Here is a 57671-nt window from a genome sequence, read left to right as displayed (position 1 = left end):
CCGTGCCCTCGCGACGGCCGGGAGGTGGTGGCCAGCAACGCCCACGTCACTGAGTCCTGGGCGTCGATCTTCCGCCACCACTTCGGCGACCACCCGCCCCGCATCGGGCTGATGGGCCCGACCGAGGTGCACTCCTTCGGCGACACCCTCGGTGACATCGCCCGCAACGTCGGTTCGTTGAACGCGAAGATCTGGCCGTACTCGCCGGTGATCGGGTTCGCCAAGGCGTTGCAGCTGATGAAGGACCTCGAGCTGGAGGTCGTGTGCTGCACGCCGGGCGTGGCGATGATGCTGGCCAAGGCCGCCGAGCACTACGGGTACCGGCTGCGCGAGGACTTCTCCGTCAAGCTCCTCTTCGTCACCGGCGAGATGTGCACCCCGGCGTTGGCCCGCAACCTGGAGTCCGTCTGGGGCGCGGACGTCTACAACATCCTGTACGGCTCGCAGGAGGCGTTCGTCATCGCCACGGCCTGCCGCAACAAGCGGATGCACCTCTCCCAGACCAACTACCTGATCGAGGTGGTCGACCCGGAGACCGGCACGTCGTACGGCTCGCGGGGCAGCGGAGAGCTCACCGTCACCATGCTGGTGGACGGGGTGAAGCCGCTGGTCCGGTACCGCACCGGCGACGCGGTGATCGTCGAGGCGTCGGACTGCGACTGCGAGATGCCCGGCGACCTGGTGCAGATCGTCGGCCGCACCCTGGACCGCATCGAGCTGGGCGGTCGACGTCTCACCGCCGGGCAGATCGAGACGGCGGTCCTGACCGGGGTCACCGGCTCGGGCGGGTACCAGGTGGTGATCGACCACGACCCGAGCGCCGGCGGTGACCGGCTCACGGTCCGGCTGGAGCTGCTCAAGGACCTCACCGACGACCCCGCCGAGGTGGCCGACGGGGTCCGGGAGCGGGCCGCCGCCGCGCTCGGCGTACCTGTGGAGGTGGAGCTGACCGACGGACTGGACCCGATCGTCAGCACCGGCGCCTTCGTCAGTTGGAAGGCTGCCCGGATCGTCGACCGGCGGGTCGAGGTGGACCACGAGACCCGGGTGGCGCAGCGAATGGCGGGCAACCGTGGCTACACCACCTGAGGCGGCCACTGACGAGTCGGTGCCGGCGCTGCCCGGGGCGCTCGCCGACGCGTACGGGCGGCGGTGGCGCAGCGTGGTGGACCAGTGGGCGAGTCGGCCCGGCACCACGCTGGCCACCCTCGGCCCGGCCGGGACGTCCAGTCACCTGACCGCGGCGTTCCTCGCCGAGCGGCACGGGCTGCGCATCGAGTTGTCCGACACCTTCGACGCGGTGCTCGCCGCGCTGGTGGAACGGCGGGTCGACCAGGCCCTCGTGCCGAGCGCCTACCAGGGGCTCACCCGCTTCCACTGGCACCGTGACCTGCGGCTGGACGCCTACTTCGCGCAGGCGACCCCGGAGTACGGCATCGCCGCCCAGCCGCACCGCGACCCGGACCCGGCCGATGGTCGGCTCACCGTGGCCGCCCTGTGGGAGGTCCGACGGATCTTCACCGACCTCGCGCCGCCCGCGCTGCGGGACCGCCAGGTGCGGTGGGTCGACGCCGACTCCACCCAGCACGCCGCCGAGATCCTCGCCGCCGGCGGCGCCGACCTCGCGGTGACCAACGCGCCCGGGGTGCACCGCCACGCGTTGCGGTGGGTGGCCCGCCGCCCGGGCGCCGAGATCGTGTGGACCCTGTTCGGCCGCCGCTGAGACCAGACATCGAGAGAACCGGAGTGACAGTCGTGTCCCGACGAACGTTGCTGCACCGCGCCACGGTCCAGGAAGGACTGGGGGTGGCCTCCCGACCGCACCACAGTGTGCTGCTCGACGGCGAGCGCATCGTCGCGGTGCTGCCCGAGGCGCAGGCTTCGCTGCACGACCCGGACGTGGACGTCCTCGACCTCGACGGTCGGACGGTGCTGCCGGGGATGACGCTCGGCCACACCCACATCGCGTACCTGGACGTGCTCGACGGTCGGGAGATGCTGTTCAAGTACAGCATCCCGGAGGTCACCCTCGGCGCCGCCGCCAACGCCGCCGCCATGCTCCGGCTGGGCTACACCGCCTTCGTGGGCGCCGGCTCGGTGTCCGGCATCGACATGGCGCTGCGCCGGGCGATCGACGCCGGGAAGCTGCCCGGCCCGCGGATCACGCCGTGCAGCAGGGACCTGATGGTGTCCGGCCCGCCGGAGCGTCGCAACCCGGGGGTCAAGCAACGCATCCCGAGCGACCTGATGCGGCTGGCCGACACCCCGGAAGAGCTGATCGAGTACGTCGACACCGAGGTCGCCCAGGGCGCGGAGATCATCAAGGTCTTCTCCACAGGTGACGACACCTTCCCCAACGGCCGATCGCACGAGCTGCTGTTCACCGCCGAGGAGTTGGTGATCGCGGCCCGGGCCGCGCACGAGCGGGGCGTCCGGATCCGGGCGCACTCGCGTGGGCTGGGCGGCATCCGCAACGCCATCGCCGCCGGTGTCGACGTGATCGACCACGCCACGTACGCCGACGACGCCGCCCTGGAGGCGATCGCCGAGCGCGGCATCTTCGTGGTGCCGAGCCTGCACCAGCCGCACCGCCTGCTCACCACCGGCACCCGGTACGGCAAGACCCCGGAGTACCTGGAGACGCTGGAGTTCGAGGCCGAGGTCGAGAACACCCTGCGCATCCTGCCGCTGATGGTGCAGATGGGCATCCCGATCGTGGCCGGCGACGACTTCGGGTTCGCCTGGACCCCGCACGGCCGCTACGCCGAGGAGTTGGAGACGTACGTGACGATGGCCGGCATACCCGCGCCGGTGGTGCTGACCTGGGCCACCGCCAACGGAGCGCGGCTGGCCGGCCGGGGCGACGAGGCGGGCACGGTGCAGCCGGGGCGGCTGGCCGACCTGGTGATCACCGACGGGGACCCGGCCGAGGACATCACCGTCCTCGGTCGGCCGGAGGCGATCGAGATGGTGCTGCTCGGCGGTCGGGTGGTCGCCGGGGACGCCGCCCGGTACCGCTCCGGCCAGCCGGCGGGAGTGGCGTGATGCGTCGGGGCGTACCCGTCGTCGGGCTGCTCGCCGTCGGCGCCTTCGCCATCGGCACCGACACGTTCGTGGTCGCCGGTGTGCTCCCCGAGGTGGCCCGCAGCCTGCGGGTGAGCGTCGCCTCGGCCGGCTGGGTGAGCGCCGTCTTCGCCCTCGCGTACGCGGTCGCCGCACCGCTGCTCGGCGCCCTGACCGGCCGGCTGGAACGGCGTACCGTGCTGGTGGTCTCGCTGGTCGGGTTCACGGTGGGCAACGTCGCCTCCGCGCTCGCCCCCGATTTGCCGCTGTTGCTGCTGGCCCGGGTCGTCACGGCGGTCAGCGCCGCGCTCTACATTCCCGCGGCCACCGCGTCGGCGGCCGCCCTGGCCGCGCCGGAGCGGCGTGCCCGGGCCATGGCGGTGGTGCTCGGCGGTCTCTCCGCGGCCACCGTCGCCGGGGTGCCGTTCGGCACCTGGCTCGCCGCCGACCTCCAGTGGCGGGCCACCTTCTGGCTGCTCGCCGCCGTCGGCGCGGCCTGCGCGGTCGCGGTGACCGTCGGGCTGCCGGCGCTGGCGCTGCCGCCCGGCCCGTCGTTGGCCGCCCGTCTCGCACCGGCACGCGAGGGTCGCGTCGGCCTGGCGGTGCTCACCACCGCGTTGTTCATGACCGGCGGATACCTCGCGCTGACCTACGTCGGGGCGTTGCTCGCCCCGGCCACCGACGGCGACGGCACACTGCTCGCGGTGCTGCTGCTGGTCTTCGGCGTGCCGGCGGTCGCCGGGACCGTGCTCGGCGGACGGGCCACCGACCGGTGGGGTGGTGTGCCGGTGCTGCTGGTGTCGGTCGCCGGGCTCGCCCTGGTGCTGGTCACGCTGCCGCTGACCCGGCAGGCGCTGCTGCCGGCGGCGCTGGCCATGGCGGCCTGGGGCGTCACCGCGATGGCCACCCAGCCGGCTCAGCAGCACCGGCTCTTCACTGTCGCGCCGACCTCCGGTCCGTTGCTGCTCTCGCTCAACTCGTCGGCCACGTTCGTGGGCATCGCGCTCGGCGGTTTCCTCGGCAACCGGCTGCTGCGGCACGGTGGCGAGGACGCCCTGGACCTGCTCGGGCCGGTCGGCGCGGCGCTCTGCGTGCTGGCGCTGGGCACCACGCTGCTCGGCGCGCGGACCCGCGCCGGCCGCGCCGACGGTCAGCCCCCGACCGCCGGATTGGCCACACCGGATCACCCCGGATTGGCCACACCCGGTGGTCGCCCCGCTGCGTACGGTCGGACCGACAATCGGACCCGAACCCTACGAGGATCACGATGACCCAGCTCAGCGACGGTGTGGACACCCTCACCGTGCGCATCGACGACCGGGTGCTGACCGCAGTGCCGGACTACGTGCTCGGCGTGATCGCCGTACCGGCGGTCGATGTCGCTCCGGCCCCTCCCGCCGTGTCGGCGCTTCTCACCGCCGCCGAGGACGCGCTGCACGCGGCCAACCTGGACAAGGCGGGTGTGGCGGAGCTGCCGGGCATCGCCGCGTGGCGGGAGGCGTACCGGGCGGTGGGGGTGAACCCGAACCGGTTCCCCTGCGCCGCCGAGTCCATCGCCCGGCGGGTCGCCAAGGGCGACCGGCTGCCCCGGATCAACGCCCTGGTCGACCTCTGCAACGCGGTGTCGCTCGGCGCTGCCCTACCGGTTGCCTCGTGCGCCGTCGACGGCCTCGCCGACCTCGTGGTCCGGCCGGCCGACGGCACCGAGACGTACCTGCCGCTCGGCGCTCCGGACGCCCCGGAGCAGCCCGAGCCGGGCGAGGTCGTCTACGCCGACGCCGACGGGCGGGCCCACTCGCGACGCTGGAACTGGCGACAGGGCCACCTGGTCCGCACCGATCTGGGTCGGCACCGGCTGCTGCTCACCGTCGAGTCGGCCCACCCCGGCGGCCGGGCGGAGGTGGTGGACGCGCTCGGCCGGCTCGCCACCGTCCTCGACGGGTTGTCCGACGGCACCCGGCAGGAGGCGGTGCTCGACGGTGCGACGACCAGCGCCGTCCTGCGCACCGCGGGCCCGGTCGGCAGCGACAGTGGGAGCCGCTCGTGAACCGCGCGATCCTGGTGATCTACCGACCCGCGGCCGGCCGGTACGCGGCCCAGTTCCGCAGTGTCGTCACTGCTGCCGCCGAGCTGGGCGTGGCCACCGTCGCGCTGCTGCCGACCGGGCAGCCGGCCGCCGAAGCCGCCGGACTGCCCTGCTACTTCGCCGACCTCGACGACTCCGAAGCCGTTCGCGCCACGGTCACCACGATCCTCGGCACGCACCCGGTGGAGCGCATCTTCCCGCTCTTCGAGGGCGACGTGCTCACCGCCGCGCACTGCCGCCGCGACCACGGCATCCCGGGTCTCGACCCGGAGGAGGCGCTGACGTTCCGGGACAAGAACGTCATGCACCGCAGGGCCGTCGAGTTGGGCGTGCCGGTGGCCCGCTCGTGCCGACCCGAGACGGTCGGTGCGGTCGCCGAGTTCGCCGCCGAGGTGGGCTGGCCGGTGGTGATCAAGCCGTATGCCGGCTGGGCCTGCGGCGACACCCACCGGGTGGACTCCGCCGAGGACCTGGCCCGGGTGTGGCCGCTGGTCGCCGACGACCGGCACGACTACCGGGTGGAGGAGTACGTCCGGGGCGTCGAGTACCACGTCGACTCGCTGCTGCGCGACGGCGAGGTGGTCTTCGACCAGCTGTCCCGCTACACGTACTCGATCCTGGAGTTCCGCGACGAGCCCGGCGGCACGGTCTCCCGCAAGCACGACCTGACCCCGGCGGAGCGGCGCATCGTGGCCGCCAGCGCCACCGTGCTGCGCGGCTTCGGCATGCGTACCGGTGTGGCGCACGTGGAGTTCTTCCTCCGCGACGACGGCGGGCTGGTCTTCGGCGAGGCGGCCGCCCGGGCGGGTGGCGGCTCGATCGTCCCCGCCATCCAGGCCGGGCGGGGGATCAACCTGGCCGGCGAGTGGTGCCGCCTCGAACTGGCCCCGGGGCACGTCCCGGCGGCCACCCTCGGCCCGGAGATCGGCACCGAATACCTGTGCTCCGACCGGTACGGCCGGATCACCGCGATCACCACGGCGGACGAGCTGCGGGGGCTCGACTCGGTGCTCGACGCGGACGTGTGGAAGAGCGTCGGTGACGTGCTCGCCGCGCCGACCGCGTCCAACGACGTCCTCGGCTGGTACGTCTGTGAGGGGCGCGACTTCGACGACGTCCGGGCCCGGTTCAAGGTCATCCGGGACGCCTTCGAGGTGGTCACCGAACCGGTCGGTGACGCGTGAGCTGGCTGGGCCGGTTCCAGGCCCTGCCGCGCCCGCTGCGGATGCTGGTCTACGCCTCCTTCATCAACCGGGCCGGCATGTTCGTCTTCCCGCTGCTCGCCGTCTACCTGGTGCAGAGCCGGCACCTCAGCACCGGCGAGGCGGGCGTGCTGATCTCCGTCGGCAGCACCGGCCTGCTCGCCGGCAGTCTGCTCAGCGGCCCGGTGTGTGGTCGCGCCGGCCGGCGCGCCGCGCTGGTGACGAGCCTGCTGCTCAACGCGGTCGGCTACCTGGGTCTCGCCCTGCTCGACGGTCCCACCTGGACGTACGCGGCGCTGCTCTTCGTCGCGCTGGTCGGGATGGGGATGTTCGCCCCGGCGGCGAACACGCTGATCGCCGACCTGACCGCACCCGAGCAGCGCCCGTTCGCGTACACGGTCAGCTACCTCGCCAACAACCTCGGCATGGGGGTGGGCCCGCTGCTCGGCGGGATCGCGGCGGCCTACTCCTACCAGCTGATGTTCGCCGGGAACATTCTGCTCGGGCTGGTCGCGGCGGCCACCATCTGGTTGTTCGTACCGGCGGACACCCGGCGTGTGCCGGTGGCCTCGCCGGCCGCGAGCACCCGGCGGGCCGGGCTGCTGCGTGACCTCGACGTGGCGGTGTTGGTGATCGTCTCGTTCTGTTACGTCGCGCCGCTGATCGGCCTGGAATACACGCTGCCGCTCGCGGTCACCACAGTCCTGCACTCGTCGGTGGCGGTGGTCGGGGCGGTCTACACGATCAACAGCGTGGTCGTGGTCAGCGCCAGTCTGCTGATCGAGAAGCGGATGAAGGCGTACTCGACGCGAGCCCTGCTGGTCGTCGCGGGCCTGCTCTGGTCCACCGGGATGGCCGTGCTGGTGTTCGCGTTCTCGCTGCCCGCCGTGCTGCTGTCCACGGTGGTCTGGACGCTCGGGGAGATCATCGCTTCGGTCGTGGTGCCCACCTACATCGCCGACCACGTCGAGGAGCACCGGGTCAGCGGTTTCATGGCCCTGAACGGTTTCGTGCTCAGCTCCGCCCGCCTGGTCGTGCCGATGGGCCTCGGCTTCGTCTGGCAGACCGGTGGGCACCAGCCCGTCCTCCTCCTGCTCCTGCTGACCCCGGTGGTCGGCGTGGTCGCGTTCGCAGTGCTGCGGATGCGACCGGCTGCCCGGTCCGTGCCGTCACCTGCCGAGCCGGCCACCGCCAGTTCCTGACACCCACCCCTGGAAGAGGCCATGACCGCGACGAAGTTCGTGCTGCCCGAGAGCGACATCCCGACGACCTGGTACAACGTGGTCCCCGATCTGCCCAAGGGGCTACCTCCGATGCTGCACCCCGGCACCCGGGAGCCCATCACCCCGGCCGACCTCGAACCGCTCTTCGCCACCGGCATGGTCGAGCAGGAGTTCTCCACCGAGCGGGACATCGACATCCCCGGGCCGGTGCTGGACATCTACCGGCAGTGGCGGCCCAGCCCGCTGGTCCGGGCCCGTCGCCTGGAGCAGGCCCTCGGCACCCCGGCCCGGATCTACTTCAAGTACGAGGGGGTCAGCCCGGCCGGCAGCCACAAGCCGAACACCGCCGTTCCGCAGGCGTACTACAGCAAGCAGGACGGCGTGCAGCGGCTGACCACGGAGACCGGCGCCGGCCAGTGGGGCAGCTCGCTGTCGATGGCGTGCTCGTACTTCGGCCTCGACTGCGAGGTCTTCATGGTGCGGGTCAGCTACGACCAGAAGCCGTACCGGCGGGGCCTGATGGAGACGTTCGGAGCGTCGGTCACCGCGAGCCCGAGCGACCGCACCGGTGCGGGTCGGGCGGCGCTCGCCGCCGACCCGGACTCCAGCGGCAGCCTCGGCCTGGCCATCTCCGAGGCGGTGGAGGCGGCGATGAGCAGCGGCGGCGCGGCCAAGTACGCCCTCGGGTCGGTGCTCAACCTGGTGCTGATGCACCAGACGATCATCGGCCAGGAGGCGTTGCTCCAGTTGGCGATGGCCGACGACTACCCGGACGTCGTGGTCGGCGCGGCCGGCGGCGGGTCCAACTTCGCCGGGCTGGCCCTGCCGTTCCTGCGCCGCCAGTGGGGCGGCGGCCCGGCGGTGCGGTTCGTCGCGGCCGAGCCGGCCTCCTGCCCGTCGCTGACCAAGGGCAGTTACGACTACGACTTCGGCGACACCGCCGGGCTCACCCCGCTGGCCAAGATGCACACACTGGGCCACGACTTCCACCCGCCGGCGATCCACGCCGGTGGGTTGCGGTACCACGGCATGGCGCCGATCGTGAGCGCGCTGCGGGAGATCGACCTGATCGAGGCGCGGGCGGTGCCGCAGACGGCCTGCTTCGAGGCCGGTGTGCTGTTCGCGCGCAGTGAGGGCATCGTGCCGGCGCCCGAGTCCACCCACGCGGTGCGGGTGGCGGTGGACGAGGCGATCCAGTGCCGGGAGACGGGCGAGTCGAAGGCGATCGTCTTCTCCCTGTCCGGGCACGGTCACTTCGACATGCAGGCCTACATCGACTACTTCGCCGGGAAGCTGACGGACTGACCTCGCAGGGGGTGGGCGCGGTGCGGCGCCCACCCCGCGACGAGCACCGGGGGTGAAAGTGCACAGCGAAGCAGGGACCATCCTCGCCATCAACGGATCGGAACGGGTCGGCGGCAACACCGACCACGCCATCGCGTACGCGGGACGACTCATCGCCGAGCGGGGCGCCGTCCTGCGCACCATCCAGTTACGTGAGCACCGGATCTCGCCGTGCAGCCCGTGCGGCGACTGCAACAGCCGCACAGTGCCCTGCCAGGTGGACGACGACGTCCCCGCCCTGGTGGAGCAGATGACAGGTGCCGACGGGCTGATCTACGCGGCCCCGGTGCACGGCTTCGGCCTGGCCCACCTCATGCAGGTCTTCATCGAGCGCGCGGGCGTCGGCTACCTGCGTTTCACCCGTCCGCTGGCGGACAAGGTGGGCGGCATCATCGTCACCGGGCGACGGTACAGCGACTCCTCCGTGCACAACCAGATCGTCAACAACCTGCTGCTCAACCGGATGATCCTGGTGGGCAGCGGTTTCCCCGTCCTGCTGCGCAACACCACCGGCACACCGGGCCTGCACGACGCCGAGGGCGTCGACGCGCTGGAGCGGATGGTGCACCGGATGCTCGACATGGTGCAGCTGCTCAAGCAGCATCAGCGGGTCGACGGCGATCCGGTCCTTCCGCGGCGGGACCGCAACGAACGCGTGCCGCGGCCCCGCCGCAACGATTCCGCCCCGACCAGAGGAGATATCGAGAATGTCCACTGAGCAGGTCGCCGCGCCGGTCGGCATCGACTTCCCGGCCACCGAGTGGGAGAGGTGGGACAAGCCGGGCGCCGAGGGCCGCGTCAAGATCTCGTACGTCGGGGGGCAGCGGCTGCGCCTGCTGGAGTTGCCGCCCGGCTTCGACGAGCACCACTGGTGCCTGCGCGGCCACACCGGCTACGTCCTGCAGGGCGAGTTCACCATCCACTTCCGGGACCGGTCGGTGCCGTGCCGCCCCGGCATGGGGTTCGTGATCCCCGACGACGAGGAGCACCGGTCCCAGGGCAGCGACGCCGAGCCCACCGTCGTCTTCGTGGTCGACCAGGTTCCCCAGCCATGACCGACCAGCACTGGTTCGCGGCACCGGCCGGCGGGGAGCCGGCCGGTGCCGCCGACGGCCCGACCCGGATCGCCGAGCTGCGGGGCGTCATCGACCACCTCGACCAGCGGATCATCGCCCTGCTGGCCGAGCGCACCCGGGTGGTGCAGGAGCTGACCGCACACAAGACGGACGAGGCGACCGTCCGATCACCCGACCGGGTGCGGCAGGTGCTCGACCGGGTGTCCGACCTGGCCGTGGGAAACGGCATGCCTCCGGAGGTGGCGGTCGGCACCTACCGTGCCCTCATCGACGAGCTGACCCGGATGCAACTCGACATGCTGGCGGCCCGCCGCGCCGCCGCGTCGGCGGGGGAGGAGCGGTGAGCCGAACACCCGTCGACCTGCGGCACGCCCTGGCCACCCTCGACCCGCTCCCCGGCGAGCTGGTCCGCGTTCCCGCCGAACTACCGGCCCGGTACGGCGTCTCCGCGCACTACGCCCGCTGGGCAGGTGCGCCGGCCGCCCCGCCCACCGGTGCCGGCCCGGCGGTGCTCTTCGACCGGGTACGCCCCGACCACGGTCCGACCCGAGCGGTGCTGATGGGCCTGTACGGCACCCGACGGCGCGCGGCCGGGCTGCTCGGCTGCACACCGGCCGAGTTGCCGCACCGTCTGCTCGACGCGGTGGCTGCACCCCGCCCGCCGGTGCCCGCGCACGACCCGTCCCGCTGGCCCCGCGAGACGCTGCCGGTGGACCTGACCGCGCTGCCGGTGCCGGTCCTCACCGACGAGGACGCCGGGCCCTACCTGACCCTCGGCGCGGTGCTCGCCACCGACCCGGACACCGGCGTCCGCAACCTGTCCGTGCACCGGATGTGCGTCCAGGGTCCGGACTCGCTGACCATCTGGATGGTGCCCGGCCGGGACCTGGAGCTCGCGTACCAGGCCGCGTTGCGGCGGGGGAGTCCGTTGCCGGTGGCCGTCCACCTCGGCCTGTGCCCGGCGGTGCTGCTCTCCTCCTGCTGCCCGACGTCACTGGTGCCACCCGACCTCGACGAGCTGGCGGTGGCCGGCGCTCTCGCCGGACAACCGGTGGAGCTGCTGCCCTGCCGCACCGTGGACGCCGAGTTCATCGCGCACGCCGAGTACGTCATCGAGGGCGAGTTGCTGGCCGACCGGGCGCCGGAGAGCCGACACGGCACTGTCGCCACCCCGGAGTTCCTCGGCTACCAGGGCCGGGCGCATCCCGCGCTGCCGTTGATCCGGGTCACCGCGATCACCGCCCGGGAGAGCCCGATCCTGCAGGCCGTGTCCGGGCCCGGGCACGAGCAGTCGGTGCTGCTCGGTTTCGGGATGGAGGCCGCGGTGCTGGACGTGCTGCGCCGCCGGGGCACGCCGGCGCTGGCCGCGCACTGCCACACGGCGGGTGGCGGTCAGCTCATGGTGGTGTTGCAGTGGCCGGCGAAGCGCGGCCCGGAGGACGATGTCGCGGTACGCCTCGCCGCGGAGGCGGTGCTGGAGCAGTTCCGGATGGCCAAGCTGGTGCTGTGCGTGGACGACGACGTCGACATCGAATCCGACCAGGACCTGTGGTGGGCGATGGTCACCCGTTTCCAGGCCGATCAGGACCTGCGCGTGTTGCCGGACCGGGAGGGCTTCCCCCTCGACCCGAGCCAGCACACCGGCTACTCGCCGTCACTCTCGGCCGACGGGCGTACGGCGAAGGCGGTCTTCGACTGCACCGTCCCGTACGCCCAGCGGGCCCGGTTCATCCGGCCCCGTTTCACCGAGCCGTCGATTCCCGCACCGCGGCGGCCAGCAGCGCCACGCCCTCGGTGATCCGTGCGGTGGGCAGCGCCGCGTACCCGATCAGGAAGGTCGGTTCGGCCGGTGGCCGGGTGACGAAGTAGCCCGAGGCCGGGTAGATCCGGACGTTGCGTGCGGCGGCGGCGCGCACGATCGCCGCCTCGTCGGCGTCGGGCGCGCCGCCCAGGGTCACCAGCACGTGCAGCCCGGCGGCCGTGCCGGAGATGCGCACACCCGCGCCGAAGTGTTCGTAGAGCGCCTCCAGCAGCCGGGCGCGTCGCTGCCGGTAGAGGCGGTCCATCCGGCCGATGTGCCGGGCGTATGCGCCGGAGGAAATGAACTCGGCCAATGCTTCCTGGGTCAGCGTCGGGGTCAGCCGGTCGGTGATCCACTTGACGCCGAGGAACGGCCGGACGAGGTGCTGCGGCAACACCGCGTACCCGATGCGCAGCGACGGGAAGAGGGTCTTGCTGAAGCTGCCGACGTAGACCACGTCCGCGTCCTGCGGGTCGGCGGCCAACGACGGGAGCCGCTCCTCGGCGAACGTGAACTCGTTGTGGTAGTCGTCCTCCAGCACCGTGGCGGAGTGTTCACGGGCCCAGCGCAGCAACGCTCGTCGCCGCCGCTCGGACATGATGAACCCGGTCGGGAACTGGTGCGACGGGGTCACGTAGATCAGGCGTACCCGGGACGGGTCGTGGCCGTGCGCGCGGACCTGGCTTTCGATCTCGTCGACCCGCAGGCCCTCCTCGTCGACGCCGACCGGCACCACGGCGGCCCGCGAGTAGCCGAAGATCTGCCGCAGCACGGTGTGGCTCGGGTCCTCGATGACCACCACGTCGTCCGGGCCGACGAGCAGCCGGACCAGGATGTCCATGGCCTGGGTGGCGCCGCTGGTCACCACCGTGTGTTCGCGGTTGGCGTCGAGTGCGCGGCTGCGGCGCAGCAGGGCGCTGATCTGGGTGCGCAATGACGAGGCGCCCTCGGCCGGGCCGTAGCCCAGCGCCACCGCGTCGGCCCGACTGACCGCCTCGGCGAGCGACTGCCGCCACCGGGTCACCGGAAAGCTGGCCAGCGCCGGGGTGCCGTGCCGGAAGTCGTACGCGCCGTCCGGCCGGTGCATCGGCGCTGGTTCCCAGGGCTTCCAGAGCGGGCTGCCGGCGTCGGTGGGCAGCGGAGGCTCGGGCCACAGTGGCGGGCGGGCGGCGCGCTGGGCCGGTGGCGGGGTGTCGGTCAGCGCGCCGCTGACGCGGGTGCCGGATCCACGCCGTGAGGTGAGCACCCCGTTGGCCCGCAGCAGTTCGTACGCCCGGGTCACCACGGTCCGGGAGACCCGGAGCTGGTGGGCCAGCTCACGGCTCGGCGGCACCGGGTCGCCGGGGCGCAGTCGACCGGTGCGCACGGACCCGCTGATCTGGTCGCAGAGCTGCTGTTGCAACGGAACCGAACTGTCGCGGTCCAGTGCGACGAGAAGCTGGGACGAACTCACCTGCGCGCGCACCCCCCAGGATCGACGCTGGTTCCGAGTCTAGTCACGACTCGGTGCACGCCGGCCGAGCCCCGCTACGCGTAGGCGAGGAGGAAGTCGACGGTGCCGGTGCCGCCGGGCTGTCCGGGTGCGACGGGCAGGCCGGGTTCACTGTTCAGGACGTAGAACCCGCCGCTGCCGACCAGGCGGGGTGTCACGGCGAGGATCTGCGCCGCCATCGTCGCCCCGGTGGGGCGTACCACGCTGTCGAGCAGGAGCCGGAAGAGGTTCTCGTTCAGGTTCGCGACGTGCAGGACCCGGTACGAGCGGGGCGCGGGCTGGCCGGTGCTGGTCAGGCCCCAGACGGGCACGACCTGGTTGCGCCAGCGCGCCGGGTTGTTGGTGATCGTGCTGTCGTGGTTGTTCAGTTGCGTCTGGATGCCGGAGTGGATCCCGGCCAGGTGGATGTGCAGCTGGTCCTGCATCCGGATCGTCGGGTCGGCCGAATTGATGCCCAGCCCGATGTGCGGGTAGACGACGTGTGCGGGTTGACCGGACTGGGCGTTGTTCCACGCTTCCAGCCAGTAGTTGGGGGCGTTGGTGGTCGTGATGAACGGGCACTCGATGCCGCTGATCCGGCAACTGGGGACGAGGAGGAAGTCGTGGTTCGACCCCGACCCCCCGTTGAGGATCACGTAGGTGGGGGTCGTCCGTAGACACTGCGGGAACGGCGGGCCGGTCTTGGTGCCCTCGCAGACCTGCACCCGGTCCCACAGGTCGTACCGGCCTCCCGTGTCGGTGGGGTAGCCGCACAGCTGGGAGGGCGTGGGGCAGGCGGTGGCGCCGGGGCCGCCGGGTTCCGGCGGGGCCGGCGCGGGGGTCTGGCCTCCGTCGGCGTGCCCGCCGTCGGCCAGTACCCGGTCGGCGCCCATCAGGCCCAGGAGTCCGGTCGCGCCGGCGGTCCCGGAGAGCCGGACGAACTGTCGTCTGGGTATCGCACCCACCGTGGCCTCCGTGATCGCCCTCCAGGAACGAGTCGAGATTAGGACGAACCGGCTGAACGGTGCGGCGGCCGCCGCACCGCGTCCCCTGAACGTGTCCGCTGCGGACTGCTACTCGACCGCCGTCACTGGTCGCGGCAGCCGACCTGGTCGCCGATCTCGTTCGGGATGCCGAACGGGCTGCATTCGATCGCGCTGCCTTCGCCCAGCTTCTTCCACCTGCCGTTGTCGTACTCGAAGACCAGTACGCCGTCGCCCTGCATGCTCGGGTCGACGGCGCGCACTCCGGCCGTCGCCCACCGACGTGCGCAGTTGATTTGGTCCGGGTCGATCCGGTGGCTGTCGCCGAGCCCTGACACCCGCTGAAGGGTGGCCGCGCTGACCGGACAGGCGGCCCGGGTGGCGTCGGGTGTCGCGGGTGCCGTGCGGGTCGGCGAGGTGTCCGGGGAGGCGGACGTGGCCCTGGGTACGGGCGACGTGGTGCCGGCCCCGGCCTCCGGCGTGGGCGAGGGGGTCGTGCAGGCCGCGAGGCCCGCCAGTACGGCGACGGGCACGAGGGCACGTAGCGGTGTCGAGGTCATCGGGTCCTCCGGTCCAACCTGGAAGTGTTTCCCGCTAGACGCCCGTCGACCCGTCGAGGTTGCGGCCGGCCGGGAGGCCGGGGAATCCGCCCGAAGGACGGTACATCCGATGTATGGGCACCTACCTGGTCGCTCGACGGTGGCCGGTCGGGGATCCGTCCGTGTCGGGAAGCGCCGGGTCGATGCCGTCTCCCTGTCGGCGGCGCTCCGTGGAACGGGTCAGAGGGCGGATTCCCATCATCTATCGACCATTGCCGATTCCGTTGCGTCGGAGTAACCTTCGCGAAACACGTCAGATGTCTGGCTGTCTCCGGGGCTGATCTCGGCCGGTCAATGCGGTCGCGGTCGATGCCAGCAAGCGGATCCCGACGACGGCTCTCATGGTTGTCCCGCTTCGGGTGGCCGGACCGGTCACCGTTTGGAGGATCGATGTCCGACCTGACTCGACGGCAAGCCATCAAGATCGGCGCGGCCGGTGCGGGCGGCGCTCTCCTACCGCTTCCCTGGACCGCCGCGGCCCGCGCGGACGCGGTGGCACCGCCGCAGGTGCTGGCCGCCGGGGACCTCGCCCTCTGGTACGACGAGGGGGCCGGCACGGACTGGCTCCGGGCGCTGCCGATCGGCAACGGGCGCCTCGGCGCCATGGTTTTCGGCAACGTCGACACGGAACGGCTCCAACTCAACGAGGACACCGTCTGGGCCGGCGGCCCGCACGACCCGAGCAACCCCCGGGGCGCCGGTTCGCTGGGGGAGATTCGGCGCCTGGTCAACGCCAACCAGTGGACCCAGGCCCAGGACCTGATCAACCAGACCATGATGGGCAACCCCGGGGGTCAACTGGCCTACCAGACCGTCGGTAACCTGCGGCTCGCCTTCGGGTCGGCCAGCGGGGCGTCGCAGTACGACCGTACCTTGGACCTCACCACCGCCACCGTCACGACGTCGTATGTGCTCAACGGCGTCCGTCACCAGCGTGAGGTGTTCGCCAGCGCGCCGGACCAGGTCATCGCGATGCGACTCACGGCCGACCGGAGCAACTCGATCAGCTTCACCGCCACCTTCGACAGCCCGCAGCGCACGTCGGTGTCCAGCCCGGACGGTGCCACGATCGGCCTCGACGGCGTCTCCGGCAACATGGAGGGCGTCACCGGTCAGGTCCGCTTCCTCGCCCTGGCCAACGCCACCGTCACCGGTGGCAGCGTGTCCAGCTCTGGCGGCACCCTGCGGGTCACCAACGCCACGAGCGTGGTCCTGCTGATCTCCATCGGCTCCAGCTACGTCAACTACCGCAACGTCGGTGGCGACTACGGTGGCATCGCACGGCAGCGCCTGAGCGCCGCCCGGGCCGTCAGCTTCGACTCGCTGCGCAGCAGGCACGTGGCCGACTACCAGGCGCTCTTCAACCGGGTCACACTGGACCTGGGCCGCACCTCGGCCGCGAACCAGACGACCGACGTGCGGATCGCCCAGCACAACAGCGTCAACGATCCGCAGTTCTCCGCGCTGTTGTTCCAGTTCGGCCGGTACCTGCTGATTTCGTCCTCGCGGCCCGGCACGCAACCGGCCAACCTGCAGGGCATCTGGAACGACTCACTGACCCCCTCGTGGGACTCGAAGTACACGATCAACGCGAACCTGCCGATGAACTACTGGCCGGCCAACACGACGAACCTGGCCGAGTGTCACAACCCGGTGTTCGACATGGTCCGGGAGCTCTCGGTCGCCGGTGCGCGTACCGCCCAGGTGCAGTACAACGCGGGTGGCTGGGTCACCCACCACAACACCGACGCGTGGCGGGCCACGGCAGTGGTGGACGGCGCGTTCTGGGGGATGTGGCAGACCGGTGGCGCGTGGCTGTCGGTGTTGATCTGGGACCACTACCTGTTCAACGGCGACATCGAGTTCCTGCGGACGAACTATCCGGCCATGAAGGGTGCCGCGCAGTTCTTCCTGGACACCCTGGTGACCGAGCCGACCCTCGGCTACCTGGTGACCAACCCGTCGAACTCGCCGGAGCTCAGCCACCACTCGAACGCCAGCGTGTGCGCCGGCCCCACCATGGACAACCAGATCCTGCGGGACCTCTTCGACGGCGTCGCCCGTGCGAGCGAGGTCCTCAACGTGGACAGCACCTTCCGGGCGCAGGTCCGGGCCACCCGCGACCGGCTCCCTCCGATGAAGGTCGGCTCGCGCGGCAACATCATGGAGTGGCTCTACGACTGGGTGGAGACCGAGCCCAACCACCGGCACATCTCCCACCTGTACGGGTTGGCCCCCAGCAACCAGATCACCAAGCGCGGCACCCCGCAGCTGTTCGAGGCGGCCCGCCGGACCCTGGCACTGCGCGGCGACGACGGGACCGGCTGGTCGCTGGCCTGGAAAATCAACTTCTGGGCACGGATGGAGGAGGGCAAGCGGGCACACGACCTGATCCGCTACCTCGCCACCACCGCGCGGCTCGCGCCGAACATGTTCGACCTGCACCCGCCGTTCCAGATCGACGGCAACTTCGGCGCGACGGCGGGCATCGCCGAGATGCTGCTGCAGAGCCACGCCGGCGAGTTGCACATCCTGCCCGCGCTGCCGCCGGCCTGGCCGGCCGGGAAGGTGACCGGCCTGCGGGGTCGCGGCGGGCACACGGTCGGCATCACCTGGAGCAACGGTCAGGCCACCGAGGTGCTCGTCCGCCCGGACCGCGCCGGCACGGTCCGCCTGCGCGCCCGCATTCTCACCGGCACCGTCACTGTGGTCGACACCGCCGACGGTTCGGCGCCCCGGGTCACCCGGATCGAGTCCGACCTGGTCGAGGTCACCGTCCAGGCCGGGCGCACCTACCGGGTCACCAGCACGGGCGTCGCCACCCCGACGCTGGAGCAGAGCTTCACCAACGCCGGCATCACCAACGACAGCAACACCAACGTCGGAAACTTCGACGGCAACGGGGCAAGCCTGTCCGCGCAGGCCCTGGCCTCGGCCGGAGCCAGCCCGGGCGCCACGATCAGCCGCAACGGGGTGACCTTCCGCTGGCCCAACGTCAGCCCCGGCACGGCCGACAACGCCGTCGCATCGGGCCAGACCATCGGCATCAGCGGCACCGGCAGCACGCTCGGCTTCCTGCTGACCGGCACGTACGGCACCGTGTCCGGGACAGGCACCGTCGTGTACGCCGACGGCACCCGCCAGACGTTCACGCTGAGCTCGCCCGACTGGTACGGCGGGCCCCACTCCGGGGGAACCGCCGCCATCGTGTCCGCGTACCAGAACCGGCCCAACAACGGCCGCCAGGCCACGGCCGCCTGCATCTACTACGTGGGTGTGTCGTTGCAGAGCAAGGCGGTTGCCCAGGTCGTCCTGCCCAACATCAGCGCGCGGCCGGCGGCCAACGTGCCGACCATGCACGTCTTCGCCGTCGCGATCGGCGGCTGACGGACCAGGTCCGCCACGGTGCACGACGACCGGGCCCGCTCCGATCGGGGCGGGCCCGGTCTCCGTCACGGCTGGCGGATCTGCTCACCCAGGCTCCGCACCCGGAAGTGGTCGAAGGCGACGTCGAGGTCGGTGGAGGTGCCGGCCCGGTTGAAGGCCAGCACCCCGGCCTTTGTCGGCTCGGCGTTCAGCGTCTGGGAGCCGATGTAGCGGTAGACGCTTCCGTCGGTGGAGTAGTAGGCGCGGTAGCTGTTTCCGATCTTCGTCAGGCGCAGCCAGATGGCCCCGTCAGCCCCGACGATGCGCTGGGCGTCCGCACCGGTGATCTCCACCGTCGACGTCACGCCGTTCTGTTCGCGCAGGAAGACGACCCGGGCCTTGTGGACCGGCGCGCCGGCGTTGGCCATCTCCCAGGCGAGCTTGACGTAGTTGTCGTCGTCCGCGTACGCGAGGACACCGCCCTGCTCGTTGTTGGCTGCGAGTGGCCGGGAGAAGACGATCCTGGAGTCGGCCGTCCAGTCGCCGTCGACGTCCTGAAGTGCCAGGTTCTTCGCGGTGTTGACGGTGCCCTGCAGGTCACCCTGCTGGGCGGTGATGACCAGGGACCCGTCGGCCAGACGCCACCTGCTGTCGTCCGGCCGAACCCACTGCCACTGCGGGCCGAGCTGGGTCGAGGCGAACTCGTCGCTGCCGGTGAGAGTGGTGTTCAGGTCCACCACGTAGACCGACGACGCGCCGCCGTTGGTGACGGTGACCCGTGCCTGCCCGGTGGCGCTGTCAGAAGCCGTGACCACTACCGAGGCGGCGGGGTCGGCGGCACGTGCCGTGACGGTCGGCACGGTCGTGGTGCCGGCCGGCGTGAGGACGTTGTAGTGCAGCACCGTCGGGGAGAAGGACGCCAGGGGCCTGTCGTCGACGCGCAGGCTCGCGAGCGTCGTGTCGGGCACCAGGTTGAAGACGTAGTTCTTCACCAGAGGCCCGAAGAAGCCCTTCGTGGTGACCTTGACGACCGCCTGACCGGGTACGCCGGCCGCCTGCGAGACGACCTCGTAACGGGCCTTCCGATCGGCGGTCCGCACCTTCGTGATGGTCGGCGACGCCCCGGCCGGCACCGGGATGGTGTACGCGTTTTCCGACAGGTTGAAGCCGCCGAACTCCTTCCCGCCCACCACGATCGTCGCGGACAGCGGCGCGTCGTCCACCGGGATGTCCCGCCCGCTGAACTCCTTCCAGTAGTTCACCGAGGTGTCCCGCCAGTCGGCGGCGTCCGCCTCGTGGACGGCGAGCTTGGCGCGTACCTCCGCGAACCGGCGTGCGTCGATGTCGGGCTGGAGCGTCTCCCAGGTCTCCCGCATCCAGGTCACGTACTGCACGCCCATCTGGTAGCGGTAGACCAGCTCGTCCCAGAACGTTCGGCCGCTGTCCATCCGGTGACCCCAGGGCACGTGGTGGAACCACATGAGCAGGTTCTCCGGGATTGAATCGATGTTCCCGTAGCGCTGCTGCAACCGGGGAAAGTACTGGGCGGCCAGGTTGCTGCCGGTGGGGGAGCGGTCGAAGCCCAGGCCGACGCTGTCGGCCTTGTTGTAGTAGATCGGGCTCCAGTCGTCGCGGCCCGCCCAGTCGGCGGGGTCGGGGCGGTAGTGGGCGCCCTCGGCGAACTGGTGGCCGATGCCCAGCGGCGTCTGGTAGCTGACCAGCGACTCCCAGGAACCCATCATCATCGTCCGGATCGTGTCGACGACACGCCGGTCGTTGCTCCAGGTCATCCGGACCCAGTCGGTGGCGATGTCCTCCGCGTCGAGTGTCCAGTCCCATGCCTGACGGCCGAAGGCGAAGAGGTTCGCCTGGGAGAAGTGGTGCCCGGTCAGGTTGTCGGCGTTGCCGAGGTTGGCGACACCGACGATGGCCGTGTCCGAGTGGTGCTGGGCGGTCCCGTCGACGATGTCGCCGACCAGGCGCTCGCGCAGCAGCTTCCCGTTGGCGTCGGTGGCGTACGTGTCGGTCTTGAGGATCTCCTCGTACATCGGACCGAGGTAGGCCAGCATCCAGTTCTGGCCCGTGTACTCCTGCGTGATCTGGAGTTCCAGGGCCTGGTTGGTGTTCTCCATCCGGCCGAACATCGGGTGGATGGGCTCCCGGGCCTGGAAGTCCAGCGGCCCGTTCTTGGTCTGCAGGAACACGTTGTCGGCGAAGCGCCCCCTACTGCCGTCCGGCTGGACCTCGTCGTCGATCGGCCCGAACTCCAGGTAGGCCCGCTTGAGACGGTCGTTGTCGACCTCGGCGTTGTAGACGAACGTCCGCCAGTGCACTGTCATCCCGAGTGGCGCCACCGCGGCGGCGATGGCGTTGGCGCCGTCACCGTGGTCGTACCCGAAATCCTGTGGCCCTGGCTGGCCCTCCGAGTTGGCCTTCACGGTGAGGCCCATGAAGTCCGGGATGGCGGCCTGGATCTGCCGGGCCCGTCGGTTCCACCAGCCCCGGAAGTCGGCGCCGTAGGGGTCGAGCTGGCTGTTGGTGAGCGTGTCCGGCGCGAAGCGGCTGTCGGTGGGCGCGGTGTAGCGGATCGACAGGCCCAGCTTGATGCCGTACGGACGCAGCGCGTCCGCCAGGGCCGCCTCCTGCGCGATCCGGGCGCTGGTCAGGTACGCGTTGTCGGCGTTGACGTTGTTGATGGTGATGCCGTTGATGCCGAGGGACGCCAACGCCCGTGCCACCACGATGTAGCGGTCCAGGATGACGGGCAGGTTCCGTCCGGCGCTCGCCCCGGTCGCCGCGAAGTTGAAGATCGCCCCGCTCTCCCCGTTCAGTCCGCCCAGCCCGGATGCGTTGTTGCCGGCGTAGAGGCGCTCGGTCTCCCAGTTGTTCAGCAGCCGGTGTTTGATCTTCGGTGACTCCGCGACGCGGAGACGGTCGATGGGTTTCTGCGTCTGCAGGAGCCGCAGGAAGGCGTAGGTGCCGTACAGCGCGCCGAGGTCGGTGTTGCCGGCGATGACGGTGAACCGCGCCTTCCCGCTCGTCACCGAACGGACGAGATAACCCTCGTCGCCGACCTTGGCCAGGTCCCGCGCCGGGACGGTACGGCTCACCAACGGCGAACTCGTCGGCGTGCCGACGACCACCGCACCGTCCGGTACGCGGTGACCGTCGACCGTCGTCACGGGAGTCGGTTGGCCGAGCAGCCCGCCCAGCCCGCGTACCAGCTCGTCCCGGGCCGCGCCCAGCGTGGTCTCGGCCAGCTTCTCAGCGGACCCGGGTGCCATGGCGAGGTCCGGCGTGTGCCGGTGGACCTTCGTGGCGTCGGCGTTCTCGACCACGATCCCCGTGACCGTCCGGCGATAGTCGCGCAGCAGCTTCGAGTCGCTGACCGGCACGTACCGCAGCCACAGGTCGGAGCCGCTGTAGTCGTCAGGTGACGGGGCCGCGGCGACGGGTGTCGTGGCGACCGTGAGGGTGGCCGCGACCGTGGCGAGCACCGTTCCCAGCACGATGAGAGTCCGCCGTAGCCTGGGCGTCGAACCTCGGATCATCGCCATCTCCTCGTTCGTCCACTCGGGATGCCGTACGGCCCGGCGTGCGAGCACGACGACGTCGACAGATGGGTACGCATCGATGGTGAGCAACGCGACAACGCCTCGGCAACGAGTTGTCGTTTCTTGTCGCGGCCCGCGACGGATCAGTCGGCGCTCACGACGTCAGGGACGCGGCGGACCGGGCGGATCCTCAGGCGTAGCGCGTGGTCGTGTAAAAGAAGATCCGGTCGATCGAGCACCCACGCTTTCGCTGCCGACCCGACCCGGTACCGCCGTAAGTGCCTGCCCTCGACGGTCTCGACGTGCGGCGACGTCACCGCCTGCAACGCCTTCCAGGCCGCGTCGACCAGGACGACGAAGTCCCGCTGTACGCAGTCAGCCTCGTCCCCAGGGAACCACTTGAACGCCAGCCGGCCCGGCGACATCGCTTCAGGCCGTTCAGCCGTCGCACGGTACCGGCCGCCGGTAGCGGTGAGCACAGCCTCGTCCGTGGTCACCACCGAGGTGTGAAGGTACTGGATGAGAGGCCCCACGGTACCGCCGTCCCGGCCGAGCAGTCGCAGGAACGCCTGCGTGCGGTCGTGGTGCAGCGCAGCCGGCAACGAGTCGTGCAGCCTGATGGTCCGGGCTCGCTGGTCGTGGGTCTCCCATTGCCCGAGGTCGGCGATCGCGGGTGCCAGCGCATCGCCGAACGCCGCCTCGTCCGCAGGAAGCATGAAGGTGCTTACCTCCTTGGATCGCGACCCCGGTTCGAACATTCGGCCATGATGGCAGACGTCCGACCCTCCCGACCGCCACGGACCGCAGACCAGGCGGACTGTCTCCGCTCCCCGCGTTGTCGCGACACAACGAGGAGCCAGGGCCGCCACGTTCGAATCGAGTAGCGGCGCCGGCTCCCTCGTGAAACTGTCGTCGCGTGATTCAACCGACTCTACGTACCGCCCGTCTGCTGATGGTCCCCCTCGCAGATCGGCACTTCGAACTGGAGGTCGAGCTCGACTCCGACCCGGAGGTGCTCCGCTACATCACCGGGCGGGCGCGATCCAGGGACGAGGTGGCCACGTCTCACTCGCAGAGGTTGGCGCTGTCCGGCAAGGTGGGCGGCCTGGGTTACTGGATGGCGTTCGGGTCCGATGGCGGTGCGCGTGGCACGGTAGCGCCGGAGCATGAGGACCAGGGCGATTTCATCGGGCTCATGATGCTTCCGCCGGCACACGGCCCCGACCAGCCGGACGATCCAACCGTCGCGGAGTTGGGCTACCGGCTTGCCCGCCACTGCTGGCGTAGAGGTCTGGCCAGCGAGGCATCGCAGGCCCTGCTGCGGCATGCCTTCGACACGGTCGGGCAGAGCCGGGTGATCGCGCAGACCATGACGGTGAACGTCGGCTCTCAGGGCGTGATGAAGGCCGTCGGCATGAGGTATGTGCGCACCTACTTTCCTTCCTGGGACGACCCGATACCAGGGACGGAATCCGGTGAGGTGGAGTACGAGATGACCCGTGAGATGTGGGAGGCACGTCTGACCGTGTGGGGGCTGACGTTGACCACGGACATCGCGCGGCAGGTCAGGCAGTGGCGGGCCGACGACTACACGTGGCGTGCGATCGCCGCAGCTGCCGACCATCAATGGGGCACCGAATCCGGAGGCAACCAACTCTTCGGGAGTGACCTGTGCCTGGAGAGCGCGCGGATGCTCGGTGAGAATCCGGAGGCCGATCCCTGGAACTGATCCTCGGCCACCGCGGCCAATACGGACACCCGAACCGGATGCGGTGACGTCGGCGTCTACTCGCTGAACTCGGTCATGGAGAACGCCTTGTCCAGCCGCCCGGCGGCGAGGTCGTCGTGGCGGACCACGAAACTGCCGGTGTAGAACTCGTCGGTCAGGGAGAAACGGGCGAGCGACATCCACTCGCTCGTCAGCCGGTGCTTCTCCCTCTCCACGTGGGAGTACCACTTCGCCACCGGGATGACGATCTCGCCGGCCATCTCGCGCCCCACGAGGGTCTGCTCGGCGATACTCGTCATGACCTCGTCGTCGACGTACCCGCCGAGGTAGGCGCTGGCGAGCCCTTCGTCAGGCGGCCAGAGGTCGTGGGCCAGAGCACGGAGTTCGTCCAGGTGCGGCAGGTCACGCTCCAGGTCACGTGCCAACTGCTGCTGGAAGGGCGACAGGTCGTCCTCGTCTTCGTCTTCGTCCTCGTCCGTGCCGAACCAGTCGGGCAGCCGCGCGACGAGCGTGGCGCTCACGTCGTACTGCTTGCCGACGACCTCGTGGTCGGTGGGTTCCTCTACCACCTCGGTTTCGGTGCCGGCCGGCACGTACACGACTCGCGCCCACCCCGGCTCGCTGGCCAGGTGGTCCTCCTCGTGGTCGAGGAAGAAGAGCAGCGAGCCGCCCGCCGGCAGGCCGGGGCCGTCGACCTCCGGCAGCGCCGCGCAGTCGACGGAGAAAACGAACGGCAGCCGGTTGCCTCCGGCGACCGGCCAGTCCATGCCCACCGGCAGCCGGGGCGACCCACCGAACTGCCCGACCGGAACGCCGCTCGAACCGCCGCTCAACCGGATCGCCAGTCGGAGGTGCTCGGTGAACCTGCTGATCTCGTCGTCCGGGATGCCCGACTCCAGCGCCGCGGCACGGAATTGCCCCTGGTGATCCATGGCCCAGCATGATGCCACGAGGATGCGGAGTTTCGTGGCCGGTGATGCCGTGAACGGTGCTGCTGCTACCGCACCGGCGGGGGCGGCATCGCGCGGGCCCAGGTGTGCCAGTAGGCGGCACCGGCGCTGGTCTGGCGCAGGACCGCGTCGGCGCGCGGCACGTCGTCGCCTGTTGTGCCATCCGGCCACAGGCACAGCAGGTAGCGGTCCGGCCGTCGATCCATGTAGGTGTGGTCGTTCTCGTCGAGCTCGTCAGGATCGAGCCCGCCGAACGGGTCGTGCCCCTCGTCCATGCCCGTGGCGCAGTACCGAACGCGGTAGGCCGGCAGCCGGCCGGTGTCCTGCCCTTCGGAGGTCAGCGGTAGTCGGGCGAGTGCCCCCTCGCCCCACGGGACCAGGTCGACCACGGCATCGCTCGGGACGAACGACACCTCCACCACCTCCTCCCACTCCTCCGTCGGCGCCGGCGGCTCAACGTCGTGCACCTCGACAGTGAACCGGACCCGCCCGGAGTGCGTGCCGGTCATCAGGAACAGCGCGCCCGGTTGACCGCCCCCGCAGAGGCCGTTCGCTTGCCCGGCGAACGCCCTGTCCATGTCCGGCAGGTCAGAACTCGTTACGTAAATCTGCCCGTAGTGGACCGGCGCCTTGCCGTCGAAGAGGACACGCATCGATCGATCCTGTCATCGACCGGCGGGCGACCGCTGCCCCGCTGACCGGACCACCCTCTCAGGACAGTTGGGTCGCCGGGTTGGCCGACTGTCGCTGACGTACCCACGGTCGGGCGCGACCCGCGTTCCGGCGGACGGCCGTCGAGTGGCGGACCACGAGGCGTACCGGCAGGACCATCGGCCGGCCGGCGTGCCCGGGGGCGCCCTCGATCATCGTGAGGAGGTGCCGGGTCGCCGCTGAGCCCTCCGCGTAGAACGGCGCCGCGACAGTGGTCAGCCCGGGTGTGACGATGTCGGCGGCGAGGGTGTTGTCGAAACCCACGATGCTGACGTCGCCCGGCACGTCGACACCCATCCGGGTGAGGCCGCGGATGAGCCCGATCGCCATCTGGTCGTTGAAGGCGAGGACGGCGGTCGCGGGACGGGCGCGCAGTTCCTCGGCCGCTCGCTCGCCGCCCTCGATGGTCGGGCTGAACGGGCCAATCTGGCGTACCTTGATCTCGAGTTCCATGCCGGCTTCGAGCAACGACCGCCAGCGGATGCCGTTCGGCCAGGAGGCCTGCGGCCCCGCGACGTAGGTGATGTGGTCGTGCCCCAGTTCCCCAAGGTGCTCGGCGGCCCGCCGGACCCCACGGGGGTTGTCCGTCACGACGCACGGCACGTCGGCGACGGCGCGGTTGAGGACCACCACCGGCCGCTGCTTGGCGAACATCCGGATCGCCGAGTCCGACATCCGGCTGCTGGCCAGCACGATGCCGTCGACTGTCGACATCGTGCGTTCGATCGCCGCCCGCTCCAGCCGGTCGGACTCCTGGGCGTCGATGAGCACCGTGGTGTATTCGTCGTGCATCGCCGTCTCCTGCGCACCGCGCACGATCCCGGCGTAGACCGGGTTGGTGATGTCGGCGATGACGAGCGCGATCATGCGCGTGCGGGACGTGGTGAGGGCGCGGGCGAGCGGGTTGGTCCGGTAGCCCAGCCGCTCGGCGACCTGCCGGACCCGCTCGGCGGTCTCGGAGTTGACGCGACTCGGCCGGGAGAAGGCACGCGACACCGTGGAGGGTGACACGTCGGCTTCGGCCGCGACGTCGTAGATCGTGGCTCTCTTGTCGGGCGGCCTGGTGTGGTCGGGCATTGTCATGCTCCCCCCGGCTACGCGCCGTGATCATGCTATGACGACGGTGCGTACTCGGCAATGCCCCGGCAACATTCCGGCCCATGAACGTATTCGCGCGAGGCAATACATGGCAACCCGTTGCTGTTCCGGCACGTCGGCTGTCTGAATGCATCGCAGATGGCCCATGGCGGGCGGCCTCACTGGCGACCCCACCTGAGCGGAGCGTGGACCTACCTGGCCGGGCCGGGTAGCCGACGAAGGAGACGGCTGATGGGTATGACGCGGCGAGGCGCCCTCCTGGTCACGGCATCGTCGCTCCTGGTGGGCGCGGTCGGGTGCGGGGCGCCGGAGACCCCCGGCGACACCTCGGGTGACACCTCCGGTGAGGTGCCGCAGCGACCCGGCCGGGCGGTGACGCTCAACGTCCTCGACGTGGCGGGCAACCTGCAGCTGACCCAGGGGATGATCGACGAGTTCGTGTCGAAGAACCCGGACGTGATCTCGCGGGTAACGTACTCGAAGGCGCCGGCGCCCGAGCTGGCCGGGAAGATCAAGGCCCAGCAGGGTGCGGACCGGGTGGACATCGGTCTGGTGTTGACCGGTGTCGACGGCCTCGCGGCCGGGATCGAGCAGGGGCTCTGGGTCGACGTGCTGCCGGCGTTCTCCGACCGTCTCGGCGGGATGCGGAACTACCTGGAACCGGCCGCCGCGATGCAGAAGCTCGCCGGCAACGCCGGCGTGACAGTCACCTACTACCCGTCCGGGCCGCTGCTCGAATACCTGCCGTCGCGACTCGCGACGCCACCCACCAACGCGCAGGCCCTGCTCGCCTGGGCCAAGGCCAACCCGAAGAGGTTCCAGTACGCCCGACCGGCCAACTCCGGTCCGGGGCGTACGTTCCTGATGGGTCTGCCCTACATCCTGGGTGACTCGAACCCCAAGGACCCCACCGCGGGCTGGGACAAGACGTGGGCGTTCCTCAAGGAGTTGGGCCAGTACGTCGACTACTACCCGTCCGGCACCACCGAAACGATGAAGAACCTCGCCAACGGCACCGCCCACCTGATCGTCAGCACCACCGGCTGGGACATCAACCCCCGTGTGCTGGGCACGGTGCCCAAGGACGCGAAGATCGCCACGATCGACGGTTTCCACTGGGTCACCGACGCGCACTACGCCGTCATGCCCAAGGGCGTGTCGACCGACACGCAGGCCGCGGTGCTGGCCCTGCTGGCGTTCATGCTCACCCCGGAGCAGCAGGCGAAGGCGTACGACGAGGGGTACTTCTACCCCGGGCCGGCGGTGAAGGACGTCCAGCTCACGTCAGCGCCGCAGAAGAGCCAGGACGCGATCCGCGAGTTCGGCCGCCCTGAGTACGACGCGCTGATCTCCGGCAACCCCACCGAGGTCCCGCTCGACGCGAAGAGTCTCGTGGCGGCGTTCAGCCGCTGGGACCGCGAGATCGGCGGCGGGAAGGTCAAGCAGGGATGAGCGCCTTCTCCCGACTCCGCCTGGACGGGGTGTCCCGCCGGTTCGGTGGGCAGGCCGCGCTCACCGACTTGGACCTGACGATCGAGGCGGGGGAGTTCATCGCCCTGCTCGGCCCGTCCGGCTGCGGCAAGTCGACGGCGTTGAACTGCCTGGCCGGGCTCCTGCCGTTGACGGCCGGGAGCATCTGGCAGGACGAGCGCCGCATCGACACGCTGCCGCCGGAGCGGCGCGGGTTCGGCATGGTGTTCCAGAGCTACGCGCTCTTCCCCCATCTGACGGTACGGGCGAACATCGCCTTCGGACTGCGGATGCGGCGGTTGCCGAAGGAGGAGACGCGTCGGCGTACGGAGGAGGCGGTGCGGCTGGTGCGGCTGGAGGACCACGTCGACAAGCTGCCCGGCCAGCTCTCGGGTGGACAACAGCAACGCGTCGCCATCGCGCGTGCCGTCGTGTTCGAGCCGTCCCTCGTCCTGATGGACGAGCCGTTGAGCAACCTCGACGCCAAACTGCGTCTGGAGATGCGCACCGAGATCCGCCGGCTGCACCAGTCGCTGGGCCTCACCACCATCTACGTCACGCACGACCAGGAGGAGGCGCTCTCCCTGGCCGACCGGTTGGTGGTGCTGCGGGAGGGTCGGGTGCAGCAGGTCGGCTCGCCGCGTGAGTTGCACACCCGGCCGGCGAACTGGCACGTCGCCGACTTCATGGGCTACCGCAACCTGTGGCCGGGCCGGGTCGAGCAGGTCGACGGCCTGCGGGCCACTGTCGGGTCGTCCGGTCATCGGCTGGTCGGTGAGGCCGTCGGAGACCTGCGCGCCGGGGTGGACGCGGTGGTCGCGGTGCGCCCCGAGGACGTCCGCGTCGACGGGTCCGGCGAGGCCCTTGACGCCCTGCCGGCCACCATCGAGGTGGTGGAGTACCAGGGGCGCGAGTTGGCGGCCGAGGCGCGTACCGACACGGGCTTGTTGCTGCACCTGCGTACCGAGCAGCGCATCGCACCGGGCGACCAGGTCAAGCTCGCCGTCGACCCACTGCGGCTCCTCGTCTATCCCGCCGACGCGGCGCAGCCGACCGACCGTCTCGCGGACGTCGCGGAGGCGGCGCGGTGAGCGGCGGCCGGCCCGGCAGACCGTTGACGCACTGGCAGCACCGTCTCGCCGAGCGGGGCATCGACCGTCAGCTCTGGTTGCTGGTCCCGGCCCTGGTGTTCGTGGTCGCCCTGTTCCTCTACCCGTTCTTCTACGGGCTGGGGCTCTCGTTCCAGCCGACCAGGGGTGGGCCGTTCAGCGACTACGCCCGGTTCTTCTCCGACGCCTACGAGCGGGGCACGATCTGGATCACCCTGCGGATCGCGTTGCCCGCCGCGCTGCTGAACGTCCTCGCCGCGGTGCCGATCGCCTACCGGATGCGCGGACGCTTCCGGGCCAAGCGGCTGGTCACCACCCTGCTGGTCGTGCCGATCACGCTCGGCACGGTGCTCACCGCCCAGGGGTTGCTGAACTTCCTCGGCCCGACCGGCTGGTTCAACCGGATCCTGCTGGCCACGAACCTCGTCGACGAGCCGGTGCGACTGACCCACAACTACTGGGGTGTCTTCTTCTCGTTGGTGATCACCGGATTTCCGTTCGCGTTCCTGCTGGTGCTCTCGTACCTCTCCGGCATCGACCCGACCCTGGAACGGGCGGCCGCGACGCTGGGGGCGGACTGGCGTCGCCGGTTCACCCGGATCACCCTCCCGCTGCTGATGCCCGGCCTGGCCACGACCTTCTGCCTGACGTTCGTGCTGGCGTTCAGCGTGTTCCCGTCGGCCGTCCTGGTCGGCAACCCGGCCGGCGAGACGCGGGTCATCTCCCTCGCCGCGTACCAGGCGGCGTACGAGCAGTACGACTACCCGTACGCCTCGGCCATCGCGATGATCATGGGATTCGTCGAGTTGGTCATCATCGCGCTGGTGTTGGCCGCGCGCAGCCGTTTCTACACCGGCTCCACCGGAGGCAAGGGCTGATGGCAACGATCACCGAGGCGCCACCGACGCCGCCCCCCGCCCGCACCGAACGACGGCGCATCACCGCGCGACCCGCCGCCTGGATCGTGTGGGGCGTCGTCGTCTTCTTCTTCCTCAACCTGCTGGGCGTCGTGGCGTCCGTGCTGGTCAGCTCGTTCGGCCAGCGCTGGTTCGACACCTGGCTGCCGGACGGCTACACCACCAGCTGGTACGGGCGAGCCTGGGAGGAGTTCGCCCTCCTGCGGGTCATCGTCGTGACGCTGGAGGTCTCCGTACTCGTCGTGGGTCTCTCGCTGCTGATCGGCGTGCCGGCGGCCTACGTGCTCGCGCGGCGGTCGTTCCCCGGCAAACGGCTGATCTTCCTCGTGTTCCTGCTGCCCATCCTCATGCCGCCGATCACGTACGGCATTCCCCTGGCGACAGTCCTCTACAAGTTCGGTCTGGCCGGGAACATGTCCGGGGTGGTGCTCGCCAACCTCGTACCCTCGGTGCCCTTCGTCATCCTGACCATGACCCCGTTCATCGAACAGATCGACCCGCGGGTCGAGAGTGCCGCGCGCATGTGCGGCGCGGGGCTGCGGACGGTGTTCCTCCGGGTCCTCGCACCGTTGCTCGTGCCGGGAATCCTCGCCTCCGCGATCCTCGTGCTGGTCCGGACCGTGGGGATGTTCGAGCTGACCTTCCTGACCGCGGGGCCGGACTCACAGACCCTCGTCGTGGCGCTGTACTACTCGATGTCGGCGTCCGGGATCAGAGCCCAGCAGTCGGTCGACGCCATGGCGGTCATCTACACCTCGATGATGCTCGTCCTGCTCGTCGTCGCCCTGCGCTACGTCAATCCGACGCAGCTCGTGGCGCGGGTCAAGGACGAGCCGGAGCACTGAACGGCGGCCCGGTCAACCGCCCACGACATCGCGCGGCAGCGCGTCGGTCCGCCAGTCGACGTGCGGGGCGGCTGCCTCGTCGAGGATGTCGCCCACCCGTCCCACCACCGTGCGGAGTACGGGCAGCTTCGTCCGTAGGCCGCGGTACGCCGCGGCGAGGGCCGGGTCGACAGTGACCGGCTCGCTGCGGGTGCCCTCCGGATCGAGTTGGGTGACCGCCCCCCGGAGGTCGGGGGAGAGACCGATCGCGAAGAGCCCGAGCGCGGCCGCGCCGAGGGCGGCGTCGTCGGCCGCGTCCGACGCCTGCACCGGACAGTCCAGGACCGCCGCCATCACCTGCCGCCACAGGGGAGACCGAAACGCGCCGCCGGCCAGGTGAACGCTGCTGACCGGTGTCAACTCGGCCAGGCGGTCGCGGACGCCACCGAGTTGCAGGCAGACGCCCTCCACTGCGGCCCGCACCAGATGACCGCGGGAGTGGTGCCCACGCAACCCCAGGTACGCCCCCAACGGGCCGGAGCCCTCCGGGTAGGCCCGGTCGTCGCGCGGGTGGGGCAGCATCACGAGGCCGTCGCTTCCCGGAGCGGTCCGTTCGGCGAGTCTCAGGAGCGCGGGCGGTGCCCAGTCGTCAGCGGACTCCGAGGGATGGTCGGGCGCGAGGGTGTGACCGGCCCACCGCACGACGTTGGCACCGTTGCCGACCGTGGCGCCGAGGACCCACGCGTCCTCGGTCAACGCGCCGCAGGTGAAGGTCTCGGTCGCATCGACGAGGGGAGCCGCGACCACCGTCCGCAGGGACCCGGTGGCCCCCAGCGTCACACCCGCGACGGTGCTGTCGATCGCCGCGGTGCCCAGAGCACGCAACGGTCCGTCGCCCGCGCCCACGACGACAGGCGTGCCGGACGGCAGGCCGACCGACCGCCCCACCGTCGCCGACAGCCGCAGGACGGCCGTCGTGGGCAGGACCGGGGGCAGTTGACTCTCGGACACCCCGGCGAGATCGAGGACCGCAGGACTCCACATCCGCCGGTGGACGTCGAACAGGCCGGTGCCGGAAGCCGAGGACAGTTCGGTCACCAGCGCCCCGGTCAGCCGGTGCAGCAGGTAATCCTTGAGGCCGACCCACCACCGCGTCGCCGCGCAGAGGTACGGCTCGTGGCGGGCGAACCACATGAGTTTGCAGAGTGGGCTGCCCGGGTGCGCGGGTGTGCCCGACAACCGGTGCACCTCTCGGCTCTGACCGGAGGACCGCAGGTCGCGGGCTGCCTCGGCGGACCGTGAGTCGTGCCGGGTGAGCAGCGGCGTCACCGGCGTCAGCGTCGCGTCCAGCCCGATCAGGGCGCCCCTGGCAGTGCTGAGCGCGACAGCGACGACCTCCGCGCCCTCGGTGGCGGCGGCGCACGCGGACATCGCCGCCAGGGTGGCCGCCACGAGGACGTCGGGTTCCACCACCAGCCAGCCGGGTGCCGGCTGCAGGAGTGGACACTGTTGTGTCTCGACGTGCCGCACGGTGCCGTCCAGCGCGAACGATGCCGCCCGGACGGTCGTGGTGCCCAGGTCGACCGCGAGGATGACAGGACCTCCCGGGCTCATCCGCCAATGGTCGGGACGTGCTCGTCGGGCCGGCAAGCGGTTGCGCACAGTTGCCGTCGCGCTGACGATGCGCAGGCGCGCGGTCGACCAGGCGAGGAAGATCGAACATCGACGACGCGAATCGTGACAGGATTGTCGGCATGTCTGCTCGCGCGCTGAGCTTCGGGATGGTGGCGGAAGCATACGAACGGTACCGGCCGGGATATCCCGTCGAGCTTCTCGACCTGGTGATGACCTACGCGGGCCGGCCGATTCGGACGGCCCTGGAGATCGGCGCGGGGACAGGCAAGGCAACCCGTCTGTTCACCCGACGGGAGGTCACGGTCACCGCGACCGAGCCGGACGGGGCCATGCTCGCCGAACTGCGCAAACATGTGCCGTCCCGCGTCCGGACCGTGCAGGCCGCATTCGAGGACCTGCGACCGGGGGAGACGTACGACCTGGTGTACGCAGCCGCGGCGCTGCACTGGACGAAGGCGGAGGGCCGGTGGTCGCGCATGGCGGCGCTGGTGGAGCCGGGTGGCGTCTTCGCCTCGTTCGGCGCCCCGATCCAGCTGGCTGATCCGGCGGTGGCGGGGGCGGTGCGTGCGGCCCGGGCGCCGTTCCTGGAGAGCGACGAGGTGCCGTCTCCCGACGGCACGCCTCCGGGGCATGCGATGCAGTGGCCGGGCACCGAGCTCCAGCGGTCCGAGTCGTTCACCGATGTCCAGCAGGTCGTGATCGAGCGGCGTCTGACGATGAGCGCCGACGACTACGTCGGGCACCTGTCGACGATCTCGGCGTACCTCGAACTGCCGACCTCGGAACAGGAGCAGGTCTTCGACCGGATCACGCAGGTCCTGCCCGAGACGGTCGACCTCGCCGCCGACATCGTCGTCCATCTCGCCCGTCGGCGTCACGAGCGGTAGCGCCTCGACGCCGGCGGCTGCTCAGACCAGGAAGTTCTCGCGCATCCGCGCGCCCAGGTTGATGCCACCCACCGCCCGAGGGCCGTTCGGGTCGTGCACGCTGACGGTGTTGTTGCGGCGCATCAGCTCCCGGACCGCCGGTGGCAGCCGGGGCGGATCGTCCATGGCCGCGAGGACCTGCCCGGCGCTCAGGATCAGTCGATCGGCTAGGGCGGCGGCGTCGGTGTCCACCCGCACCCGTCCGTACTCCCAGGCGGCGGTGGTGAGGTCGAGCACCTCGAACACGCGGGTCAGCAACGGATTCGGGTCGGTCACCCGGTCCAGCCGCGGCGCCCGGCTGCCGACCACCGTGACCGCGGCGGTCACCTGCGCGTACGGGTGGAAGCCGCTCGGCAGGGCGAACAGCGGCCAGCGCAGGGCGTGGCCGGCCTCCACCCACAGCGGCCGGTAGTTGCGGCGGTGCACCAGCAGACGCCGGCCCGTCCGTCGGTGGATCTCCTGGGCCTGGGCCTGAAGGTCCACGTGGGCCTCGTCGGCGACCTGACTCACGATCCGGGCTGCCACCACCAGGCCATCGTCGCTGTCCAGCGCTGCGGTCAGCGCCTCGACCTGGTCCGGGAACCGGACCCGCGCGTGGGTGCCGTAGCGGGACTGGGCGTCCCGCAACAGCGTCTGCTGTCGTCCCGGGTCGAGCTGGACCCGCCTACCGCCCAGCAACCGCCGGAGCCAACGCATGTCGCCTCGTTTCAGCAGAGCCGTCGTGGACGGCGGCAATGCTAGTGCGTCGCACGTTCCTCCCTTGCGGACGGGGTGGCGGACCGCGTCCGACCACCGAGCGGACGGGGAATCCGTACTCGCCGCACGACGTCGACCAAGCCTGGGTAGCTTTCCTGGCATGAGTGAGGACACTTTCCGCTCGGTGCAGATCGAGCGCACCAGCGTGGGTAACTACGTCGCGCGCAACGTTCGCGGTGGGTCGATGTCGTTGGGCACCGGCGAGGACTCCAGCTTCACGCCTGTGGAGTTGCTCCTGGCGGCCATCGGCGGTTGCAGCGCGGTCGACGTGGACCACATCACCAGCCGCCGCGCCGAACCGACGCAGTTCTCCGTCGCGGTCACCGGTGACAAGATCCGGGACGAGTCCGGAGGCAACCGGATGCAGAACATCACTGTCGAGTTCACAGTGACGTTCCCGGCCGGCGCGGACGGCGACCGGGCGCGCGAGGCGTTGCCCCGGTCGTTGCAGCAGTCGCACGACCGGCTCTGCACCGTCTCCCGGACCGTCGAACTGGGCGCTCCGGTCTCGATCGCCATTGCCGGCGGCTCCACTGCGGAAGACCCCCGCTGAGCACGCTCACTCAGCCCTCTAGAGAATTAACATCTTCAATGGTTTGAGGTTATGGGAGCGCTCCCGTAACATACCTGACGCGGCCTGTTAACGCTCACATGCGCTCCGCTCGCAGTGACCACCACCAATGCATTGGCCGCCATCCCGTCAGGAAGGTGCTCTATGACCAGATCCAGAGCTACCAATGTCGGCCTGGTCTCGGCCGGCGTTGCCCTACTGCTGTCGTCGTCGGTTGTCGCGGCGCTGCCGGCCGGCGCCGCGGCAGCGGGTTGTTCGGTGAACTACGCCGTGGCGTCACAGTGGCAGGGCGGCTTCACTGCCAACGTGTCGGTCACGAACCTGGGCGACCCGCTGACCAGTTGGACGTTGACGTGGTCGTACGGCGCCGGGCAGACGGTGACGCAGGCGTGGAGCACTTCGTTGACGCAGAGCGGCTCGGCGGTGACGGCGAGGAACGTGAGCTACAACGGCGCGGTCGCGACCAACGGCTCGGTGTCGTTCGGCTTCAACGGGTCGTGGACGGGCAGCAACCCGGCGCCGACCAGCTTCGCTCTCAACGGCGTCACGTGCACCGGTGGCACGACACCGACCACTCCGCCGCCCACCACTCCGCCGCCCACCGACCCGCCGCCGACGACTCCGCCTCCGACCAACACCTGCGATCTCCCGTCGTCGTACCGGTGGTCGTCGACGGGTGCGTTGGCGCAGCCGAGGTCGGGCTGGGTGTCGCTGAAGGACTTCACCGTCGCGCCGTACAACGGCCAGCAACTGGTCTACGCCACCACCCACGACACCGGGACCAGGTGGGGTTCGATGAACTTCGGCCTCTTCAGCAACTACAACCAGATGGGCTCGGCCAGCCAGAACGCGATGAACAACGCGACAGTGGCGCCGTCGCTGTTCTACTTCGCGCCGCGCAACATCTGGGTGCTGGCGTACCAGTGGGGTGGGCCCGCGTTCTCGTACCGGACGTCGAGTGATCCGACGAACCCGAACGGGTGGTCGGCCGCGCAGACGTTGTTCAGTGGGAGCATCACGGGTTCGGGTACGGGGCCGATCGATCAGGCGGTGATCGGCGACAGCCAGAACATGTATCTGTTCTTTGCCGGGGACAACGGCAAGATCTATCGGGCGAGCATGCCGATCGGGAACTTCCCGGGCAGCTTCGGGTCGAACTACACGACGATCATGAGTGACACGACGAACAACCTGTTCGAGGCTGTTCAGGTCTACAAGCTCCAGGGCCTGAACAAGTACCTGATGATCGTCGAGGCGATCGGCTCGCAGGGCCGCTACTTCCGGTCGTTCACGGCCACCAGCCTCGGTGGTTCGTGGACGCCGCAGGCCACGTCCGAGAGCAACCCGTTCGCGGGCAAGGCCAACAGTGGCGCCACCTGGACCAACGACATCAGCCACGGTGAGCTGCTGCGGACCAACGCGGACCAGACCATGACCGTGAACGCGTGCAACCTGCAACTGCTCTACCAGGGTCGTTCCCCCAGTTCCGGCGGCGACTACGGCCTCCTGCCGTACCGGCCGGGTCTGCTGACCCTGCAACGCTGACACGGTTCGATCACGCTCGACCGACCCGGAACGGGCGGGCTCGGCGTCACGCCGAGCCCGCCCGCACCACGCCGAGTGCAGGCGATCCCCCGACCGCGCAGGGTCCTCGCCTCGCGACCAGGGCCCGGTCGGTTGCAGAGCCGAGGCCGGCGGCGAGATCCGTGCAAGGATGTTGTGTGAGCAGTGATTCGACAATGTCGTCGGCGGTCGATCCAACCGCCTCCCCTCTCGTGCTGAAAGGGGAAGGGATTGTGCTGCGAGACTGGCTCGACGCCGATCTGCCACACATGCCGGGCCTCTTCGACGCGCCGGATATCGCCGCGAACACCGATATTCCTTCTCCGTTCGACGCTGACGCTTTTCTGGTCAGAATCCGGCGGCGCCGTGTCCAGGGCATCGTCGACCTGGCCGTGACGCGGGACGGCGGGCAGCCGCTCGGCCTCGTCGCACTTCACATGGCGAGCGGGGTGCTGGGGTACGCCATCGGCCCGCAGCACCGCGGCCGAGGCATGGCGTCGCGTTCCCTGCGGTTGATCACGAGGTTCTGCCACGAAGAGCTCGGCTTCACCCGACTGCGGCTGAGCATCGTGCAGGGCAATCTGCCCTCGGAGCGGGTTGCCGCGTCCGCCGGATACGTCCGCAGCGACGATGACGTCGTCGAGCGGATGAATGGGCTCGGGCAGCTCAAGCTGCTCGAAACGTGGCACTGGCTCGCTCCCGTGACGTCCGGCTGACAAAGACCTGATGCGACACGCGTCATCGGGGCAGCCGGTGGCTGACGAGTTTGGGACGATGCGCCGGTCGACCTACCGACATCACCCGATTCGAAGGGACCCCCGCGATGGCAAAGGTCATCTCCACGCTGTTCATCTCGGCCGACGGCGTGGCCGAAATCGATCCTGACTGGCACTTCCCGTACTTCGACGAGAACATGGGCCGCGCCGTCACCGAGGACTACGAGACCGCCGACGTGCTGCTGATCGGCCGCGAGACGTACGACAGTTTCGCCGGCGCCTGGCCCGGTCGGGAGGCCGCGGGTGGCGAGGATGCGCCGTTCGCCAAGCAGCTCGGGGACATGCGCAAGGTCGTCGTCTCGCGCCAGCCGCTGGAGTTCTCCTGGCGTAGCTCGGAGCTGATCCAGGGGGATCTCGTCGACGCCGTCGCCGCGCTGAAGGCCGATGCCGACGTGCGCGGCATCCTCATCCCCGGGTCGATCTCCGTGGTGCAGCAGCTGCTCGCCGCGGGGTTGGTCGACGAGCTGCGGCTGCTGGTGCACCCGGTCGCGGCGCGCAAGGGCCGCAAGCTGTTCGACGAGGGCGATTCGGCCTACCACCTGCGCGTGCTGGCGACGGAGTCCTTCCCGACGGGTGTGCTCCGCGTGATCTACGCGCCGGCTGCGGCCCCCGCCCCGGCCGGCTACGACGACGTCAAGGACCAGGTGCCCGGCGGGAACTAGGACGCAGGCCTTCCGGGGCGCCCAGGCCCGTCGTACGCCCGTGTGAAGATTCGCTCGTGACCGAATGGACGTACAACGATCGCCCCGAGGGCGCCCGGTTCCTGACCGATCGCATCCCCGAGCCGGGGCGGAGCGCGATCGAGGACGAGCTGTGGGCCTGGATCGTGCGCGGTGAGGATGACGCGGACGATTTCGTCGACTTCTTCGACGACGACGAGGAGCGCTGCGGCGCCACCGACGACGAGCTGAGGGCAGCGCACGGGAAGGCGTTGGCCGCTCGGCGGGCGCAGCAACGGCAGTGGGGTGAGGTGACTGCCAACATCACCCGGGCCTTCGCCGAGCTCAACGGGTTGGGGGTGCTGGCCCGGGCGAACTTCAGCTGCTGTGGCACCTGCGCGAGCGCCGAGATCGACGACGAGCGCGACGACTCCCGGCACTGGCGCGGGTTCCTCTGGTTCCACCAGCAGGACACCGAGTCGCTGCTCGCCAGCGAGGAGGGCGAGGTCTACCTCGGCTACGGCCTCTATCCTCCGGCCGACTTCGACGAGGCCGCCTACGGCCGTCTGTCGGAGGCCGAGCAGCAGGCCGGCTACCAGGCCGACCTGGAACGACTGATGGACGAGGTCGCGTTCCCGGTGCTGCGCAAGCACGGCATGCGGGTGGAGTGGAACCGCAAGCAGTCCAAGCGGATCAGGGTCACCGGCGCCCAGTGGTACGCGCCGTTGAGCTGAGCGCCACCGGTCCGGCCCACACCCCGGAGCTCTATTTAGTGAGGCCCATCTATATTGACGTGCGGCGTTGGCGGGGACAGGATCTTCGGCACCACCACCCCCCGTGATCCCTCCTTGGGAGGCGCCATGACCCGTCCTCGCCTGCCCCTCCTGCGGGCAGCCACCAGGCTGGCCGCACTAGGCCTAGCCGCCGCCGGTGTGCTGCTCACCGTCGCCACCCCCGCCAGCGCGGCCGTGCCCACCGGCCGCTACGTCGCGCTGGGCGACTCGTACACCGCGGGCCCGCTGATCCCCAGCCAGACCGACCTGAACTGCCTACGGTCCAGCCGCAACTACCCGTCGCTCGTGGCCGCGGCCGCCGGCTCGTCGTCGTTCGCCGACGTGAGTTGCTCCGGGGCCACCACTGACGACATCCTCTCCGGTGGCAGCGGTCAGTTGGGCACCGCGCTGCCGCCGCAGCTCAACGCGGTCACGTCGAACACGGCGCTGGTGACGGTGCAGATCGGCGGCAACGACATCGGCTTCTCCGGCATCATCGGCGACTGCGCCGAAGCGAGTCTCAGCAGCCCGCTCGGGTCGCCGTGCAAGAACCGCTACACGGCCGGAGGCGTCGACCAGTTGCAGGCGCGGATCGTCGCCGCGACGCCGAAGGTGACCGCCGTGCTCCAGGCGGTTCGCCGGGCCGCGCCGAGCGCGCGGGTCGTGGTGCTGGGGTACCCGGCGATCCTGCCGGACACCGGGTACGGCTGCTGGCCGGTCGTCCCGATCGCCTACCAGGACGTGCCGTACCTGCGCGGCGTCGAGAAGTCGCTGAACGCGATGTTGGCGAGCGTCGCGAGTGCGAACGGCGCCACCTACTCCGACGTCTACACGCCGTCGATCGGTCGGGACGCGTGCAAGAGCAGCGGCACCCGGTGGGTCGAGGGCCTGGTGCCGCAGAACGCGGCCGCGCCGTTCCACCCGAACGCCCGGGGTGAACAGGGCATGGCCACCGCCCTGCTCGCCACGCTCAACAGCTGACCGGTCCCGCGACCTGTCGAGTCGGCCCCGTCGTAAGCGGCGGGGCCGACTCGTCGCTGGATCAGGCCCTCGTGGTCCGCGGACGTCTCAGCCAGGTCGGCGTGCGGACGCCCAGCCGTGTCGGTGCAGCCGCTCGATGCCGTCGAGGAGCAGGTCCAAGGCGAACTCGAACTCGAACTGATCGTCGCAGCCCTGCCCGAGGACGGACTCGTCGTCATGTGACGCCGCCATCGCGATCTCCGCGACGTGCGGGAACCTGGCCGCGATCTCCGGGGGTAGGGCCGTCGGCGGGTCCGTGTCGGCCCTGCCGCTTCGGCCGGCGCGGCGGTCGGCGTCGAAGAGTTCCTGACTGAAGCCGAGGATCCGACTGCCCATCGCGTGCATCACGTGGTGGGTGAGGTCGACGGTGAAGCCGCCGGCCCGGAACGTCCCGATCGTGGAGTCGAGGTAGGCCAGGATGGCCGGTGTCGCCATGTTCCGCGACTCGATCGCCAGTGGCGCCCAGGGGTGGCGCTGAAGCACCTCCCGCGCCGAGAGGATGCGTCCGCGGACCGCGCGCTTCCAGTCGGTGCCGGGCTCGGGCGCCCGGATCTCGCCGACGACCACGTCGATCATGCCGTCGAGCAGTTCGTCCTTGTTGGCCACGTGCTTGTAGAGGGCCATCGGCACGACGCCCAGGTCCTGCGCGAGGTTGCGCATGCTGAGGGATTCGATCCCGGCCTCGTCGGCGAGCGCGACGGCGGCGCGGAGGACCCGTTCCCTGCTCAGCGGGGTGCGGTGCAGCGTCTCCGCCTGCTCGGCCATCTCGCTCCTCGTCGTCCGGTGGACAACCGAACCCTAAACCTCTTGACGGGTGTACGGCGTACACCTAGCCTTTGGGTAGTAGGTGTACGCCGTACACCAGGGGAGGGGTGAAGCCATGAAGGCGATCGTGCAGGACCGGTACGGCCCGCCCGAAACGCTGACGCTCGCGGACGTGGACACGCCGGTGCCCGCCCCCGACGAGGTGCTCGTGCGGGTGGAGGCAGCCGCGCTCAACGCGTACGACTGGCATGTCATGCGGGGTGACCCACGGATGGCGCGCCTGGCGCTGGGGCGGTCCCGGCCCCGAGCGCGCATCCGCGGCCGCGATTTCGCCGGCCGGGTCGAGGCCGTCGGCGCGCGCGTTCGACAGGTCCGCCCGGGCGATGCCGTCTTCGGTGACCTCGGTGACGCCAACGGCGCGTTCGCGGAGTACGTGTGTGTGCACGAGAACCTGGTCGCGGCGAAGCCGGCGAACCTGACCCCGCAGCAGGCCGCCGCCCTGCCGTTGGCCGGCGTCACCGCGCTCATGGGTCTGGACGCCGGTCGGGTCGGGCCCGGCCACCGGGTTCTGGTCAACGGTGCCTCCGGCGGCGTCGGCACTCTCGCGGTCCAGTTGGCCACGGTGCTCGGCGCGACAGTGACCGCCGTGTGCAGCACCCGCAACGTCGACCTGGTCCGTTCCCTCGGCGCCGAGCACGTCGTCGACTACACCCGCGACGACTTCGCCCGCGACACCCGCCGCTACGACGTGGTGTTCGACCTGGTCGGCAACCGCTCGCTGCGGACGCTCCGGCGGGTGCTGACCCCGACCGGGACGCTGGTGCTCTCCGGCGGGGGTGTGTACCGCGGAGGCAGCCTCCTCGGACCGATCGGCCTGATCGCGCGCGGACGGCTGCTGGCGCCGTTCGTCCGGCACCGCATCGTCGTTCTCACGGCCGTTCCCGGCCGGCAACACCTGGACACGCTCCGCGCCCACGCCGAAACCGGCCGCCTCACCCCGGTCATCGACCGGAACTACCCCCTCCACGAGGTGCCCCTGGCGATGCGCTACCTGGAGGGCGAGCACGCGCGGGCCAAGGTCGTCATCACCGTCTGACCGGCTGTGACGGTCCGCCCCGACACGGGACCTGGGACCCGACCTGGCATCGTGGTGCTTGAGATCGGGGAGACCGGGGTACCGAAAGTGTCATGCCGATTGTGGGGCAAGTCGTCGGAGACCGTTACCGTCTGGTCGAGAGCATCGCCAGCGGTGGGATGGGTGATGTCTGGCGGGCGGTCGACGAAACCCTGGACCGCTGCGTCGCGGTCAAGATGCTGCAACCCCGGTTGGTCACCGACCCGGGCTTCGGCGAGCGGTTCCGCCGCGAGGCCCGGGCGATGGCGGCGCTGCGTCACCCCGGTGTCGCCCAGGTCTACGACTACGGTGAGGTGTCCGGGCCCGACGCGCCGGTCCTCGCGTACATCGTCATGGAGTGTGTGCAGGGGCAACCCCTGTCGGAGCGGATCGCCGAGGTCGGCCGGCTGGGCGTCGCCGAGACGATGTCGATCGCCGCGCAGACCGCCGGTGCGCTCCAGGCCGCACACGACGCCGGCGTCGTGCACCGGGACGTCAAGCCCAGCAACCTCATCATCGAGCCGGACGGGCACGTCGTGCTCGTCGACTTCGGTGTGGCGGTGACGCAGGAGGCGGCGAGCCTGACCGGCACGAACCAGGTCGTCGGCACCGCCCTCTACATGGCACCCGAGCAGGTCTCCAGGAACGAGACCACCCCGGCGATCGACATCTACGCACTGGGGGCCGTCGTCTACCACTGCCTCGCCGGCAGGCCCCCGCACCAGGGCGAGAACGCCGTCGCGGTGGCGCTGCGGCATCTCGAAGAGGAGCCGCAGGCGCTGCCCGAGGACGTCCCGGAGGCGGTCCGGCGGCTGGTCGCCACCGCGCTGGCCAAGGATCCCGCTCGTCGCTTCCCGACGGCGGCGGCCATGGCCACTGCGGCGCAGGCACTTACGGATTCGTCCGACCAGTTGCTGCGGACCGCCGTCGCAGCGCCGATCGGGCCGCCGGTCGAGCGCACCGAGGTCCAGCGTCCGGTCGTCGGCAGCGCGGCGAAGCGGTCGGGTGGCCCTGGGCCGAAGGTGCTCGCGGCGCTGGTCGGATCGATGGCCGCCGCAGCCGCAATCCTGGTGTTCGCCGATCCCACCGGGATGATGCCGGGCCGGACCGGGCAACCGTCGACGCCACCCACTGTGTCGCCGACGGTGCCGTCGCAACGCGAGCCCGGCCCGGGCGCCGGCGGCGGTGACCCGGACACCCCAGGCTCTGCCGGCCTGCCGGTCCGCGCGACTGGCTCTGCGACCACGACCCCGACGCCCAGCGGCTCGGCCGGCGCGGGAACGGACGGCCAATCGCCGTCTCCCGGTGAGAGCACCGGGGGAGGGCCCGCGCCCACCTCGTCCGAGAGCGCCCCGACCGAGCCGACGACAGCACCGACGGGTGGTACGACGACGGAGCCGACCGAGACGTCCTCGGAGGAACCCGAGGAGGAGCCCGAGGGGGAGCCGGTGGCGGACCCGACGAAGAAGCCGTCGGCGGAGGAGTCCGCGGCGGAGACCTCATCGGTGCCGCAGCTCTAGTACGGCAACGGCAACGGCAGCCGCCCGCCGCCCGCCCAAGATCCGCGCAACGTCCCCGATGTTGCTGCCTCCAGCTCCCAGGAGACACCAACATCCCTGATGTTGCGCGGATCCTGGCAGCGAGCGCTCGGCCCGGGCCGAGCCCGTTTCACGAGGACTGGCCGGCCTGCCGATACCACTCTGGCGTGGCGGCCGAAGCCGCCACGCCAGAGGTGTGATTCAGGAGTTGCCCAGGGTCAGCTGGTTCGGCAGCTGACCGTCGGCCAGGTCCAGTTGCCGTTGGCCATGATCGTGATGCCGAAGTTGTTGCCGTTGCCGTTCGGCCTGGCCGTCACCGTGCCGCTGGAGCCGCTGACGGAGGCGTTCCAACTGTTCTGGATGCTCTGGCCGCCGTTGAGACCGAGGCTGACCACCCAGTTGTTGGTGCCGCTGACCGCGACGTTCAGATTGAACCGGTCACCCCACTGCTGACCGGCGGAGAGCGTCGCGTTGCAGTTGCCGGTGCCCGGGTTTCCGGTGGTGGGCGGGGTGGTCGGGTTGCCGCCGCCGCCCTCCCAGACGGTGATGTCGGAGCTGCCCTGGCTCTGGTAGCCCTCGGTCGCCATGATCTGGTAGGCGTGGTTGCTGCCGAGGTTCAGGCCGGCGCGGGCCCAGGCGTCGAAGTGGTTGGCGGTGGTGATGGTGCCGCTCGACCGCTTCTGCTGGCGGACGCTCCAGTACTGGTAGAACGTCTGGTTGCCGTCGATCGACGGGGCGTTGACCCGCTGGCTGCGCAGGATGTCGTACGTGCCGCCGTCGGTGGTGACGGTGCCCATCCGGGTGGCGCCGCTGCTCGGGTTGTAGCTACCGAAGTTCTCCACCACGTAGTACTCGATGAGCGGGTTGCGCGTCCATCCGTACAGGGCGAGGTAGGTGTTGTTGTTGCCCGGGTTGTAGCTGCCCGAGTAGCTGACGGTCCGCCGGTTGCCGGTCGCCCAACCCTTGCCGCCGACCCAGTTGTTGGTGCTCCGGTCCCAGCTGCTGGAGTAGCGACCGTCGGCACGCAACGTCATGCTGGCGTTGCCGCTGTCCTTCCAGAACGAGAAGTAGTACCCGTTGTGGGTGCCGGTGAGGTTCGAGGTGAGCGTCCGGTCCGCCTCGGCGTACGCGTTGGTGGCCGTCATCGTGCCGGCGACGGCCACGACGACGGCGCACGCGGCGCCGAGGAGCAGCCGTAGCCGGCCGCGCCTCTGTGGTGCGATGGAGATGTGGCTGGTGTCGCTCATGGACGTGTTTCCTCCTCGTGACGGCTGGCGGGGGGCCAGCAATGCGGCACGTCTCGGCTGGCTGCCGGTGGTCGGGTGGCGGCCACTGTCGTCGTACCGCGTGGTGGTGGTTGACCGGTCGTCCTGCACGACGAGCGGAGGAGTGGTTCGCGGTGGTGGTGCCGACGGCAATTGAAAGCCGTCGATGGCGACCGTATTAACCTGGCCGTCGCCTTGTCAACAATTTCCGGAAACATGGCGGTAGGCCGGCGACGGCCGGTGGGTTGCCGCAGGGTGACGTCTCGCCAGGTCAGTAGTCGATCAGCGCCGTCCGAACGCCGTAATGATCGTTCTGGACGCGCGGATGATTAGCCGAAAACTTCCGAACACTTTCCGGACCGTAATCATCCGATGATCGGCGTCGTGCTGGGGCGAGCGGGGACGGGTCAGCGGGACCGGCTGGCGTTGAGCCGCGCGGCCTGGCGGGTCAGGTGGTCGCGCTCGGCGAGGTTGGGTGCCTTCCGGGCCGCCTCGGCGTACAGCAGTGCCGCCGTCGCCACATTGCCGTCGCGTTCGTGCAGGTACGCCGCCACCGCCGCGTACCGGGGCAGGGACTCGTCCACCGCCGCGAGCGCCGCGAGACCGGCTCGCGCGCCGTCGGCCTCGCCGACGGCCACCGCGCGGTTGAGTCGGACGACAGGACTGTCGGTCAGGCGGGCGAGTTCGTCGTACCACTCGACGATCTGCACCCAGTCGGTCTCCTCGGCGGCGGGGGCGTCCGCGTGCAGTGCCGCGATGGCGGCCTGGGCCTGGAACTCGCCCAGCCGATCGCGGGCGAGAGCCCCCTGGAGGATCGTGACGCCCTCGGCGATCGACTCGGTGTCCCACCGGCTGCGGTCCTGCTCGGCCAGTGGCACCAGGCTGCCGTCGGGCGCGGTGCGGGCGGCGCGCCGGGCGTGGTGGAGCAGCATGAGGGCGAGCAGCCCGGCCACCTCGGGATGGTCGATCGCCGCCTGGAGTTGCCGGGTCAGCCGGATGGCCTCGGCGGCGAGGTCGACGTCGCCGGAGTAGCCCTCGTTGAAGACCAGGTAGAGGACGCGCAGCACGGTCGCGACGTCGCCGGGTTGGTCGAACCGCACCCCGGAGACGGTGCGTTTCGCCCGGCTGATGCGCTGCGCCATGGTCGCCTCGGGGACCAGGTAGGCGTGCGCGATCTGCCGGGTGGTCAGACCTCCGACCGCGCGCAGCGTGAGCGCGACCGCTGACGACGGCGTCAGCGACGGGTGAGCGCACAGGAAGTAGAGCCACAGCGTGTCCTCCACCGCCGAAACGGGCCCCGGTGCCGGTTCCTCGTCGACGGCGTCCTCACGTCGGCGGCGTGCCGCGTCCGCTCGGGTCGCGTCGAGGAACCGGCGCCAGGCCACGGTGACCAGCCAGCCCTTCGGGTCCCGCGGCGGGTCGGCCGGCCAGACGCGAACCGCCTCGACCAGCGCGTCCTGCACGGCGTCCTCGGCCGCCGCGAAGTCGACTCCGCGGCGGACGAGGATGCCGAGCACGCTCGGGGTGAGGCCCCGGAGCAGGGACTCGTTCACTCGGTGATGGTGGGCGGCTCGGTCAGGAACGGGCGCAGTTCGAGCCACTCGTGGATCGGCTTCCCGCCCGCTCCCGGTGCCGCCGACAACTCCCCGGCCAGCTCGACGGCGCGCTCGTAGCTGTCGACGTCGATCACCATCCAGCCGGCGATCAGGTCCTTGGTCTCGGCGAACGGGCCGTCGGTGACCGGCGGACGACCCTCGCCGTCGTACCTGACGAACGTCCCGGTGGGGGCGAGGGCCTGACCGTCGACGAACTCACCGCTCTCCTCGAGTCGCGCGGCGAAGTCGCGCATGTACTGCATGTGGGCCGAGACCTCCGCCGGCGCCCACTGGTCCATTGGCACGTCGTTGACCCCCTTGGGGGCGCCGCGGTAGTGCTTGAGCAGCAGGTACTTGGCCATCGTGGTTCTCCTTGACGCTGGTGTGCGACCCGTCGTGGTCGCGTTCACCCCGGGGACGAAGCCGGGTGTCGGTTCTCGACATGGCCGTCCGGATTATTTCTACTATCGCGGAGGACCTGGGTGAATTCTTCGCCACAGCGGCGCGCGGACCCGGGCAAAACTTGATTGGTTCCAGAAAAGTGGGCTAATGTTCGGCAAGTGATGTCCGACTTCGAGGCGCAACTGCGGGCCGCCTCGCTGCGGGTGACCCGGCCCCGATTGGCGGTGCTCGCGGCGTTGCGCGACCACCCGCACGTCGGCACCGACGCCGTGATCGCGCTGGTGCGGGCGGATCATCCGACAATCTCCCACCAAGCGGTGTACGACGTGCTGCGTGTGCTCACCGACGCCGGTCTGGTGCGGCGTATCCAGCCGGCCGGCGCGACCGCCCGCTACGAGTCCCGGGTCGCGGACAACCACCACCATGTCGTGTGCCGTTCCTGCGGCGTGATCGCCGACGTCGACTGCGCCGTCGGTCACGCCCCCTGTCTCACCGCCCCGGTCGACCACGGTTTCGTGGTCGACGAGGCGGAGGTCGTCTACTGGGGCACCTGCCCCGACTGCGCGACCGCCCGTACGCCCCAGAGATCCGCAAGCTCGGAAGGAAGTTCATGAGCGACACCCAGGACAACCGCCCCACCAGTGCACAGGGTGTGGACCAGAAGGCAGCGGCCGGCTGCCCGGTGGCGCACGACTCGGTGACCGCGCACGGCAGCGAGAGCGAGAACCCGGCGATCGACTCGCCGACCCCGAAGACCGGTGGCCGCCCGCGCACCAACCGGGACTGGTGGCCTAACCAGCTCGACCTCTCGGTGTTGCACGCCCACTCGTCGAAGGGCAACCCGCTGGGGGCGGACTTCAGCTACGCCAAGGAGTTCGCGAAGCTCGACGTCGAGGCCCTCAAGCGGGACATCGTCGAGGTGCTCACCACCTCGCAGGACTGGTGGCCGGCCGACTTCGGCCACTACGGCGGCCTGATGATCCGGATGAGCTGGCACGCCGCCGGCACGTACCGCATCGAGGACGGTCGCGGTGGCGCCGGCGACGGTGGCCAGCGTTTCGCCCCGCTGAACAGCTGGCCGGACAACGCCAACCTGGACAAGGCTCGTCGGCTGCTCTGGCCGGTCAAGCAGAAGTACGGCCAGAAGATCTCCTGGGCCGACCTGCTCGTGCTGGCCGGCAACGTGGCCCTGGAGTCGATGGGCTTCAAGACCTTCGGCTTCGGCTTCGGCCGTGAGGACGTCTGGGAGCCCGAGGAGATCTTCTGGGGTCCCGAGGACACCTGGCTCGGTGACGAGCGGTACGCCTCCGAGAAGGAGATGGCGGCCGGCGTCGGCTCGACCGAGATGGGTCTGATCTACGTCAACCCGGAGGGCCCCCGCGGCAACGCGGACCCGGCCGCCGCGGCGCACTTCATCCGCGAGACCTTCGGCCGGATGGCGATGAACGACGAGGAGACCGTCGCCCTCATCGCCGGTGGTCACACCTTCGGCAAGACCCACGGTGCCGGCGTCGCCGACAACCACGTGGGCCCGGAGCCCGAGGGCGCACCGATCGAGGCGCAGGGCCTCGGCTGGCTGAGCACCCACGGCAGCGGCAAGGGCGCCGACACGATCACCAGTGGTCTCGAGGTCACCTGGACCGACGTGCCGACGCAGTGGAGCAACCGCTTCTTCGAGATCCTCTTCGGCTACGAGTGGGAGCTCACCACCAGCCCGGGTGGGGCGAAGCAGTGGGTCGCCAAGGACGCCGAGGCGATCATCCCGGACCCCTTCGACCCGGCGAAGAAGTACAAGCCGACGATGCTCACGACCGACCTGTCGCTGCGCGTCGACCCGGCGTACGAGAAGATCTCGCGCCGCTTCCTGGAGAACCCGGACGAGTTCGCGCTGGCGTTCGCCAAGGCGTGGTACAAGCTGTTGCACCGCGACATGGGCCCGATCGAGCGCTTCCTGGGTCCGTGGGTGGCCGAGCCGCAGCTGTGGCAGGACCCGGTGCCCGCCGTCGACCACGAGCTGGTCGCTGACGCCGATGTCGCCGCGCTCAAGGCGAAGGTCCTGGAGTCCGGTCTGACGACCGCTCAGCTGGTCTCCACCGCCTGGGCGTCCGCCGCGACCTTCCGGCACACCGACAAGCGCGGTGGCGCGAACGGCGCTCGGATCCGCCTCGAGCCGCAGCGCAACTGGGAGGTCAACCAGCCCGAGCAGCTGGCGACCGTCCTGGGCGTCCTGGAGGGCATCCAGCGGGAGTTCAACGAGGCCGGCGGCGCGAAGATCTCGCTGGCCGACCTGATCGTGCTGGCCGGTTCGGCCGCCGTCGAGAAGGCGGCGCGGGACGCCGGCGTCGAGGTGACGGTGCCGTTCCGTGCGGGTCGTACGGACGCGACCCAGGAGCAGACCGACACCGAGTCGTTCCGCGTCATGGAGCCGCGCGCCGACGGTTTCCGCAACTACCTGCGTCCGGGTGAGAAGACCCAGCCGGAGGTGCTGCTGATCGACCGCGCGTACATGCTCAACCTGACCGCGCCGGAGATGACCGTCCTGGTCGGCGGTCTGCGCTCCCTCGGTGCCAACACCGGTGGCGCCCAGCACGGTGTCCTCACCGACCGGCCGGGGCTGCTCACCAACGACTTCTTCGCGAACCTGCTGTCCCCGGGCACCCGGTGGAGCGCGTCGAAGTCCGACGAGCACGTGTACGAGATCCGCGATCTGGCGACCGACGAGGTGAAGTGGACCGCCACGGCGGTCGACCTCATCTTCGGTTCCAACTCGCAGCTGCGTGCCCTCGCCGAGGTCTACGCCAGCGAGGACGCCCGTGCCAAGTTCGTGGCCGACTTCGTGGCCGCCTGGACGAAGGTCATGGAGCTCGACCGGTTCGACATCGCCTGACAGCTCGACACGACGAGCCCCGGCCGATCCGTCAGTGATCGGTCGGGGCTCGTCCATGTCGACGTCACGTGGATGACAATCCAGGGGTTGCGAATCCCACTGATGATTTTTTTGTCCCGCTGATCGCTGGCGTACGGCCCAATACGTGACAAGGTGTTCATCTGCCCGGGTGACGGGCGCGGACCTAGTCACGCAGGGAGTCATCGTGGCCCATCCCGACCTGCAGGCCGAGGAAGCGGACCAACACGCGGCACGTCCCGCGATTCCCCGGCAGCGGGCTCAGGCGGCCCGTGTCGCCCCGTCGACCGGGCCGGACCTCGTCGGCACCGGTTGGCGTCCACTGCGGATCGCGATGATCGGCCAGAAGGGAATGCCGGCCACCTACGGCGGCATCGAGCGGCACGTCGAGGAGATGGCCAGCCGGCTGGCCGGCTTCGGGCACGAGGTCACCGTCTACTGCCGCCGGAGCTACGGGAAGATGCCGGCCGACCACTACCGGGGCGTACGCCTGCGCGAGGTGCACACCATCGCGAGCAAGCACCTCGACGCCATCGTGCACGCGGCCACCTCGACCGTGGCGGCGATGAGCGGACGGCCCGACATCGTGCACTACCACGGGCTCGGGCCGGCCCTGGTCGCACCGGTGCCCCGCTGGTTCTCCCGAGCGGGCGTGGTGTTGACAGTGCACGGGTTGGACAGCCAGCGGGCCAAGTGGGGCCTCGCCGCGCGTACGGTGCTGGGCAGCGCCCACTGGCTCAGCGGGTACGTCCCGCACCAGCGGGTCGCCGTCTCCCGAGGGCTCGCCACCCATTACGAGACCCGGTTCGGCCGGCCCACGACCTACATCCCGAACGGCGTCAACCCGGCCCGGCGGGCGTCGAGCCGGCAGATCGAGGCCCGGTTCGGGCTGGCCCCCGGTGGTTATCTGCTGCTGGTCGGCCGGCTGGTCCCGGAGAAGGCCGCCGACCTGCTGATCCGGGCCTTCCGGCGGCTCGACACCGGAATGCGGCTGGCGATCGTCGGCGGGTCGTCGTTCACCGACGACTACGTGGACCAGCTGCACCGTGCCGCCGAAGGGGACGACCGGATCGTCTTCACCGGGTTCGCCTACGGAGACCTCCTCGCTGAGCTGTACGCCAACGCCGCCGGTTTCGTCCAGCCGTCCCGCCTGGAAGGGCTGCCGTTGACGCTGCTGGAGGCGGCCGCGTACGGGCTTCCCGTGGTCGCGAGCGACATCGCGCCACACGTGGAGGTGCTGGAGTCGGACGCCGCTGGAGGGCGGTTGTTCCGCGACGGCGACGAGGACGACCTGATCCGGGTGCTGACCGCGCTGCTCGGGGACCTGGCGGCGGAGCGGGCCGGCGCGAAGGCGCTGGGCGACCGGGTCACCGAGATGTACAGCTGGGACACCGCCGCCCGCGAGTTGGAGCGCCTCTACTTCAGCCTGGTCCCGGCGACGCGTCGGCGGTCCAGGGCGCGACTGCCGGCACGCACCGACTGACCGTACGGTCCGTTCGTCGGCGCGACATCGAGTCAACCTCGTGGGGGACCGACACGTCAGTGCAACGGCCCCTTCTTCGAGCGAGGTGACGGGGCTAGATTGAACCGATCTTGCCGGGAGGACATCGGTTGGCCGCGCCCGGCAGCGGCCGGGCAGCGTCGATTCGGTTCAGTGGGATCAGTGGGACAACACACGCAGCAGGTGGTCGATGCGGAACTACCCGGGTACGCACCGGGCGACGGGACTCCGCCGATGAGCAGCAGGGTGGACACGACCCGTCTGCTCACCGGCGCGGCGGCGCTGGCCGCCGCCGTCGTGGCGGTGGTCGCGGGAGTCTCGATGGCGGCTGGTGACCGTAAGGGCATGGTGCTGCCACTCGCGGCGGTCGCGGGCGTCGCGGTGGCCGTCCTCGCGCTGACCCGGTTCTCCGGGTACGTGCTGCTGATGCTCGCGGTCCGCTCCTGCGTCGACCTGTTCAAGCTCACCGGACCGAGTGCCGGCCAAGCCGACTCCGCCGGCGCCGCCCGGGTGGTGGACCCGTCCACCCTGCTCGCGGTGCTGTTCCTCCTCGCCGCCGGGCTCTGGCTGGCCGCTCAGCTCAGCCGGCACGGGCGGTTGCGCGGCTCGCCCCTGGGGTGGGCCATGCTGCTCGTCGGGGCCAGCAGCGTGGTGAGCGCGCTCGGCGCGACACGGCCGGCGAACAGCCTGTTGGAGGCGCTGCGGATCCTCACCGTCGTGGTGATGTTCGTGGTGCTGGAACAACTGATGCCGAACACCGCGGCGATCCGTCGGATCCTGCTCGCCTGCTACGTCTCGCTGGTGCTGTCGCTCGGTTACACGGTCGTCCTGTCGCTGCTCGGCAACCCGCCGGCCGAGGTGAAGGGCGACTTCACCCGGATCAGTGGCACGTTCAGCCAGTCGACCACGTTCGGTCGCTACCTGATGTTCATGGTGATCTTCGGGTTCGCGGTGTACCGCTTCCTGGGTCGCCGCCTGCGGGTGACCCTCGGCGTGCTGCTCGGGCTCTCGTTGCTGTTCCTGTTGCTGACCAACACCCGCAGCGCCCTGCTCGGCGCGGCGATCGGTCTGGTCGTGGTCGCCGTGCTGCACCGCAGCAAGCGGATGCTGGTCACCCTCTGCGTGGTGGCGGTCGCCGGGGTGGCCCTGGTGCCCGCCGTCGGCGAGCGGTTCGCCCAACTCGGCAGCTCACGCGCTGTCGGCGGGGATCCCACCGGGAACACCCTGGCGTGGCGGATCGGCTACTGGACCGAGATCGTCACGCTGGCCGACCGTAATCCGGTCACCGGCATCGGGCCGAACATGACCCAGCGTGAGACCGACGAGGCGAAGAAGCCGCACAACGACTTCCTCCGGGCGTACGTCGAGACCGGGTTGCTGGGTCTCGGGGCGTACCTGATGATGCTTGTCGCCTTCCTGCACACCGCGCGCAGGGCGCTGCGGCGGGCGCCGCCGGGCAGCTTCGAGCGGGGCGTCGCTGTCGGTTTCACCGGTTGCGCCATCGCCTTCGTGGCGGTCAGCGCGGCGTCCAACGTCATTTCCAATGTGGTTACGCTCTGGTATTTCGTCGCGTTCGCTGCGGCGGCCAGTGCGATCGCCCGCCACCCGGCTCCTCAGGTGGCCGGCGAGCAGCCGCGAAGCACGTCTGTCCCGGTCTGAGTGAACGACAGCATTGGGGAAAAAGTGGAGATCGTCGACTACCTGCGGGTCGCCCGACGGCGCCTCTGGGTACTCGTGGGGGTGCCGCTGGTCGCCACCGGCGCGGCGGCCGGCATCGTCCTGCTCGCGCCACAGCAGTACAGCGGCACCGCCTACGTGGCGGCGCCAGCGTTGGTGGGCGGGGCGGCCGGGACGCAGTACACCGGCACGCAGGCGGCGAACCAGTTCGTCGCGGCCTTCGGCGCGGCGGTCACCTCACCCCGGGTCCTCGCCGACGTGGCCGGTGACACCGGGGTGACGCCGGAGCGGCTGCGCGACGGCCTCGCCGTCACCCAGGTCGGCGCGAGCAGCCAACTGGAGGTGACGTACACCGCCGGCGACCGGGCGACCGTCGCGCCGGTGCTGGGCGCGACCACCACCCGGGCGCTCGCCTTCCTGTTCTCCTCCCAGGTCGGCATCGCCACCAGCGAGGTCGAGGCGGCCAACGCCGACGTCACCGCGGCCACCAAGGCGATCGGTGAGTGGGAGAAGGCCAACAAGGTCTCCCAGCCGGACCGGATCTACCAGGCGACGCTAAGTGAGCTGACGAGCCTGCGGCAGCAGCAACTCTCCATGCAGGCCGTCGGCAACAGTCGGGGTGCGTCCGCGGCGGCCGCCGCGATCACCGCCGCGCAGAGGAAGCTCGACGAGCTGGGGCCGAAACTCCCTGACTACCAGGCGCTGCTCGCCCAGCGGGACGCGGCGACCGGCGCGTTGTCGCAGGCCCGGGAGGGGTTGCAGGCGGCCCGGGCTCAGGCCCAGGCCGCCGATCCGAAGCAGGTGACCAGCATCGGCGAGACGCACGACGTGAGCCGGATGGCCGAGCTGGTGCGTACCGCCCTGCCGGTGGGGGGCGCAGGCCTGCTGCTCGGGGTGCTGTTGGTCGGTGTCCTCGAACTGCTCTCGCGGGCACGCCTGACCGGTCGCCCGACAACCCCGCCGGCCCCGAGCGACCCGCCGCCGGCCGAGCCGCTGGTGCCGGCACAGACGCCGGCCGAGCCGCTGGTGCCGGCACAGACCGTGCCCGCGGCACGGCCGTGACCGCCCGGGAACGGGCCGCCAGGTGCGCGGCGAGCTGACCGGCCGGCCACCGGCCCCGCCGGAGGCCGGCGACCAGCAGGTACGCGGCATGGCGCGCGGCGGCATGCTGAACCTGGCGAGCGCGGTGCTCAGCCAGGTGGCGCTCTTCCTGGTCATGCTGTTGCTGGCCCGCGTGCTGGGCGTACGCGAGCTGGGCCGGTACGCCCAGGTCTACGCCGTGCTGTCGTTGCTCGGGCTGCTCTCGCTATCCGGTTTCCGCGCCGGGCTGACCCGGTTCGTGGCGGTGCACCTCGCCGACGACGATCCGGCCGCGCTGCGGGGCGCGATCCGCCTCGGGATCGGCATCTCGGTCGTGGCGTCCACTGTCATCGCTGTCGGTCTGGCGATCGGCGCGCCGTGGCTCGCCGGGGCACTGCACGACCCGCAGCTCAGCACCGGTCTGCGGTTGGTCGCGCTGTGCATGCCCGCCTCGACTGTCTGCGAGGCCGCCCTCGCGGCCACCCGGGGTTGGCGTACCCAACGGGCCTACGCGCTCATCGGCCAGGTCTACGAACCGGCGGCCCGGCTGGTCCTCACCGCGTTGGCGCTCGCCGTCGGGGCGGGCCTGACCGGCGCGTTCTGGGCCCTGGTGGTGGCCAGCTGGAGCGCCGCCGGGTTCGCTCTCGTGGCGCTCGCCCGGATGGTCCGCCGGGTGCCGGCCGCCCGGCCCGCGTACCGGCCGGGAGAGCTGTTCCGCTTCTCCACGGTCAGCTGGGTCTCCTCGCTCTCCTCGACCGGGCTGATCTGGGTGGACGCGTTGCTGCTCGGGTTCTTCGACTACGGGCCCGACGCGATCGGCGTCTACCACGTGGCGACCCGGCTGGTGACGATCGCGGTGTTCGTGCTGGCCCCGGTCAACGCCTCGTTCGGCCCGCACCTGGCGCACCTCTACCACCAGGGTCGGCTGGACGAGGTCCGCCGGATCTACCGGGTCGCCACCGGCTGGGTGCTCCGACTGTCGCTGCCGGCGTTCGTGGCGTTGCTGGTCTTCCCGGAGCAGTTGCTGCGCCTGGTCGGTGGGCCCGGTCTGGCCGGCGGCGCGGCGGTGACGGTCGTGCTGGCGCTCGGCCAACTCGTCAACGCCGCCACCGGGCCGTGCGGGACGCTGCTGAACATGTCGGGCCGGGTCTCGGTCAACATGGTCGACAACCTCGCCGCCCTGGTGCTCAACGTGCTGCTCAACCTGTGGCTCATCCCGGCGTACGGGATCCTCGGCGCGGCGGTGGCCTGGGCGGTCTCGTTGGCCGCGGTGAACGTCGCCCGGGTCTGGCAGGTGCGTGCGCAGGTGCACACGGTGCCGGTGACCACCGGCATGCTCAAGGGGCTGGTGGCCGCGGTGTTCGCGTTGGTCGTTGGGTTCGGTGTGCGGTGGTTGGTCGAGGGCTGGATCACGCAGCTCGCTGTCGGTCTGACCGCGATCGTGGGGGCGTACTGCGCCGGGGTGCTCGCCCTCGGGCTCAGTCGGGAGGACGTCATGGTGCTGCGTTCGGTGACCCGCCGGGGCGGCCGCCGCGCCGCCGTGGCACCCGACTCCGCCGCCGGGGTCGGCTCGTGAGCGCGCTCGGTCGACGTCAGGTCACCGACCACCTGCGCCGGGGTGTCCGCGCGACGCGGGCGTGGGGACGCGCCGCGCGGCCGGGCGAGCCCGGCCCGCTGCCCGACTTCCTGGTGATCGGGGGTCAACGCTGCGGCACCACCTCGCTGTACCACCATCTCGCCGCGCATCCCCGGGTACGGGTCGCCACCGGCAAGGAGTTGCAGTACTTCAGCGTCCACCCTGGTCGGGCTCTGCGCTGGTACCGGGGGCACTTCCCGCGCCTCGCCCCGGACGAGCGCACGTTCGAGGCGAGCCCCTACTACCTGTTCCATCCGGGCGTGCCGTCCCGGGTCGCGGCGGCCCTGCCGCAGGCCCGCTTCGTCGCCCTGCTGCGGGACCCGGTGCAGCGGGCCTACTCGCACTACCTGCACACCCGCTCGTACGGCCTCGAGCCGCTGACCTTCGCCGACGCGCTCGACGCCGAGGAGGAGCGGCTCGCTCGGGCTACGCGCGGCGGCCCGGACACCCACGCCGCGCACCGGGCGTTACGCAACTACTCGTACGCTGCCCGAGGCCGCTACGCCGAGCAGGTGCAGCGGTGGTTCGCGCACGTCCCACGGGAACGGATCCACGTCGCCCGGACCGAGGACCTGCACGCCGACCCGGCGGGCACGTACCGCGCGATCCTGGACTTCCTCGACCTGCCGGCCTTCACACCCGAGGCGTTCACCCGGCACACCCGCCGCGTCGACGAGGGCGCCTCGCAGCTCACCCCGCAGCTGCGGGATCGGCTGACCGCGTACTTCGCGCCGCACAACGCCCGCCTGGCCGCCCTGCTCGACTGGCCCGACCCCTGGCCCGCCGAGTCGGATTAACGAACGTCGGCGAGGATCCGGTCGACCGGCTGGTCGGCGCGTAGCAGCACGGGTACGTCGGTCACTGTGGTGCCACCGCCGGCCGCCCGCAGCGGTGCACCCACCGCACCGGTCTGCCTACCGGGTGCCGCCGGCACGGTCACCGGAACGTTCGACGCCGACCAGAGCACCAGCGTGCTTGACCCACCGCGGACGAAGGCCACCCCGTGCAGCTTGTCGGCCACCGAGGCCGGCAGCGGGGTCAGGGTGGCGTCCCGGGCCGCGTCGGCCAGGCTCGCCAACATCCGGCCGGCTTCGCGTTCGGTGCCGTCCGGGTCGAGCAGGCCGTATCGGACCTCGCTGCCGGCCGCGTTGTTCGGGTTGTACGCCAACGGCAACCAACTGATCTCGCCGATCCCACCGGCGGCCAGCAGGGTGACCGTCTTGACCATCTCGGCGGCCCGGCTGGCCGGGTCGCCGTCGCCGTCGCGCCAGAACTGGCCGACCTCCCACGCCTGGGTCGGCGTGCCGGCCGGTGTCGTCGCGCGCAGGTAGTCCAGCAGTGGCGCGACCCCGCTGAAGTGCTCGTAGAAGTGCACCTGCCGGACGTCGACAGTGCGGTCGGTCAGCAACGACTCGGTGGCGGCCAGGAACCGCAGGCTGCGGCTGTTGGTGTCGGTGCCGAGCGCCCTGCGTAGCTGCGCCTCCCCGGTCACCGCCGGGATCTGCTGGCCCCTGGTGCCGATCCGGCGCTGGAAGTACGCCTGGTAGGCGGCGACGGCCTCGGGCACCCGACCGGCGCGCACCAGCCGGTCGGCGACACCCATGCCGTACGCGACGCTGCTGATACCGGAGTCCACCACCCGCGCCTGCGGGTCGGTCGCGCGGATCGTCTCGGCGGCGGCCTTGACCAGTCGTACGTAGTCCTCGGGGCTGCCGGCCCAGTAACTCGGCGCGTTGACCTCGTTCTCGATGGCGTACTCGCGCACCCCGTACGGGCCGTAGCGTTGCACCACCGAGCGGACGAACCGTTGGTACGCGACGAGGTCGGTGGGCATCGCCGACTCGGTCTTGTTCGCCGCCCCCCGGGTGTAGCGCGCGGTGCCACCGGTCGCCCAGCACACCCCGGTACGGATCTTCAGGTGCAGTGTGATGCCCAGCTCCCGGCTGCGGGAGGCGATCTCGTCCAGCCCGGTCCAGTCCACCTGCCCCGAGGTCCGTTCGATCTCGCACCAGGAGATCTCCTCGTAGGTCGCCGACCCGGCGATCCGCCGCAGGTACGGCGCGAACTGCTGGTAGCGCGACCAGTCCCAGTGCGCGCCGAACGGGTTGCTCACCCCGTTGACGGAGCCTCCCGGTGCGGGCGTAGCCGATGGGGTGTCGGCCCCCGGTGCGGGCGCCGGCGGATCGTCGCGGCGGGCGGTGCAGCCGGCGGTCACCACTAGCGCGGCAACGAGGGCCGCGGCGAATGCGCCCAGGCGGCGAGGGCTGTTCACCGGTAGCCGAGGGCGCGCAGGGTCGGACCGGAGAAGACCCAGACCAACAGGCGGAGGAACGGGTCGAGTTCGCGGCGGTAGGTGCCGACCCGGGAGCCGTAGATCGGTTCGGTCACGCTCGCGGCGGCCCGTCGTTTCTCCGCCTCGGTGGTGTACTTCTGCGCCACGTCGTGCTGCTTGCTGTCGTAGTCGAGGATGCCGTCCTCCCACGGTTCGCCGAGGAACTCGAAGAGACCCCGCATCGTCTTCTCCGGCTCGGTCACCGCCTGCTCGTACCGCAGCTCGTAGTAGCGGTCCGGGGGCAGGGTGGCGCCGACGGCCCGCGCGGCGCGGATGTAGCGCGGCCACTTCACCACGCACTTGACGGCGGACCAGTAGCCGAACCGTTTGCGGTGCGAGACCACGACGTCGCGGCCGTCCCGGATCAGGTGCACGATCTGGGCGTCCGGGAAGACCTCGGTGACGAAGTCGAGGGACATCGCATACAGCGGGGTCTTGTCGGCCCACCGGGTCTTGCCCCGCGCGGCGGCGTAGTCGGCGTGGACGCCGCCGAAGAAGTCCCGGATCCGGCGTAGCCAGTCCTCGCGGGGGAACCCGAAGCGGGCCAACCGTTCCCAGTCCCGCCCGACGATCCGTCGCAGGTCGGGCAGGAACCGGGTCTCCGGG

50 protein-coding genes (2 of these 50 cut by a window edge) are annotated in these 57671 nt (G+C 70.7%); 34 read left to right on the top strand and 16 right to left on the bottom strand.

Annotation, left to right across the window (positions count from 1 at the left end; translation table 11 throughout):
• The 12 genes in view from FHU34_RS20620 to FHU34_RS20565 are tightly spaced (at most 58 nt apart) and all read left to right on the top strand, a layout consistent with a single transcriptional unit that may run on beyond the window.
• On the top strand, nt 1-1089 hold the 3' portion of the coding sequence (locus FHU34_RS20620; RefSeq protein ID WP_145783096.1) for a phenylacetate--CoA ligase family protein. The gene continues 336 nt to the left of window position 1, outside the view; only the last 1089 of its 1425 coding nucleotides appear in the window; its start codon lies beyond the left edge, outside the window; the stop codon is at nt 1087-1089.
• Complete coding sequence (locus FHU34_RS20615) at nt 1073-1723, top strand: prephenate dehydratase (RefSeq protein WP_244311753.1); 651 nt, start codon at nt 1073-1075, stop codon at nt 1721-1723. The genes FHU34_RS20620 and FHU34_RS20615 overlap by 17 nt, the downstream gene beginning before the upstream one ends.
• Before the next feature lie 32 nt (nt 1724-1755).
• Entirely contained in the window at nt 1756-3045 is a 1290-nt protein-coding gene (locus FHU34_RS20610; protein WP_244311752.1) for an amidohydrolase family protein, read from the top strand.
• Nucleotides 3045-4334 (top strand): MFS transporter, encoded by a 1290-nt coding sequence (locus tag FHU34_RS20605; protein ID WP_145783092.1) that lies wholly within the window; start codon nt 3045-3047, stop codon nt 4332-4334. The genes FHU34_RS20610 and FHU34_RS20605 overlap by 1 nt, the downstream gene beginning before the upstream one ends.
• A complete protein-coding gene (locus tag FHU34_RS20600; RefSeq protein ID WP_145783090.1) occupies nt 4331-5110 on the top strand; it encodes a B3/B4 domain-containing protein in 780 nt (259 codons plus the stop codon). The genes FHU34_RS20605 and FHU34_RS20600 overlap by 4 nt, the downstream gene beginning before the upstream one ends.
• Nucleotides 5107-6333, top strand: a complete 1227-nt coding sequence (locus FHU34_RS20595; RefSeq protein WP_145783088.1) for an ATP-grasp domain-containing protein — start codon at nt 5107-5109, stop codon at nt 6331-6333. Before FHU34_RS20600 ends, FHU34_RS20595 begins: the two co-directional genes overlap by 4 nt.
• Nucleotides 6330-7553 carry an MFS transporter gene (locus FHU34_RS20590; protein ID WP_244311751.1) on the top strand — a complete coding sequence of 408 codons (1224 nt, stop codon included), beginning with the start codon at nt 6330-6332 and terminating at the stop codon, nt 7551-7553. The genes FHU34_RS20595 and FHU34_RS20590 overlap by 4 nt, the downstream gene beginning before the upstream one ends.
• Nucleotides 7554-7574: 21 nt before the next feature.
• Entirely contained in the window at nt 7575-8879 is a 1305-nt protein-coding gene (locus tag FHU34_RS20585) for a TrpB-like pyridoxal phosphate-dependent enzyme (RefSeq protein ID WP_145783086.1), read from the top strand.
• Nucleotides 8880-8937: 58 nt separating this feature from the next.
• Nucleotides 8938-9636 (top strand): flavodoxin family protein, encoded by a 699-nt coding sequence (locus FHU34_RS20580; protein ID WP_244311750.1) that lies wholly within the window; start codon nt 8938-8940, stop codon nt 9634-9636.
• Entirely contained in the window at nt 9626-9973 is a 348-nt protein-coding gene (locus tag FHU34_RS20575) for a cupin domain-containing protein (protein WP_145783082.1), read from the top strand. The genes FHU34_RS20580 and FHU34_RS20575 overlap by 11 nt, the downstream gene beginning before the upstream one ends.
• Nucleotides 9970-10338, top strand: a complete 369-nt coding sequence (locus tag FHU34_RS20570; RefSeq protein WP_145783080.1) for a chorismate mutase — start codon at nt 9970-9972, stop codon at nt 10336-10338. The genes FHU34_RS20575 and FHU34_RS20570 overlap by 4 nt, the downstream gene beginning before the upstream one ends.
• Entirely contained in the window at nt 10335-11792 is a 1458-nt protein-coding gene (locus FHU34_RS20565; RefSeq protein WP_145783078.1) for a UbiD family decarboxylase, read from the top strand. Before FHU34_RS20570 ends, FHU34_RS20565 begins: the two co-directional genes overlap by 4 nt.
• On the opposite strand, the gene pdxR is transcribed toward FHU34_RS20565, so the two are convergent.
• The 3 genes from pdxR to FHU34_RS20550 form a co-directional block, all read right to left on the bottom strand.
• A complete protein-coding gene (gene pdxR, locus FHU34_RS20560; RefSeq protein WP_145783076.1) occupies nt 11737-13248 on the bottom strand; it encodes a MocR-like pyridoxine biosynthesis transcription factor PdxR in 1512 nt (503 codons plus the stop codon). The two genes, FHU34_RS20565 and pdxR, sit on opposite strands and share 56 nt — an antisense overlap.
• A 74-nt stretch (nt 13249-13322) precedes the next feature.
• Nucleotides 13323-14231, bottom strand: coding sequence for a CDP-diacylglycerol diphosphatase (locus FHU34_RS20555; protein WP_244311749.1), 909 nt, complete (start codon nt 14229-14231; stop codon nt 13323-13325).
• Nucleotides 14232-14353: 122 nt separating this feature from the next.
• Nucleotides 14354-14809: a hypothetical protein gene (locus FHU34_RS20550; protein ID WP_145783074.1), complete on the bottom strand. Its 456-nt coding sequence runs from the start codon at nt 14807-14809 to the stop codon at nt 14354-14356.
• A gap of 429 nt (nt 14810-15238) precedes the next feature.
• On the opposite strand from FHU34_RS20550, the gene FHU34_RS20545 reads away from it, so the two are divergent.
• Entirely contained in the window at nt 15239-18235 is a 2997-nt protein-coding gene (locus FHU34_RS20545) for a glycoside hydrolase family 95 protein (RefSeq protein ID WP_244311748.1), read from the top strand.
• 65 nt (nt 18236-18300) lie between these two features.
• On the opposite strand, the gene FHU34_RS20535 is transcribed toward FHU34_RS20545, so the two are convergent.
• Together FHU34_RS20535 and FHU34_RS20530 are read right to left on the bottom strand one after the other, a co-directional pair.
• Nucleotides 18301-21765, bottom strand: a complete 3465-nt coding sequence (locus FHU34_RS20535) for an alpha-glucuronidase family glycosyl hydrolase (RefSeq protein WP_145783072.1) — start codon at nt 21763-21765, stop codon at nt 18301-18303.
• A gap of 146 nt (nt 21766-21911) precedes the next feature.
• Nucleotides 21912-22484 (bottom strand): hypothetical protein, encoded by a 573-nt coding sequence (locus tag FHU34_RS20530; protein WP_145783070.1) that lies wholly within the window; start codon nt 22482-22484, stop codon nt 21912-21914.
• 200 nt (nt 22485-22684) lie between these two features.
• Here FHU34_RS20530 and FHU34_RS20525 point away from each other — a divergent pair, with 200 nt between their 5' ends.
• The gene (locus tag FHU34_RS20525) at nt 22685-23497 is read left to right on the top strand and encodes a GNAT family N-acetyltransferase (RefSeq protein ID WP_145783069.1); all 813 of its coding nucleotides are present in this window, start codon (nt 22685-22687) and stop codon (nt 23495-23497) included.
• A 56-nt stretch (nt 23498-23553) separates the two neighbouring features.
• Here FHU34_RS20525 and FHU34_RS20520 read toward each other — a convergent pair whose 3' ends face one another.
• From FHU34_RS20520 to FHU34_RS20510, 3 genes are all read right to left on the bottom strand, one after another.
• The gene (locus FHU34_RS20520; protein WP_145783067.1) at nt 23554-24429 is read right to left on the bottom strand and encodes a DUF1963 domain-containing protein; all 876 of its coding nucleotides are present in this window, start codon (nt 24427-24429) and stop codon (nt 23554-23556) included.
• Between the two features lie 65 nt (nt 24430-24494).
• Entirely contained in the window at nt 24495-25100 is a 606-nt protein-coding gene (locus FHU34_RS20515; RefSeq protein ID WP_145783065.1) for a hypothetical protein, read from the bottom strand.
• A gap of 58 nt (nt 25101-25158) precedes the next feature.
• Nucleotides 25159-26235 (bottom strand): LacI family DNA-binding transcriptional regulator, encoded by a 1077-nt coding sequence (locus FHU34_RS20510; protein WP_145783063.1) that lies wholly within the window; start codon nt 26233-26235, stop codon nt 25159-25161.
• A 252-nt stretch (nt 26236-26487) separates the two neighbouring features.
• Between FHU34_RS20510 and FHU34_RS20505 the strand changes: the two genes are divergently transcribed.
• Genes FHU34_RS20505 through FHU34_RS20490 form a run of 4 tightly spaced genes read left to right on the top strand, consistent with a single transcriptional unit; the run spans nt 26488 to nt 30597 of the window.
• On the top strand, nt 26488-27708 hold the full coding sequence (locus tag FHU34_RS20505; protein WP_145783061.1) for an ABC transporter substrate-binding protein: 1221 nt from the start codon (nt 26488-26490) through the stop codon (nt 27706-27708).
• Entirely contained in the window at nt 27705-28817 is a 1113-nt protein-coding gene (locus FHU34_RS20500) for an ABC transporter ATP-binding protein (RefSeq protein WP_145783059.1), read from the top strand. The genes FHU34_RS20505 and FHU34_RS20500 overlap by 4 nt, the downstream gene beginning before the upstream one ends.
• Nucleotides 28814-29713: an ABC transporter permease gene (locus FHU34_RS20495; protein WP_145783057.1), complete on the top strand. Its 900-nt coding sequence runs from the start codon at nt 28814-28816 to the stop codon at nt 29711-29713. The genes FHU34_RS20500 and FHU34_RS20495 overlap by 4 nt, the downstream gene beginning before the upstream one ends.
• Entirely contained in the window at nt 29713-30597 is an 885-nt protein-coding gene (locus FHU34_RS20490; RefSeq protein ID WP_145783055.1) for an ABC transporter permease, read from the top strand. The genes FHU34_RS20495 and FHU34_RS20490 overlap by 1 nt, the downstream gene beginning before the upstream one ends.
• Nucleotides 30598-30609: 12 nt before the next feature.
• Here FHU34_RS20490 and FHU34_RS20485 read toward each other — a convergent pair whose 3' ends face one another.
• Nucleotides 30610-32190: a gluconokinase gene (locus FHU34_RS20485; protein ID WP_167524854.1), complete on the bottom strand. Its 1581-nt coding sequence runs from the start codon at nt 32188-32190 to the stop codon at nt 30610-30612.
• A gap of 140 nt (nt 32191-32330) precedes the next feature.
• Here FHU34_RS20485 and FHU34_RS20480 point away from each other — a divergent pair, with 140 nt between their 5' ends.
• A complete protein-coding gene (locus FHU34_RS20480) occupies nt 32331-33098 on the top strand; it encodes a class I SAM-dependent methyltransferase (RefSeq protein WP_145783052.1) in 768 nt (255 codons plus the stop codon).
• Between the two features lie 21 nt (nt 33099-33119).
• On the opposite strand, the gene FHU34_RS20475 is transcribed toward FHU34_RS20480, so the two are convergent.
• Nucleotides 33120-33833, bottom strand: coding sequence for a hypothetical protein (locus FHU34_RS20475; RefSeq protein WP_145783050.1), 714 nt, complete (start codon nt 33831-33833; stop codon nt 33120-33122).
• 160 nt (nt 33834-33993) lie between these two features.
• On the opposite strand from FHU34_RS20475, the gene FHU34_RS20470 reads away from it, so the two are divergent.
• From FHU34_RS20470 to FHU34_RS20445, 6 genes are all read left to right on the top strand, one after another.
• Entirely contained in the window at nt 33994-34446 is a 453-nt protein-coding gene (locus FHU34_RS20470) for an OsmC family protein (protein ID WP_145783048.1), read from the top strand.
• A gap of 162 nt (nt 34447-34608) precedes the next feature.
• Nucleotides 34609-36009: a glycoside hydrolase family 62 protein gene (locus FHU34_RS20465; protein ID WP_145783046.1), complete on the top strand. Its 1401-nt coding sequence runs from the start codon at nt 34609-34611 to the stop codon at nt 36007-36009.
• Nucleotides 36010-36185: 176 nt separating this feature from the next.
• A complete protein-coding gene (locus FHU34_RS20460) occupies nt 36186-36743 on the top strand; it encodes a GNAT family N-acetyltransferase (protein WP_145783044.1) in 558 nt (185 codons plus the stop codon).
• A 107-nt stretch (nt 36744-36850) separates the two neighbouring features.
• The gene (locus FHU34_RS20455; protein ID WP_145783042.1) at nt 36851-37465 is read left to right on the top strand and encodes a dihydrofolate reductase family protein; all 615 of its coding nucleotides are present in this window, start codon (nt 36851-36853) and stop codon (nt 37463-37465) included.
• 56 nt (nt 37466-37521) lie between these two features.
• On the top strand, nt 37522-38196 hold the full coding sequence (locus FHU34_RS20450) for a DUF6891 domain-containing protein (protein ID WP_145783040.1): 675 nt from the start codon (nt 37522-37524) through the stop codon (nt 38194-38196).
• Nucleotides 38197-38322: 126 nt separating this feature from the next.
• Nucleotides 38323-39216 carry an SGNH/GDSL hydrolase family protein gene (locus FHU34_RS20445; RefSeq protein WP_145783038.1) on the top strand — a complete coding sequence of 298 codons (894 nt, stop codon included), beginning with the start codon at nt 38323-38325 and terminating at the stop codon, nt 39214-39216.
• Between the two features lie 87 nt (nt 39217-39303).
• Here FHU34_RS20445 and FHU34_RS20440 read toward each other — a convergent pair whose 3' ends face one another.
• Nucleotides 39304-40020, bottom strand: coding sequence for a TetR/AcrR family transcriptional regulator (locus FHU34_RS20440; RefSeq protein ID WP_145783036.1), 717 nt, complete (start codon nt 40018-40020; stop codon nt 39304-39306).
• Nucleotides 40021-40135: 115 nt separating this feature from the next.
• Between FHU34_RS20440 and FHU34_RS20435 the strand changes: the two genes are divergently transcribed.
• A complete protein-coding gene (locus tag FHU34_RS20435) occupies nt 40136-41116 on the top strand; it encodes an NAD(P)-dependent alcohol dehydrogenase (protein WP_145783034.1) in 981 nt (326 codons plus the stop codon).
• 101 nt (nt 41117-41217) lie between these two features.
• A complete protein-coding gene (locus FHU34_RS20430) occupies nt 41218-42654 on the top strand; it encodes a serine/threonine-protein kinase (RefSeq protein ID WP_425280540.1) in 1437 nt (478 codons plus the stop codon).
• 236 nt (nt 42655-42890) lie between these two features.
• Here FHU34_RS20430 and FHU34_RS20425 read toward each other — a convergent pair whose 3' ends face one another.
• The 3 genes from FHU34_RS20425 to FHU34_RS20415 all read right to left on the bottom strand — a co-directional run bounded on the left by FHU34_RS20425 (nt 42891) and on the right by FHU34_RS20415 (nt 45894).
• Complete coding sequence (locus FHU34_RS20425; protein WP_145783030.1) at nt 42891-43919, bottom strand: glycoside hydrolase family 11 protein; 1029 nt, start codon at nt 43917-43919, stop codon at nt 42891-42893.
• 425 nt (nt 43920-44344) lie between these two features.
• The gene (locus tag FHU34_RS20420) at nt 44345-45490 is read right to left on the bottom strand and encodes an RNA polymerase sigma factor (RefSeq protein ID WP_145783028.1); all 1146 of its coding nucleotides are present in this window, start codon (nt 45488-45490) and stop codon (nt 44345-44347) included.
• Entirely contained in the window at nt 45487-45894 is a 408-nt protein-coding gene (locus tag FHU34_RS20415; RefSeq protein ID WP_145783026.1) for a YciI family protein, read from the bottom strand. The genes FHU34_RS20420 and FHU34_RS20415 overlap by 4 nt, the downstream gene beginning before the upstream one ends.
• 198 nt (nt 45895-46092) lie before the next feature.
• Here FHU34_RS20415 and FHU34_RS20410 point away from each other — a divergent pair, with 198 nt between their 5' ends.
• From FHU34_RS20410 to FHU34_RS20380, 7 genes are all read left to right on the top strand, one after another.
• Nucleotides 46093-46548 (top strand): Fur family transcriptional regulator, encoded by a 456-nt coding sequence (locus FHU34_RS20410; protein WP_280116492.1) that lies wholly within the window; start codon nt 46093-46095, stop codon nt 46546-46548.
• On the top strand, nt 46545-48821 hold the full coding sequence (katG, locus tag FHU34_RS20405) for a catalase/peroxidase HPI (protein WP_145783022.1): 2277 nt from the start codon (nt 46545-46547) through the stop codon (nt 48819-48821). Before FHU34_RS20410 ends, katG begins: the two co-directional genes overlap by 4 nt.
• 205 nt (nt 48822-49026) lie before the next feature.
• Complete coding sequence (locus FHU34_RS20400; RefSeq protein WP_145783020.1) at nt 49027-50322, top strand: glycosyltransferase family 4 protein; 1296 nt, start codon at nt 49027-49029, stop codon at nt 50320-50322.
• Nucleotides 50323-50574: 252 nt separating this feature from the next.
• Complete coding sequence (locus FHU34_RS20395) at nt 50575-51999, top strand: O-antigen ligase family protein (protein WP_145783018.1); 1425 nt, start codon at nt 50575-50577, stop codon at nt 51997-51999.
• A gap of 24 nt (nt 52000-52023) precedes the next feature.
• A complete protein-coding gene (locus FHU34_RS20390) occupies nt 52024-53079 on the top strand; it encodes a Wzz/FepE/Etk N-terminal domain-containing protein (RefSeq protein WP_167524853.1) in 1056 nt (351 codons plus the stop codon).
• Nucleotides 53080-53101: 22 nt separating this feature from the next.
• On the top strand, nt 53102-54673 hold the full coding sequence (locus FHU34_RS20385; RefSeq protein ID WP_145783014.1) for a flippase: 1572 nt from the start codon (nt 53102-53104) through the stop codon (nt 54671-54673).
• Nucleotides 54670-55530: a sulfotransferase family protein gene (locus FHU34_RS20380; RefSeq protein ID WP_167524852.1), complete on the top strand. Its 861-nt coding sequence runs from the start codon at nt 54670-54672 to the stop codon at nt 55528-55530. Before FHU34_RS20385 ends, FHU34_RS20380 begins: the two co-directional genes overlap by 4 nt.
• On the opposite strand, the gene FHU34_RS20375 is transcribed toward FHU34_RS20380, so the two are convergent.
• The gene (locus FHU34_RS20375; protein WP_145783011.1) at nt 55527-56846 is read right to left on the bottom strand and encodes a hypothetical protein; all 1320 of its coding nucleotides are present in this window, start codon (nt 56844-56846) and stop codon (nt 55527-55529) included. The two genes, FHU34_RS20380 and FHU34_RS20375, sit on opposite strands and share 4 nt — an antisense overlap.
• A gap of 155 nt (nt 56847-57001) precedes the next feature.
• On the bottom strand, nt 57002-57671 hold the 3' portion of the coding sequence (locus tag FHU34_RS20370) for a sulfotransferase family protein (protein ID WP_145783009.1). The gene runs 110 nt beyond the window's last position; 670 of the gene's 780 nt are visible here — the last part of the coding sequence; its start codon lies beyond the right edge, outside the window; its stop codon occupies nt 57002-57004.

The organism is Micromonospora taraxaci (assembly GCF_007830095.1).
In the GTDB taxonomy this organism is placed as follows: domain Bacteria; phylum Actinomycetota; class Actinomycetes; order Mycobacteriales; family Micromonosporaceae; genus Micromonospora; species Micromonospora taraxaci.
The sequence above is the reverse complement of the archived record's forward strand: the minus strand, read 5'-3'. Positions and strand labels throughout refer to the sequence as shown.

Excerpts from the sequence above, each read along its gene's own strand:
- FHU34_RS20485 (WP_167524854.1), bottom strand. The coding sequence starts at position 32,190 with ATGAGCCCGGGAGGTCCTGTCATCCTCGCGGTCGACCTGGGCACCACG.
- FHU34_RS20455 (WP_145783042.1), top strand. The coding sequence starts at position 36,851 with ATGGCAAAGGTCATCTCCACGCTGTTCATCTCGGCCGACGGCGTGGCC.
- FHU34_RS20535 (WP_145783072.1), bottom strand. The coding sequence starts at position 21,765 with ATGATCCGAGGTTCGACGCCCAGGCTACGGCGGACTCTCATCGTGCTG.
- FHU34_RS20470 (WP_145783048.1), top strand. The coding sequence starts at position 33,994 with ATGAGTGAGGACACTTTCCGCTCGGTGCAGATCGAGCGCACCAGCGTG.
- FHU34_RS20510 (WP_145783063.1), bottom strand. The coding sequence starts at position 26,235 with ATGCCCGACCACACCAGGCCGCCCGACAAGAGAGCCACGATCTACGAC.
- FHU34_RS20475 (WP_145783050.1), bottom strand. The coding sequence starts at position 33,833 with ATGCGTTGGCTCCGGCGGTTGCTGGGCGGTAGGCGGGTCCAGCTCGAC.
- FHU34_RS20530 (WP_145783070.1), bottom strand. The coding sequence starts at position 22,484 with ATGCTTCCTGCGGACGAGGCGGCGTTCGGCGATGCGCTGGCACCCGCG.
- FHU34_RS20425 (WP_145783030.1), bottom strand. The coding sequence starts at position 43,919 with ATGAGCGACACCAGCCACATCTCCATCGCACCACAGAGGCGCGGCCGG.
- FHU34_RS20490 (WP_145783055.1), top strand. The coding sequence starts at position 29,713 with ATGGCAACGATCACCGAGGCGCCACCGACGCCGCCCCCCGCCCGCACC.
- FHU34_RS20505 (WP_145783061.1), top strand. The coding sequence starts at position 26,488 with ATGGGTATGACGCGGCGAGGCGCCCTCCTGGTCACGGCATCGTCGCTC.
- FHU34_RS20395 (WP_145783018.1), top strand. The coding sequence starts at position 50,575 with ATGAGCAGCAGGGTGGACACGACCCGTCTGCTCACCGGCGCGGCGGCG.
- FHU34_RS20550 (WP_145783074.1), bottom strand. The coding sequence starts at position 14,809 with ATGACCTCGACACCGCTACGTGCCCTCGTGCCCGTCGCCGTACTGGCG.
- FHU34_RS20575 (WP_145783082.1), top strand. The coding sequence starts at position 9,626 with ATGTCCACTGAGCAGGTCGCCGCGCCGGTCGGCATCGACTTCCCGGCC.
- FHU34_RS20435 (WP_145783034.1), top strand. The coding sequence starts at position 40,136 with ATGAAGGCGATCGTGCAGGACCGGTACGGCCCGCCCGAAACGCTGACG.
- FHU34_RS20440 (WP_145783036.1), bottom strand. The coding sequence starts at position 40,020 with ATGGCCGAGCAGGCGGAGACGCTGCACCGCACCCCGCTGAGCAGGGAA.
- FHU34_RS20445 (WP_145783038.1), top strand. The coding sequence starts at position 38,323 with ATGACCCGTCCTCGCCTGCCCCTCCTGCGGGCAGCCACCAGGCTGGCC.
- katG (WP_145783022.1), top strand. The coding sequence starts at position 46,545 with ATGAGCGACACCCAGGACAACCGCCCCACCAGTGCACAGGGTGTGGAC.
- FHU34_RS20415 (WP_145783026.1), bottom strand. The coding sequence starts at position 45,894 with ATGGCCAAGTACCTGCTGCTCAAGCACTACCGCGGCGCCCCCAAGGGG.
- FHU34_RS20500 (WP_145783059.1), top strand. The coding sequence starts at position 27,705 with ATGAGCGCCTTCTCCCGACTCCGCCTGGACGGGGTGTCCCGCCGGTTC.
- FHU34_RS20465 (WP_145783046.1), top strand. The coding sequence starts at position 34,609 with ATGACCAGATCCAGAGCTACCAATGTCGGCCTGGTCTCGGCCGGCGTT.
- FHU34_RS20600 (WP_145783090.1), top strand. The coding sequence starts at position 4,331 with ATGACCCAGCTCAGCGACGGTGTGGACACCCTCACCGTGCGCATCGAC.
- FHU34_RS20570 (WP_145783080.1), top strand. The coding sequence starts at position 9,970 with ATGACCGACCAGCACTGGTTCGCGGCACCGGCCGGCGGGGAGCCGGCC.
- FHU34_RS20605 (WP_145783092.1), top strand. The coding sequence starts at position 3,045 with ATGCGTCGGGGCGTACCCGTCGTCGGGCTGCTCGCCGTCGGCGCCTTC.
- FHU34_RS20515 (WP_145783065.1), bottom strand. The coding sequence starts at position 25,100 with ATGCGTGTCCTCTTCGACGGCAAGGCGCCGGTCCACTACGGGCAGATT.
- FHU34_RS20545 (WP_244311748.1), top strand. The coding sequence starts at position 15,239 with ATGTCCGACCTGACTCGACGGCAAGCCATCAAGATCGGCGCGGCCGGT.
- FHU34_RS20585 (WP_145783086.1), top strand. The coding sequence starts at position 7,575 with ATGACCGCGACGAAGTTCGTGCTGCCCGAGAGCGACATCCCGACGACC.
- FHU34_RS20520 (WP_145783067.1), bottom strand. The coding sequence starts at position 24,429 with ATGGATCACCAGGGGCAATTCCGTGCCGCGGCGCTGGAGTCGGGCATC.
- FHU34_RS20480 (WP_145783052.1), top strand. The coding sequence starts at position 32,331 with ATGTCTGCTCGCGCGCTGAGCTTCGGGATGGTGGCGGAAGCATACGAA.